Genomic DNA, 55355 nt, shown 5'->3' with positions numbered 1-55355 from the left:
TCAGCCAGCTGGCGCTGGTACTGCACCAACTGCGGGTCATCCGGCGTTTGCGCCTGCAAGGCGGCCAGTTGATCTTCAGCGGTAGCGAGTTCACTGCTGGCCAGGTTTTGCTCCAGCTGTGCGATGGCCGCAGCGCGCGCATCCGGGACAGGCGTGTCGCCGGAAGGTGTGCTTTGGCAGGCGCCCAGCAGCAAGGAAAATGCGGCCAGGAGCAAGTAACGGGAGTTAAACAGCTTCATTCCTGCGGCTCTCTAAGTGCGCAAAAAACGAGCAAGTCTACACCCCTCGACGGGGCAGAACAAAACTCAGCAGAAACAGTGCCGCGGCACACACCACAATTGATGGTCCCGCCGGCGTGTCTTTGAACCATGAAAGTGCCAGGCCACCACACACTGCCAGCATTCCCAGCAAGCTGGCACCCAGGGCCATCTGCTCGGGAGAGCGGGCATGGCGTTGGGCTGCTGCTGCCGGGATGATCAGCAAGGACGTGATCAACAACACGCCGACAATCTTCATTGCTACGGCAATAACAATCGCGATCAACAGCATCAGCGTCATGCGCAGCGCTGCTACCGGCAAGCCTTCAACGGTTGCCAACTCTTCATGTACGGTAATCGCCAGCAGCGGCCGCCACAGTGCCACCAACAATGCCAAAACTACAGCGCTACCGCCCATGATCCACATCAAATCGTTCGGGCTGATTGCCAGCAGATCACCAAACAAATAAGCCATCAGGTCGATTCGCACTTCATGCATGAAGCTTAGTACGACCAGCCCGAGGGACAAGGTACTGGGTGCAAGTATTCCGAGCAATGTGTCGGAAGCCAATGGCTGGCGCTGTTGCAAGGTGACCAACAAGACTGCCAGTAACAGGCAGCCAACCGTCACGGCGATGGTCGGGCTGACATCGAGCAGAAACCCCATCGCCACCCCGAGCAAGGCGGCATGGGACAGCGTGTCACCGAAATAGGCCATTCGTCGCCACACGACAAACGAACCCAGGGGCCCCGCGACTATTGCCAAAGCCAGACCTGCCAGCAGGGCGTAAAACAGAAAATCAGCCATGCTTGCAGCCTTCTCCATGAATGTGTGCGGGCGCCGCGGTGGCGTCTTCGCTGACCACCGAACCATGCAAGTCATGGGCGTGGTCATGATGGTGGTGATAAATCGCCAGGCTCTGTGCGTTTTTGCCGAACAGTTCAACGAACGCCGGGTCATTGCTGACTTGTTCCGGGTGACCCGAGCAACAGACGTGGCGATTGAGGCAGACCACCTGATCGGTGGTGCTCATGACCAGGTGCAAATCGTGGGACACCATCAGCACGCCGCAGCCGTGGCGGTCGCGCAGGCGGGTAATCAAGCTGTACAGCTCGGCCTGGCCGGCTACGTCTACGCCCTGCACCGGCTCGTCAAGAACCAGCAACTCAGGCTTGCGCAGCAGAGCGCGGGCCAGTAGTACGCGCTGCATTTCACCGCCGGAAACACTTTGCACGGGGCTGTCGATGACTTTCTCGGCGCCCACTTCTTTCAGCGCGGCGAGAGCCTGGGGTCTGTCCACGCCCGGCACCAGGCGCAAAAAGCGCAATACCGAGAGCGGCAGTGTCGGATCGACGTGCAGTTTTTGCGGCATGTAGCCGACCCGCAGCCTGGGTTTGCGCCATACGCTGCCATGGGTGGGCTTTAGCAGTCCGAGCACGGCTTTGACCAGCGTGGTTTTACCGGCGCCGTTGGGGCCTATGAGGGTAACGATCTGGCCCGGCTCGACACTCAGCTCGATATTGTCGAGCACGTCTTGCCCGGCGAAGGTCACAGTGACCTGGTCCAAACGTATCAGTGCAGCGCTCATCAGGCCTCCCGGCAACCCGAACACAAACCGACCACTTCGACGGTCTGGCCTTCCACAGTAAAGCCGACATCCAGCGCGCTATTGATGATTGCGTTGCTGATGCTCTTTTGCTCAAGCTCGATGGCGGCATGGCAGTTGCGGCAGATCAGAAACTGGCCCTGATGCGCGTGCTCGGGGTGGCTGCAACCAATAAAGGCATTGAGTGAGGAAATGCGATGCACCAGACCGTTATCGAGCAGGAAGTCCAGCGCCCGATATACGGTCGGTGGTGCTGCGCGGCGACCGTCTTGCTCGCTGAGCACTGCCAGAATGTCATAAGCGCCCAGCGGCTTGTGGCTTTGCCATACCAGCTCAAGCACCCGGCGGCGCAGGGCAGTCAGGCGCAAACCCTTTTGCGCACACAAGATGTCCGCTTCGCTAAGCGCGCTGTGGACACAGTGGGAGTGGTCATGGGGACGACTGGCTAGCGGTGTAATAGGCATGGGCGGCGACGATTTTTGAGAGAGACGTTATTATGTTACCTGTTTCAACCACCATGAGTGCTCATCGTGCCCCGTCTTTTTTCTATTTTTCTTGCTCTAAGTGCCAGTTTTGCCGTGATTGGCCCGGCTCGCGCCGAGGTCAACGTGTTGACCAGCATCAAGCCCTTGCAGCTGATTGCGGCTGCTGTGCAGGACGGCGTAGGTCATCCCGAGGTGCTTTTGCCGCCTAATGCTTCGCCCCATAACTATGCACTGCGCCCTTCCGACGTACGGCGCGTGCAGTCGGCTGATCTTCTGTACTGGATTGGCCCTGACATGGAAGGTTTCATGCCGCGGGTGATCAAAACCCGTACCTTGCCATCGGTTGCCATTCAAACCCTGCCAGCGCTAAAACTTCGTCATTTCGCCGAAGATAGCCAGTCCCATGAAGAAGATGCCGCCGAACACGACCACGATCACCGTCCTGGTACGCTGGATGCGCACCTGTGGCTGGACCCGGCGAACGCCCGTGTGATCGCGGCTAAAATGGCGGCTGACCTGAGTCAGAAAGACCCTGCCAACGCGGCCAGATACCAAGCTAACCTCACGGCTTTCAATCAGCGTCTGGACGCTCTGGATGTGCGTCTCAAAGCACGCTTGGCCGGGATTTCCGACAAGCCGTTCTTTGTGTTCCACGAAGGCTACGATTATTTCGAAAGCGCTTACGGCCTCAAGCATGCAGGCGTTTTCAGCGTGGCTTCGGAAGTACAACCGGGTGCCCAGCACGTCGCAACCATGCGCAAGCGTCTGCAGGAAGTAGGCAAGACGTGCGTGTTCAGTGACCCGCCTTTGCGCCCGCGTCTGGCTGACACGCTGACGGCCGGTTTACCGGTCAAGCTGGCTGAACTGGATGCGTTGGGTGGCTATACCCCGGCGACGGCGCAGGGGTACGAGCAACTGCTGGAAAAATTGGGCAATGACCTGGCGGGTTGCCTGGAAGGTTTGTAACGCCCCAGACAAAGAACCTGTAGGAGCGAGCTTGCTCGCGAGCTATTCAATTACACACACAGCTCGCGAGCAAGCTCGCTCCTACCTTACAGCGCGAAAGGCAGATGTATTGTCACTGCCTGGCGCAATGCCAAACGGCGTTCGAACTCGCCCGGATCGTGAATCAGTACGTCCTGTCCGGCAAAAGTGTGGGCTGCGATCAGGCGTGACAGCCAGAAACGCACGCACGCCACGCGCAACATCGTCGGCCACAGCTGAGCTTCGCTCGCAGTAAACGGGCGCAGAGCGGCATAAGCGCCAAGCAATGCACGGGCCCGTGGCTCGTCAATCTTTCCGTCTTCGTCAGCGCACCAGTCATTCAGGGCAATCGCAACGTCGTACAGCATTGGGCCAGAGCATGCGTTGTAAAAGTCGATCAGGCCGGTCAGATGCGTGCCTTCAAACATTGCGTTGTCACGAAACAGGTCGCCGTGCAGGTTGGCCCGCGGCAATGCGAGGATCTGCTCTTTATGCGCGCTGATTTCATCCAGTGCCTTTTGCAGCAATTGTGCCGATTCGGGTGACAGGTCGGCCATCAATGCCGGTCCTTCTGCCAGCATCCAGTCCAGGCCACGGTCTGTCTTGCGCTCCAGCACGTTGTCACGTGTGGCCACATGCAAATGGCCGAGCAATTCGCCGACTTGTGCACAATGCTGGGCATTGGCTTCACGAATGTGCTTGCCCGCCAGGCGCGGTTGCAGCAGCGCCGGCTTGCCCTTGAGTTCACGCAGGGCCTGGCCGTCGACGGTGCGCAATGCGAAAGGCACCGGCAGATCAGCAGTGTGCAGCACGTCCAGCAGCTCGATAAAGAACGGCATCTCTTTGATCGGACCACGTTCAACCAGGGTCAGGACATATTCGCCCTGCTCCAGGCTGATGAAGTAATTGGTGTTTTCGCTGCCAGCGGCAATCCCCTGGAAATCGAGCAGGCGGCCAAGCCCGTAAGGCGCAAGAAAAGTTTCCAACTCGGTGCGAGTCAGGGGCGTGAATACAGACATGGTTTAAAACTGCCAGTACGGGCGCCGCATGGAGTCGGCGCCGATTAAAGTTAAGACGCTATTTCCATTCGAAGATTTTCCACGATGGAATCAGCATATCCGGCTGGTCGGAACGGATGAAATTGGCATCAGTACCATCAGCGCGCACTAAAAAGTACGGCGGTGCTCCTTTTGGGGTGACCTTGATGGCATACAGAAAACCGTTTTGACGGTATTCCTGGATTGTTTTATCGCCTTCCGTGCGAATGGTTACGTCTGGGTCAGCTGTGACTGCTTCATCGGCTGCGAAGGTTAACAGCGGAGTGAATGCAAACAAGCCGGTCAGCAACAGGCGATTTAGTGTGCGCATGATAACCTTGTCCCTTTGTCGTCATTGGTCCGGACATTCTAGCGCCGGACTCGCCGAAAAGGTTGATCCTGCTCATGAGCCAAGCTCCCCTCGTCCTGGTGGACGGTTCTTCATATCTGTACCGCGCCTTTCATGCGCTGCCGCCGCTGACTACGTCCAAGGGGTTGCCGACAGGTGCCGTGAAGGGCGTATTGAACATGCTTAAAAGCCTGCGAAAACAGTACCCGGACAGTCCGTTTGCGGTGGTTTTCGATGCCAAGGGCGGGACATTTCGCGATGAGATGTTCGCCGAATACAAGGCTAACCGTCCAAGCATGCCCGACGACATGCGGGTCCAGATCGAGCCCTTGCACGCCAGCGTTATCGCGCTTGGCTTCCCTTTGCTGTGTGTGGAAGGTGTTGAGGCCGACGATGTAATCGGCACCCTGGCCCGCAGCAGCGCTGCCGCAGACCGTCCGGTAGTTATTTCGACGGGCGACAAGGACATGGCGCAATTGGTCGACGGTCACATCACTCTGGTCAATACCATGACTGGCAGCGTGATGGACATCGAGGGCGTGAAAGAAAAATTTGGCGTCTCGCCCGAGCAGATCATTGATTACCTGGCTCTGATGGGCGATTCGTCCGATAACATTCCGGGCGTCCCGGGGATTGGTCCGAAGACCGCGTCCGGCTTGCTGGTCGGTGTCGGCGGCGGTCTGGTCGATTTGTACGAAAAGCTCGATATCGTGCCGACCTTACCGATCCGCGGGGCTAAAAATCTGCCGGCCAAGCTTGAAGAGCACCGGGAAATGGCATTTTTGTCGTACCGGCTCGCCACGATCAAAATTGATGTTCCACTGGATATCGGCCTCGAAGACTTGCATCTCAAACAGCCAGACTGCGAAAAGCTGATTGAGCTGTACACCGAGCTGGAATTCAAAAGCTGGATTGCCGAGGTTGAGCGTGAAGCCAAGCGTGCCGGCCAGGTAATTGTTCATGAAGAGCCTGCGCCGCCTGCCGAAGAACAGCAGTACGAAACCATCCTTGATCAGGCGCGCTTCGACGTATGGCTGAAAAAGCTTAACGACGCCAGGCTGATAGCTTTCGATACTGAAACCACGGGCCTGGACGCGCAGCAGGCGCAATTGGTGGGGCTGTCGTTTGCAGTCAAGCCGGGCGAAGCGGCCTACATCCCGCTGACCCACTCCTACATGGGCGTGCCTGAGCAACTGGATCGCGACACAGTACTGCGAGCCCTCAAGCCGTTGCTCGAAGACCCCGCCAAAGCCAAGGTGGGCCAGCACGCCAAGTTCGACATGAACATCCTGGCCAACTGCGCCATCGGCGGTGATCAGGCATGCGGGATCATGGTGCAGGGCGTCGCCTTTGACACCATGCTCGAATCCTATGTGCTCGACTCCACGGCGACGCGCCACGATATGGACAGCCTTGCCCTCAAATATCTGGGCCATGGCACTACCAGCTTCCAGGACATTGCCGGCAAGGGTGTCAAGCAGCTGACCTTTGACCAGATCTCGCTGGAGCAGGCCGGGCCGTATGCGGCTGAAGATGCTGACGTGACCCTGCGGTTGCACCATGTGCTGCACGAGAAGCTGGCGGCGATCCCGAGCCTGAACAGCGTTTTGACCGACATTGAGATGCCGCTGGTACCTGTACTGGCGCGCATTGAGCGTCAGGGTGCGCTGGTGGACGCCAACCTGCTGGGTATTCAGAGCGTTGAACTGGGCGACAAGCTGGTCGCGCTTGAGCGTGAGGCTTTCGCCATCGCAGGCGAAGAATTCAACCTTGGGTCCCCTAAGCAATTAGGCGTGATCCTGTACGAAAAGCTCGGGTTGCCGATTATCAGCAAAACCGCCAAGGGTCAGCCTTCGACGGCTGAAGCGGTTCTGGCTGAATTGGCCGAGCAGGACTTCCCTTTGCCCAAGGTACTGATGCAGTACCGCTCAATGAGCAAGCTGAAAAGCACCTACACTGATCGCCTGCCTGAGCAGATCAATCCTCGTACCGGTCGGATTCATACGTCTTACCACCAGGCAGTCACGGCGACCGGACGCTTGTCGTCCAGTGATCCAAACCTGCAGAACATTCCGATCCGTACCGCCGAAGGCCGTCGGATTCGTCAAGCGTTTGTGGCGCCAAAAAGCTACAAACTGCTGGCGGCGGACTACTCGCAAATCGAGCTGCGGATCATGGCCCATCTGGCCAAGGACGAAGGCTTGCTGCACGCCTTCCGCAACGACCTGGACGTTCACAGTGCTACTGCAGCCGAGGTATTCGGTGTCGAACTGAACGATGTCACTACCGATCAGCGTCGTAGCGCCAAAGCGATCAACTTCGGTCTGATCTATGGCATGAGTGCTTTCGGTCTGGCCAAGCAGATTGGTGTTGATCGCAAACAGTCCCAGGCTTACATCGACCGCTATTTCGCGCGCTACCCGGGTGTTCTGGATTACATGGAACGCACCCGTACCCAGGCCGCCGAGCAAGGCTATGTCGAGACCATTTTTGGCCGTCGCCTGTATTTGCCGGACATCAATGCGAAAAACCCGGCGCTGCGCAAAGGCGCAGAGCGGACGGCGATTAACGCCCCGATGCAGGGCACTGCTGCGGATATCATCAAGAAAGCCATGGTGGCTGTGGATAACTGGCTGACGGCTTCTGGTCTGGATGCGCGCGTCATTTTGCAGGTACACGATGAATTGGTACTTGAGGTGCGTGAAGACCTGGTGGAAGAAGTGCGCGAACAGGTCCGTAGCCACATGAGCGAAGCCGCGAAGCTCGATGTGCCGCTGGTGGTGGAAGTGGGTGTGGGCAACAACTGGGATGAGGCGCACTAAGGGCTGAAGATGGCGGTATGGGGTTTTTGGCTCAGCCAAAGCCCCGTTTATTGCAAATGGTTTTTAGCCATCTGGAACTTAACAGTCATTCACCACTCAGATTTACTGAATGGGTGGTGAAGCCCTTCAATGCTCCTGATGTTGTGTTAAGTGTTGGCAGATATCTGGATCGCGCCCTAGCGGTCCAGTACTTGAACCCCGAACTTCTTCCCCCAATACGAAGTCCGGGGTTTTTTTTGCCTGCAATTCCTTATTCGGCGCTCTCGATTGCTTCTTCGCCTTTGTTCGGTAGTTCCATCCAGCGTGCCAGCACGGTGTAGGCTTCTTCCAGGCCCATGCGTTTAGGGGTGGAGAACAGCTGGATGGTCACAGCATCGCCCCATTGCTTGCGGATATCAGCCTGAATTTTGAGCAGGGTATTTTTCGCAGCGCCGTACGTCAGTTTGTCGGCTTTGGTCAGCAAAATGTGCATCGGCATGCCGCTCGAAACCGTCCAGTCGAGCATCAACAGGTCGAAATCGGTCATTGGATGACGGATATCCATCATCAAAATCACACCCTTGAGGCTTTCGCGGCTGCCGAAATAGGCTTCCAGGTGACGCTGCCAGTGCAGTTTCAGCGGGATAGGAACCTTGGCATAACCATAACCCGGCAGGTCGACCAGGCGACGCTCTTCGTCCAGCTGGAAGAAGTTCAGCAACTGAGTGCGTCCTGGGGTTTTCGAGGTGCGCGCCAGGCTAGCGTGGGTCAAGGTGTTGAGTGCGCTGGACTTGCCGGCGTTGGAGCGCCCGGCGAACGCGACTTCATAGCCTTCGTCGTCGGGGCATTGATCAACTTTGGCTGCGCTGAGCATGAAGGTGGCCTGTTGGCACAGACCGAGAATGGGGTTCTTGAGTTGCATGGGATTTCCGATGTGAGCGGCGTCAGGAATGGACGCGGCGAGCGTGTCGTTTCCGTTTCAGTGGCGCCAGTATATAATGCCGCAGATTTTGTGTGCGCTTTGTCCCAGCGTAGGATAAAGAATACGGGAGCGGTAAACCCAGGTTGCGCAGTAGAACGCAGCAGGCTCCCAACCCTGAAAAGGTCGTTTTATGACGAAATGGCTGCTAGCTGCCGGTATCTTGATGCCACTTTAACAGCACTCAGGCTACACAGGATCCGGAAGCCGTGTACAACCGCGTTTGTATTGTCTGCCAGCTGGTCAACTGCCCGCAGCACCGACATCCGGTGATCGGGAAGCCTGAAGGCCAAGGGCAAGATATGGAAGCGCCGGTGCAGCACGTGACCCAGGGTTTCAAGGCGATGCCGCCGCGTGGTTTGTGCATGGACTGCAGTGTCGAGGATTACCGGTCACCCACCCTGTGGATGAACGAGTAAGCCCGGCCCATAACTCTTTAACCCTTAGCCGTAGTTGGATTAGCTGATGAACAAATTACTCGTGAGTCTGCTGTTGACCTTGGGCGTCGCCGGTACTGCCCAGGCCGCAGCCACCGCCCTTGTCGGCGATGCTGCTGCAGGTCAGGCAAAAACCGCTGTATGTGGCGCTTGTCACGGTCCGGACGGCAATAGCATGGCGCCAAATTTCCCGAAGCTGGCCGGGCAAGGTGATCGCTACCTGCTCAAGCAACTGCACGAAATCAAGGACGGCAAGCGCCAGGTACTGGAGATGACTGGCTTGCTGACCAACCTGAACGATCAGGATCTCGCGGATATCGCGGCTTACTACTCCAGCCAGAAAAACTCGGTGGGTGCTGCTGACCCGGCACTGGTTGCCCGTGGCGAAGCCCTGTTCCGCGGTGGCGACCTGCAAAAAGGCATGCCTGCGTGCACCGGTTGCCACTCGCCTGACGGCCAGGGTAATGCCGCTGCCGGCTTCCCGCATTTGGGTGGCCAGCACGCCAGCTATATCGAGAAACAACTGACCGACTTCCGTGAAGGCGAGCGTACCAACGACGGTGACTCGATGATCATGCGCGGTATTGCTGCGAAGCTGAGCAACAAGGATATCAAGGCGCTGGCCAGCTACATTCAGGGTCTGCACTAAGGGTCGATTACGCCCGGGTGCAAGCCTTTGGCCGTGTTAACGATCGTTTAATCCTTGACTGTGAACCTTAAAGGGCAGCTTCGGCTGCCCTTTTTCGTGGCATCTGCCGCTACACTACCGAACTCAAGCCAGAACGGACCTGTCTGAATACAGGTCCGTTGAAGCGACCTTATTTGCCCAGGAGTAAAGCATGCGTAATCTGATTCTCAGCGCCGCTCTCGTCAGTGCCAGTCTGTTTGGCATGACCGCTCAAGCTGCCGAACCGCTTGAAGCGGGTAAACAATATGTAGAGCTGAGCAGCGCCGTTCCGGTTGCAGTGCCAGGCAAGATCGAAGTGGTAGAGCTGTTCTGGTACGGCTGCCCGCATTGCTACGCGTTTGAGCCAACCATCAACCCATGGGTTGAAAAACTTCCAGCCGACGTTAATTTCGTGCGTATCCCCGCCATGTTTGGCGGAATCTGGGACGTTCACGGCCAATTGTTCCTGACTCTCGAAGCCATGGGTGTTGAAAACAAGGTCCATAAAGCGGTTTTTGAAACCATTCACAAGGCTTCCCAGGGCGACAAGTCAGGAAACCTGCTGAAAACCCCTGATGAAATGGCTGAGTTCCTGGCGGCTCAAGGCGTCGACAAAGACAAGTTCCTGAGCACCTACAACTCCTTCGCCGTTGCCGGTGCGGTCAAGAACGCCAAGGATAAAGCCAAGGCTTATCAGATCTCCGGCGTACCGACCATGGTGGTTGATGGCAAGTACCGCTTCGACCTCGGCACTGCCGGTGGCCCTGAGCAAGCCTTGCAAGTGGCCGATCAGCTGATTGCCAAAGAGCGGGCAGCCAAGTAAACGGCGCCTCTATCGTGAGGGGCTGGAAAACAAAGCGAACCGTTGCCCTGCACGAACCGCAGGTCAACGAGGATCATCTGGCTGCCTGCGGGCTGCCGGATGATCGGCGTTTGCGACTGCTCAGTTTTAATATCCAGGTCGGTAACAGTACCCAGAGCTACCGTCATTACCTGACCCGCAGCTGGCAGCATGTACTGCCACACAAAGGGCGGGCCGGTAACCTGGACAAGATAGGCGACTTGTTGAGCGACTTCGATCTGGTCGCTTTGCAGGAAGCTGATGGTGGCAGCCTTCGATCCGGCTACATCAATCAAGTCAAATACCTGGCCCAACAGGGCGAATTCCCCTACTGGTATCAACAACTCAATCGCAATCTGGGTCGCCTGGCCCAGCACAGCAATGGCGTGCTCAGCCGGCTGCGCCCTACGGCGATTGAAGATCATCCCTTGCCCGGCCCTGCGGGTCGTGGCGCAATTTTAGTGCGCTTCGGTACTGGTCCTGATGCACTGGTCGTGGTGGTCATGCACCTGGCGCTGGGGACTAAGGTGCGGACGATGCAACTGGCCTATATTCGCGAGCTGGTCAGCGGTTATCAGCATCAGGTGCTGATGGGCGACATGAACACCAATGCCACTGATCTACTCCAGACTTCGCCCCTGCGTGACCTCGGTTTGCTGGCGCCGCAAATGGAAGCCACCTTCCCCAGCTGGCGTCCGCAGCGTTGTCTTGATCATATTTTGCTCAGTCCCAGCCTTACGCTGGAGCGTGTGCAGGTGCTGGATCAGCCCATCTCTGATCATTTGCCGGTGGCAGTTGAAATCCGCTTGCCGGGGACGGTGGGCGTCGACGCCCTGCCTGTGCTGAGCAGCCCCTCTTCATGAGTGCTGATGACGCCAGTCGCTGGAAAGAAAAGTACCTAAAAAGCATCGAGCGCCAAGACAAACTGGAACGTCGCTGGAATGCCCGGCTCGATTTGCTGCGCCGGGGGCTGGTACGCAGCACTCTGGCGGCAGAAGGCACTGATCGTACCGTCGACCAGTGCATGAAGGAGATGCGCGACGCGCTACGCTCTGACGAGATGGACGCCGCGTTGGCGGCATTGTTGCCGCGTCTCGAAAAGGCCGTACTCGACTCCGAGCAGCGCCGGGAAACCCGCGTTGAGCAAATCAGTACGGCACTCAATACCCTGGTCACCCAGCTGCAAGCGCTGCCGTTGCCGCGCGAAGTCAGCAAGCCGCTGAAGGCATTCGCCAAACAGCTCGACAGCCGTGCAAGCCAGGCCCGCGAGATCCCGCTGTTGCTCGATGAACTGAGCCATTTGCAAGGGCTTGCTCTGGCGCCCCAAAGCCCTGAGTCAGAGTCGACAAAGCCGGGCTTGTTGCAGCGATTGTTCGGTGCTCAGGGGGCAGACCGGGCAGTGCCCGAAGTCACTGCACCGCAAGTCACCCGGGCACAGGCAGCGACACAGCCTGCGCTCGTCAAACCCCCTGCAGCACCTCCACTGCCCTCGTTGCCGCTGGCTGAAAGTGCCCCGCCCGAGCTGGAGCGGCTGCAATCGGTGCCGGTGCCAGTGGCCGATACTGAGGCCTCGTCGCTGCACCCTCAGGAGGATCACGCACAGCCCCTGCCCGAGCCGGAAGTTCCAGTGCCTGAAGAGTCGCAGGAGCATGTGTCCGCCGGGGCACTGGAGTCTGTTGTCGCCCTTGTGGATGCAGAAAACAGCCTGCCCGAAGTCCTGGTTGATTCCTTACCCCCTGAAAGTGATGACTTTACCGGGCCACCTGAGTCTTCCGAGCCTGGCCAGGCAGAGCCCCTTGCGGTCTATGCCCTGCCTGAAAGTCCCGAGCCATCCTACAGCTCGGTCGCGGTGCATATTGAATCCACCCTGCTTGGGTTGCTGAGCGACCTTTCATTGCCGGAGTATCATCGCCCGCAAGCAGAGGCGATGCGCATTCGTCTTGAAAAAGGGCTCAACTGGTACGAACTGCTGCCCATCCTCGATGATCTTGCCGTTCTGATGCTGGCTGTCGCTGACAGTGATCAGCATGAGTTCGAGGCGTATCTCAAGCAGCTCAACGAGCGGTTGGAGTTGTTCCAGAACAACCTTCAGGCGGCGAGCGAGGGGCACACCGAAGGTCGATCTGCTGCCGCTGACTTGCACAGTCAATTGCGCGAACACGTCGACGGGTTGCAAAACAGTGTTCACGACGCGGTCGATCTGCGCAGCCTCAAGCACATACTGGAAAACCGCCTGGAAGGCCTGCTGGGTACGCTTGACCAACACCAGCAGCAGCGCGATGCACGGGAGCAAGAGGTCGCAGCGCACCTGCAAGGCCTGGCCGAGCGGGTTGTACAAATGGAACAGCAAGCCCAGGGCTATCGCGAGCACCTTGAAGAGCAGCGCCAGAAAGCCCTGATTGACCCTCTCACCGGTTTGCCCAACCGGGCGGCCTGGGGCGAGCGACTTGGACTTGAAGTCAGACGCTGGCAAACAGAAGCAAGTCCGTTGTTGATCGCCATGCTCGACCTTGATCATTTCAAGCGCATCAATGATGGTTATGGTCATCTGGCGGGCGATAAAGTGCTGAAGATTATTGCCACTCAGCTATGCAAGCACCTGCGCCCCGGCGACTTTATCGCCCGCTTTGGCGGTGAGGAGTTTGTGCTGTTGATCCCTGGCGCCACGCTGGCCACGGGTGCGCCATTGCTCGAAAAACTGCGTGCGGCCATTGCAGGCTGTCCGTTTCACTTCAAGGGCGAGCCAGTAACCATCACCGCTTCAATCGGTGTCTCGGCATTCAGGCCGGGTGACCGCAGCGAGCATGTACTCAAGCGTGCAGATGACGCCCTGTATCGGGCCAAGCATAACGGGCGAAATTGCATTGAGGCCGACCTCCAGCCGCAGCCCTGAAGGTTCTGCGAGCGGCTACAGGGTTGCAGGCGGTGGTGAGGTGCAAGAGGTTGCGTTCAGATGCACCCGCAGCCAGTAAGGTATGCTGGCGCATTAATATTTTCCTGTGTTGGCTCCGCCCATGAAATTCTCAGCGCTTCTTATTGTGTTTCTTGCCCTGCTGGCCGGTTGTACCGGCGGCCTTCGCATGGATACCAGCCATCCTTCGGTCAACCACGACAGCCGCGTGCAGTTCGTGGTGCTTCATTACACCTCGACCTCGCTGGAGCGTTCACTGCAGTTGCTCACTAGCGGGCCTGTCAGTAGCCACTATCTGATTGGTGACACCCCGCCAACCATTTACAAGCTGGTGGATGAAAACCAGCGGGCCTGGCACGCCGGTGAGAGCCAATGGAAAGGCCGCACCTGGCTTAACTCCAGCTCCATCGGCATTGAGATCGTCAACAAGGGTTACCGTGATACACCGAACGGGCGGGTCTGGTATCCCTACACCGAAGGGCAGGTCCAGTCGTTGATTGCGCTGCTCAAAGACATCACGACGCGTTACAAAATCGATGCACACAACATTATTGGTCACAGCGACATAGCCCCCCTGCGCAAGCTTGACCCGGGCCCGCTGTTTCCCTGGAAGCGCCTGGCCGATGCAGGCTTCGGTGTCTGGCCAGAGGCTCAGGCCGTAGCCCGCGAGCAGGCTTTGTTTGCCAACGCGCTGCCAAGTATTACCTGGTTTCAGCAGCAGTTAGCGCTATTGGGCTACGAGACACCGCAGACCGGAGAGCTGGACGTTGCTACTCGCCATGTACTGGCGGCCTTCCAGATGCACTTTCGGCCAGCCCTGTTTGATGGCACCCCCGATGCAGAAAGCGCGGCCATCCTGAAAGTACTGAATACACAAACCCAGTAATGACCAGGCAAGCGTTATAACAGGGGCAAGGCCATATAAAACTGGGTGCCCTGACCCGGGCGCGAATAGACGCCGATCCGCCCGCCGTGCAATTGCACGATCTCCTTGCACAGCGCCAACCCAAGGCCGGCGCCGCCCTTTTTGCGCCCTACTTGCACAAAGGGTTCGAAAATCCTTCCTTGCTGGCCGTAGGCAATACCTTCGCCATTGTCTTCGACGCTGATAATCACCCGCTCGCCATGCCGGCGCGCCTGCAGGCGAATTTGACCGCCGCTGGCGGTGTGGCGCAAGGCATTGTCCAGCAGATTATCCAGGACACGTTCGAGCTGGGCCTGGTCGGCATTCAAGCTCGGCAGCGGAGACTGCAACTCGACCAGCAACTCGACACCCTTGGCAGCTGCCCGCGCCGCGAAGCGGGCCCGGGCGTCTTCCAGCATGTCCGGCAGATCGCACGGGGCCAGCGTCAGCTTTTGCATGCCGTTTTGATAGCGGGAAAAGTTCAGCAGGTCATTGATCAGCTGCATCAGGCGCTGCATCTCTTCATTGACGGTGTTGAGCAGGTCGGTTTCACGGGACTGCGGGTCAAATTTGGCACGCTCCAGAAACAAACCGAAGGCCATATGCATACCGGTGACCGGGGTGCGCAACTCGTGGGAGGCGCGTAGCACAAACTCGCTGCGAACCCGTTCAAAGGCCCGTTGCTCCGTGACGTCATGCAGCACCATCACCGCGCCCAGAATCGGCCCTTTGGGCTGGCTGACCGGGGTCAGGCTGTAGGTAAGCAGGCGGTTTTCCCCCTCAATATCGATGCTCAAGTCTTCCGGGGCACGTTCAAGGCTGCCGCCACGCAAGACCGTCAGCAATTGTTGATCGAGTTCGGGGCGCATCAATGCCTCGCCCAGCGGCTGGCTCAGACGGCTTTCGTCCCATCCCAGCTGGCGTTGAGCCACAGGATTCAAATGCTCAAGGCGGCCCTGCTGATCAATCATCAGCAACCCGTCGTCAATGCTGTCGAGCACTGCCTGAAGCCGCTGCTGACCTGCCAGCAGTTCGTCGACATTGGTCGCCTGATGCTGGCGCAGGGCTTCGGCCATGATCCCGAAACGCCGGGTCAGCAGGTTCATCTCAGTGGCCGAAGACAGTGGCAGCACCACCTCGAAGTTGCCTTTACCTATATTGTCGGCGGCTTTGGCCAGCGCCTCGATCGGCGCGCCAAAACGTCGGGCAATGCCGTGGGCGGTAATAAAACCGATGGTCAATACCGCAAGTCCTACAAGCCCCAGTAACCAAGCAATGATCAGTGCCCGGTCACGGGCGGAGGCCTGGGCGGCATAGATGTTGTCGAGTGCCTGGCGGTGCTCGGCAATCAGGCCGTTGCGCAACAGGTTGAAGCGGTTCCTCAGCTCGTTGTCAGTACTCAAGTCAGGCGTGTTGTCATGCGTGGAGTTGAGCGCTTTCAGAAAGCTCTCATAGTCCGAGCGAGCCTGGACAAAGCCGTTGTGCAGATTGTTTTTGCGTTCATGCTCGATGCCCTCGTCGAGCAGATGCTGGTACTCATTGATGGAGGCCTGCAGTGCTTTGGGGTCTTGCCGGGTGCTCAGCATCAGGATCAGCTGGTCACCCAGGCTTTGACGCAGTTTCAGGCCCAGATCGAGGGTGATGAAGTTGTTGCGGATCAGCGCCTCCTGGGTTTGAGCCATTTGCATCACGCTGACGACGCCGAGCAGCAGCCCGAGCAGCGCCACCGTAATCAGTGCAGAAATGCTTAGAAACAGCCGGGTGCGCAGCTTGATCGCAAGTTTCATCGTATACGGCTCACAAGTTGTACTGCTTGCGCTTGCGATAGAGTGTCGAAGCGTCGATACCCAGGGTTTTTGCCGCCTGGTCCAGGGTTTCGCTGGTGGCCAGTACCGCACCGATGTGCGCTTTTTCCAGTTGGTCGAGACTCAGTGCTGAACCAATGCGCGGAGTGTTGGGGGTGGTTTGCTCGGCCATGCCCAAGTGGCTGATTTCAACGACTTCCTGCGGGCAAATAATGCTCGCTCGTTCTACCACGTTGCGCAGTTCCCGGATGTTGCCCGGCCAGCGGTAGTTGGCCAGCGCCAGCCTGGCTTCTTCGCTGAAACCCCGGGCCGGACGGGCGTACTCTTTTACGAAGCGGGCCAGAAAGCGGTCAGCCAGGGTCAGAATGTCTTCACTGCGTTCGCGCAACGGCGGTAAATGCAGGGTGATGACGTTCAGGCGGTACAGCAGGTCTTCGCGAAAACGGCCCTCGCGCACCATGTCTTCAAGATTGAGGTTGGTGGCCGCCAGAATCCGTACATCGGCGCGGCGGGTTACAGGATCGCCAACTCGCTCGTAGGCCTTGTCCTGAATAAAGCGCAGCAGCTTGGGTTGCAATGTCAGGGGGAAATCGCCGATTTCATCCAGAAACAAGGTCCCGCCATCGGCCTGGTTGACTCGGCCCAGAGTGCTTTCACTGGCGCCGGTGAATGCTCCGCGAGTGTGGCCGAACAGCTCGCTTTCCATCAATTCGGCGGTCAGCGACGGGCAGTTAATGGTCACACAGGACTTTTTAGCCCGTTTGCTCCAACCATGAATAGCCTGCGCCAGCTCGCCTTTACCAGTACCGGACTCACCGAGAATCAGGATGTTGGCATCGGTGCCGGCAACCTGGCGCGCGGTTTCCAGCACGGCCATCATGGCCGGACTGTGAGAATCGAGCCCGTCTTTTGGCTTGCGAATCTCACCTTCAAGGGCTTCGAGGCGGGCGGACAACTGGCGTACCTCCAGTTGCTTGGCCGTTGCCAGTCGCAGCTGGTCAGGGCTGCACGGTTTCACCAGATAGTCGGCTGCACCCGCCTGAATGGCGTCCACGGCGGTGTCGACGGCCGAGTGAGCAGTCACTATTACGACCCGCATCCACGGGGCCTGAATGCGCATCTGGGCCAGTACATCCAGGCCATTGTCTTCACCCAGGCGCAAGTCCAGAAAACACAGGTCGAACACTTGCCGCTGCAACAGCGCATCGGCCTGGGCCGCGCTGTTGGCGGTGGCGACGGTGTAACCCTCGTCTTCGAGGCAATAGCGGAATGTGCGCAGGATGGCAGATTCATCGTCGACCAGCAGAATGCGGCCCTGGTGTTCTTTGGCTGACTCCATTTCCTGCCTTCCTTTATGTGTGTTCAGGGTTAGTGTCGGAATAATCGGGCAAGTTGCATGATTTTTTCACGAATGTTTAAGAGGCTAGCAGGGAAGCCATACGCCTGCATTGGCTAACTCGATGATTTTGCTGATTTTTAACCTGTCTTTTGCGCAACGGGGGACTGCTCATTTACCCCGTTTAGTTCGAGGGGGCCGTATCGACCTGTGCAGATCGTGCAGAACGCACGACCTTCTCGGCAGGCATCGTGCAGGATGCGCGCCCGGCAGTCTTTACATATGTCATAACTTATTGATTTATAAAGGTTTTATTTTTTTAAAAAGCTGGCATGCCGCCTGCACTATCCCTAGTAACGAAATTGCACAGCATCAGTCACGACTGGCTGCGCATTCCCTACATTGACCACCGAGTGGCAGGAGTTTGAGCATGAAACGCCAAGGTTTCGCCAGCTTTCATATTTCATCACTGCACCTGCAGCAAGGCCTGTGCGCCAGTCTTGCTTTGTTGGTGACACTGATCGGTGGTCAGCAATGGGTTCGATGGCAGCAAGACACGCCGTCTCAGGCGGTGTCCTTGCCCGCTGTCGTTTATCAGCAGCAGCACTTCAGCACGATCAAAACCAATGCGCTGGATTCCAGTGTCTACGCCGCTGACCGTTATGAACTGGCAGCTGCTGAAGAGACGCAAATAGCCAATTCGCAACCTGCACCGGAACGTTGGGTGTTTTAAGTGTTCACAGCCTTGAGGCCCTTGCGGGCGTTGAAGTACATCACTGGCAATACGCTATTCCCACAGTAATAAGGAGAATCACCATGTTGAGTTGGGCAGTTACTTTCCTGATTATCGCCATCATCGCTGCAGTGCTGGGCTTTGGGGGTATTGCGGGCACCGCGACCGGTATCGCCAAGATTCTCTTTGTCGTATTCCTGGTGATGTTCGTGGTGTCGTTCATCTTTGGCCGTCGTGGTAAAGGCTAATCATGATTAGCCGTTCCTTTAAGGCAATGGCCGCCGCCCTGTTGATGGGCGGCAGCGTCATGGCCCTGGCTGCAAACGATGGCCAGTCGCACGCAAACCAGCTACTCAGCGATCCCGACTATCGCCAGGCCTGGCAACAGGTGGTGAAGAAGGAGGAGCGCTTGCCTGAGTGGGTGATGAATCTTTCTGGCTCTGCCGAGCAGATGAATGCAGTCACCGAAGATGGCGATCAATATCTGGTCGGTCCTTTATGTGAAACCGCAGATACGTGTTCGACCAAGCGCTTGATTGTCGCGGTCAGTTTCGACAAGAAACACGCTTATGCAATGTTGGTTGAAGTACCGGCGGGTTTGCCTGCTGACAAATCACCGACACGTCACGCCGACTACCGCTTTTTGGGCAAGCCGGACGCAGGCATGCAGGCCTTGCTCAAAGAGCAATTAAAGAAGGATCCGAGCTGGTACTGAGCTCTGTCTCTTTCTTGATTCTGTAGGGGGGAACTCACTCTTGCAGGCGCAATAGCCCAGGTTTTATCTGGGCTTTTTTGTGTCTGAGCGGTAGGGGTGTTTATTCGTAAAACCCTGTCTGGTCTCATTATTTTCCAAAGTACTGAGCAGCCCGGGGTTATGTGAGACAGCGACCGTATATCGACTAATAGCAAAATGATTTATTCAGTATTTTCGATTCGTGCAATCGGATAACTCTCAATTATTTGACGATTTTTCGCCGGGTTTTCCGGGCGCAAAAGACCTTGTAACAGCCGGTGTACGGCACTTATGTCGTCTATTCTTACCTTTCCCCTGTGCTTGTTGATGAGGTCTTGTCGGACAAAACCCATGCCGATTCGGCATAGGGTAGGCGTTTACGGCATTAGACGGTTTACTCCGGCATGGGAATAGTTGCGCCTTTTTTCGCCTGCTAAAGAGCCTGTACGGTTCGATTTGGGCGACCTTCTACGGGGGTAGAGGTTTCTGATATTTGCGCTCTGAGCGCTCTATTCTGAGCTTCTGCCCGAGTCCACTTGAAGTAAGGGTAATGACATGAAGAAGGCAAAACTTAGCCTCGCCTGGCAGATCCTGATTGGTCTGGTCCTCGGGATTGCAATCGGCGCACTGCTTAACCATTTCAGTGCTGAAAAGGCCTGGTGGATCAGCAACGTTCTGCAACCTGCCGGTGATATCTTTATCCGTCTGATCAAGATGATCGTGATCCCGATCGTGATTTCCTCACTGGTGGTCGGGATTGCAGGCGTTGGTGATGCGAAGAAGCTGGGTCGCATCGGTCTTAAAACCATTCTTTACTTCGAGGTGGTGACCACCATCGCGATTCTGGTCGGCCTAGTGCTGGCCAACGTGTTCCACCCGGGCGCCGGGATCGACATGAGCACGCTGGGCACGGTCGATATTTCCAAGTATCAGGCCACTGCTGCGGAAGTGACCCACGAGCATGCGTTCATTGAGACCATCCTCAACCTGATCCCGTCGAACATCTTCGCTGCCATGGCTCGCGGTGAGATGCTGCCGATCATCTTCTTCTCGGTACTCTTCGGCCTCGGCCTGTCGAGCCTGAACGCCGAGCTGCGTGACCCGCTGGTGAAAACCTTCCAGGGCGTGTCCGAGTCGATGTTCAAAGTCACGCACATGATCATGAACTACGCGCCAATCGGTGTGTTTGCGCTGATCGCCGTGACCGTTGCCAACTTCGGTTTTGCGTCTCTGGTACCGCTGGCCAAGCTGGTATTGCTGGTTTACGCCGCCATCCTGTTCTTCGCCTTTGCCGTGCTGGGCCTGATCGCCAAGCTGTTCGGCTTCTCGGTGATCAAGCTGATGCGCATCTTCAAGGACGAGCTGGTTCTGGCTTACTCCACCGCCAGCTCTGAAACCGTGCTGCCGCGGGTGATCGAGAAGATGGAAGCCTACGGCGCACCGAAGGCTATCTGCAGCTTCGTGGTACCGACCGGCTACTCGTTCAACCTTGACGGTTCGACCCTGTATCAAAGTATCGCGGCGATTTTTATCGCGCAGCTGTATGGCATCGACCTGTCGATCAGCCAGCAATTGCTGTTGGTACTGACCTTGATGGTTACCTCCAAAGGCATCGCCGGCGTACCGGGCGTGTCCTTCGTAGTGCTGCTGGCAACCTTGGGCAGCGTGGGTATTCCGCTTGAAGGCCTGGCCTTTATCGCCGGTGTTGACCGTGTGATGGACATGGCGCGTACCGCCCTGAACGTGATTGGTAACGCCCTGGCGGTACTGGTGATTTCGCGCTGGGAAGGCATGTACGACGACGCCAAGGGCGAGCGCTACTGGAACTCGCTGCCGCATTGGCGCAGCAAGGAAGCCCTGCCAAAAGGCGAATAAACGCCCTTCAGCAGTTGCACCCAAACAAACCCCGGCCTTGTCCGGGGTTTGTTGTTTCTGCGGTCTGGCCGCTATCATCCGCCGTATCTTTCAGGAGTTCACTCGATGCTCAACGGCCTATGGCTCGGTTTTTTCCTCGTCGCTGCGGTGTCGGCGCTTGTCCAGTGGCTGGTGGGCGGCAATGCCGGGATCTTTGCGGCGATAGTGGAAAGTATCTTTGCCATGGCCAAGCTGTCGGTCGAAGTGATGATTCTGTTGTTTGGCACCTTGACCTTATGGCTGGGTTTTTTGCGCATCGCTGAAAAAGCCGGAATCGTCGACTGGCTGGGGAGGGCGCTGGGGCCGCTGTTCAAGCGCCTGATGCCCGAAGTGCCACCCGGCCACCCGGCACTGGGGTTTATCACCTTGAACTTCGCGGCCAACGGTCTGGGCCTGGACAATGCCGCCACGCCGATTGGCCTCAAGGCCATGCGGGCGCTGCAAGAGCTCAATCCGAGCCCGACCAGTGCGAGCAATGCGCAAATCCTGTTTCTGGTGCTTAACGCCTCTTCCTTGACCCTGCTGCCGGTGACGATCTTCATGTATCGCGCTCAGCAGGGCGCCGCGGACCCTACGCTGGTGTTCCTGCCCATCCTGCTGGCGACCAGCGCCTCGACGCTGGTGGGCCTGCTCTCGGTTGCCTTCATGCAGCGCTTGCGACTCTGGGACCCGGTGGTGTTGGCTTACCTGGTACCCGGGGCGTTGATCCTGGGTGCATTTATGGCGTTGCTGGCGAGCCTGTCAGCCGCGGCGCTGGCGAGTTTGTCCTCGATCCTCGGCAACCTGACACTGTTCGGGTTGATCATGCTGTTTCTGGTGATTGGCGCGTTGCGCAAGGTCAAGGTCTACGAGGCCTTCGTTGAAGGGGCCAAAGAGGGCTTTGATGTCGCCAAGAACCTGCTGCCGTATCTGGTGGCGATGCTCTGTGCGGTAGGGGTGCTCCGGGCATCTGGCGCGCTGGATTTCGGTCTGGACGGGATTCGCCATGTGGTCGAGTGGCTGGGCATGGACACACGCTTTGTCGATGCGTTGCCGACGGCCATGGTCAAGCCGTTCTCGGGCAGTGCGGCGCGGGCCCTGCTGATCGAAACCATGCAGACCCAGGGGGTGGACAGCTTCCCGGCGCTGGTGGCCGCGACGGTGCAGGGCAGTACTGAAACCACGTTTTATGTGCTGGCCGTGTACTTCGGCGCCGTGGGTATTCAGCGCGCCCGCCATGCCGTGGGCTGCGCTTTGCTGGCCGAGTTCTCGGGTGTAGTGGCCGCGATTGCGGTGTGCTACTGGTTCTTCGGTTAATCTGCAAAACCATTGCTGGCAAGCCAGCTCCTACAGGTGTTGTGGGAGCTGTCTTGCCAGCGATACAGGGCCTCAGCGTTGCGCCTGCCCTTGCTGCATCACCCACTGCACCACTTGTGGCATCAGCGTGTCAGTGGCCTGGCCAAAACCTGCAACAACCCCCGGCACCATCGGATTGCTCAGCGGCTGGCGTGCTTCAAAACGCCTGGATGCCACCACCCGCTGATCGCTACTGCGCACCAGCCGGGCGTTGTACTGAATCAGCACTTCAGGGCTTTTGCCGTTGTAGCGGGTCTGGAACGCCAGTAATTCTCCGCCTAGTTCGTAATCGGCCTGCAGGTTGCTGTCGTCGGTGCTCAGCCCCTGAATCCGCCCGTCCTGGAGGAAGGCCTCGAGCAAGCGGTTACGCAGCAGCACCGGCGCCGTATCGCTCCAGCGCGCGCCTTTGTAATTGCTGATCAGGTTGCCCTCAGGTACCACGGCGATGTTCTGGCTGTTCAGTGCGTTACTGGCCATCGGCTTGTCGAGGCGCAACGACCAGCTCACCGGTGCGCTGCGGCTGGCGGCAACGGGCGCTTGCCCATAGGGCAGCCAGTACACGTCGACCTGCTCGGGCTTGGGCAAAATCGAACAGGCGCTGAGCAGGCTCAGGCTGGCGGCCAGGACGATTGAACCTGCCAGGCGATAAGTACGGATCATGGCGTGAATTCCTTGTTCTGTTCGCGGCCCAGCAAGTAACCGCTTGGGTTGGCTTCAAGGCGCCGTGAAATCGAGCGTAACGTGCCGAGGGTTTCGCGTAGCTCATTGACGGCCGGGCCCAGCTGATTGAGCCCTTGCAAGCCGCTGTTGAGCGACTGTTCATTGTTGTTGATCAGGGTATTGATGGTCGCGCTGCTCTGTTCCAGCGACTTCATGGCCTGTTCTGCACTGCTGAACATCTGCTGGCCCTGATTGCTCAACATGCCATTGGCGTTGCGCATCAGCGCCGTGGTTTGCTCCAGAGTGCCGCTGGCCTGCTTACTGACCTGGGCCAGCTGCTTCATCATCTGACTGATATCGTTGCGCTGGCTGGCAATTGCAGTAGTGGTCTGCTCCAGGTTGTCCAGGGTCTTGCCCACGCGATTGACGTTCTCGCGGGAGAACAGGCGGTTGGCGTTGTGCAGCAGGATATTGATATTGGCCAGCAAGTCATTGCCATCGGTGAGCAACCGGGCAATCGGGGAGGGCGAGGCCACTATGACTGGCAGCTTGCCGTCTACGCCTTTGAGGGGTGGACTGTTCGGGTCGCCCCCGCTGAGCTGGATGATCGAGGTGCCTGTCACGCCCGTCAGCGCAAGCTTGGCCTTGGTATCGACCTTGACCGGGGTGCCGGCAGCCAGGCGAATACGGGCCAGTACGCGGCGCGGGTCCTTGTCATCCAGGCGCAGCTCTATGACGTCGCCGACCTTGATCCCGTTGTATTGCACCGAGCTGCCTTTGGACAAGCCGCTGACCGCCTCGTTGAACACCACTTCGTAATCCTTGAAGGTGCTGTCCATGCTGGCCTTGGCCAGCCACAGGCCAAACAGCATGGCCCCGACAATGACCAGCACACTAAACAAGCCGATCAATACATGATGGGCACGGGTTTCCATGTTATTGCTCCTTGAACTTGGTTGCCGCTTCGTACGCAGCGCGGCCACGGGGGCCATGGAAATATTCATGAATCCACGGGTCGTCGTAGTCTTCGACCTGTTTGATAGGTGCGGCTACCAGCACCCGTTTTTGCGACAGCACCGCAACCCGGTCAGTGATGGTGTAGAGCGTGTCCAGGTCGTGGGTAACGAGAAATACACTCAAGCCCATGGCGTCACGCAGGGTCAGGATCAACTGGTCGAACGCCGCGGCGCCAATCGGGTCCAGCCCGGCGGTGGGCTCATCCAGAAACAGGATGTCCGGATCCAGCGCCAGCGCCCGGGCCAGCGCCGCGCGCTTGACCATCCCGCCTGACAGCATGGACGGGTATTTGTCGGCGGCTGACAGGGGCAGCCCGGCCAGTGCCAGCTTCACACACGCCAGATGCTCTGCGTCAGGACGGCTTAGCCCAGCGTGCTCGATCAGGGGCAGGGCGATGTTTTCGGTCACGGTCAGTGAAGAAAACAGCGCGCCGCCCTGAAACAACACGCCAAAACGCCGTTCAACTTTCGACCGCGCCTCTTCCGGCAGGCTTAACAGGTCCTGGCCAAACACCCGCACCTGGCCTTCGGTTGGTCGCCGCAGCCCGACAATACTGCGAAGCAGTACTGATTTGCCGGTACCGGAGCCGCCGACAACGCCGAGAATTTCGCCCTTGTACACATCCAGGTCGAGATTCTCGTGCACGGTCTGGCTGCCAAAACGGTTACACAAACCGCGCACTTCGATTACCGCCTCGCCGGGCGTATGCATGGGAGCACTCACCAGCCCATCTCCATAAAGAACAACGCGGCCACGGCGTCGAGGACGATCACGATAAAGATCGATTGCACCACGCTGGACGTGGTGTGCTCGCCTACAGACTCGGCGCTGCCGCTGACTTTAAAGCCCTCAAGGCAGCCCACCGCAGCGATCAGAAAGGCGAAAAACGGGGCTTTGACCATGCCCACCAAAAAGTGTTGAACGCCGATATCGGAGTGCAACAGTGATATGAACATGTCGGGGGAAATGCCCAGCGAGACAACGCAGACCACTGCGCCGCCGAGGATGCCGGCCATCATGGCCAAAAAAGTCAGCAGCGGCAGGGCGATAAGGAGTGCCAAAACCCGTGGCAGCACCAGCAAGTCCATGGGGTCCAGGCCCAGGGTGCGAATCGCGTCGATCTCTTCGTTGGCTTTCATCGAGCCGATTTGTGCAGTAAAGGCACTGGCTGTACGGCCTGCCAGCAGGATGGCCGTGAGTAATACGCCAAACTCGCGCAAGAAGGAAAATGCCACCAGGTCGACGGTAAAGATCCCGGCACCAAAGTTGGCCAGCACCGTGGCGCCGAGGAAGGCCACTACGGCGCCCACCATGAAGGTCAGCAACACCACAATCGGCGCGGCGTTGAGGCCAATCTGCTCGATATGCGCCACGACGGGAGTGATGCGCCACTGTTTTGGCCGAAACAGGTTGCGTACCAGGGTTTGCAGGATCAGCCCGATGAAGCCCAGCAACTGCAGCGTGTCTTGCCACAGCTTGTAGACCGCGCCGCCGATGCGGCTCAACAACAGGATGCAGGTGTTCTGCGGGGCGACTTTGACCGGCACACAGAAGTCGCGCATTGAGGAGTAGACCGTTTGCAGCAATGCACGATCAGCGGCGGGCAGTTTTTGTGCGGTGTCGGTCAACTGGCCGACTCGCTCGGCGCCCAATAGCTCCACCAGCAGCGACGCTCCGGCAGTGTCGATGCTGGAAACTTCGTCCAGATCAACCTCGGTTTGAGCGTCGTAATGCCCGACAAGTTGCTCGGTTTGCTGTTTGAGCAGGGTGTAGTGGGCCAGCGTCCAGTCGCCGCTGATAAGCAGCCGCGCCGGATTTCTTGAGGTGTCTAGTTGGGCATTGCCCGCCATGGCCGTAATAATCTTAAGCTCCCAGCTAAGTACGCTTGAACCTTATTTAATAGCACAGTCCTGCAAAACTGCTTCAGTTTGCTTGAAGATCGCTTGCCGGTGATTGATCTGGGTTAACCCGAAAGCGCAACACGCCAATCAATTGTCCATCCTCGGTGATAACCCGTACTTGCCAGCGTCCTGCGGGGTTGGGCGGGAAATTCTGTTTGTGGGTCCAGGCGCGATAGCCCTCCTGGCGGCCTCCGTGAATATCCAGAGCGATGCGGTCGACCTCCTGGCCGTTGAGCTGCCACACATGGTAGATCCGCTCATTCAAGCCACGGGGAGCATTGATCGATGTATAGGCATACAGACCGCTGCGGCGCAGTTCGCTGACGCTGATCTCCTCAATGCTTTCGCCCGGCGTGCGGTCTTGCAACTGGGTGGTAACCGCGACCTCGGTCATCCACAGGGTCGCGGGCGGCACCCAGGAGCGCAGTAACCAGCCCGTGCCTCCCAATGCGAGCACGATCAAGGGCAGCACCAGCCAGCCGCGCCAGGTTTTCAGCGGCAGGCTCACCGCCAGGCTGGGGATAGAAAGCAGCACAGCGGTGCCCAGCGCCAGTTTGTAGCTTTCGGAGGTGGTCAGGTTAAGGATGATCGGCAGGGCGGTCAGCAGCGCCGCGAACAAGGCCAGGGTGTGCATGGCCAAAAACAGCCAGCGCCTGGGTGCCAGCCATCGGTAATACAGCGGATCGGTGATCGTCACTAGCCCCGCGGCCCCGAGCAGGCCGGTAAACACCAGCTGTCCGCTGTTCCAGGTGGTGGTAATAAAGAAGAAGGGCAGGACAAAAAACAGGCTTTCCTGATGAATCATCTGCGTTGCATAACGCAGCAGCGGCGGTGGGATTTCGCGCTTGAACACCCGGCTGAACAGCTGGGTGAAACTGTTCTCCAGCATCAGCCAGACCCAGCTCACCAGCAGAATCACGGCGATCCATCGGGCCATGCCTTGCTGGCGGTCCACCAGAATGAAACTGCCCACGCCCGAGCAAAAGCCGAATGCCGCGATCAGTCCCGGATAACGCTTCATCAACTCGAGGATGCGCTGTACGTAGTGGTTCCAGTTCGGCATTCGGCGGTTCACATTCTGTATAGGAAAAATCCTCGACAGAATAGCGTTTCAGAGAGCATGGCGTCCGGGATGTTTGCACCCTTGGCGCCCGAAACCTGCGGGAACCGGCAAGCCGGGCTCCCGCACCGGTTTAACGTACGCTGCTTTCGAAGCGGCTTACGTCAGTCAGTTCCAGTACCAGTTGATCGCCGACATTCAGCGGGCCAACGCCTGCCGGGGTCCCGGTCATGATCACGTCGCCGGCTTGCAGCGAGAAGCATGCCGCCATGTGCTGGATCATCGGCACGATCGGGTTGAGCATCATGGCGCTGTTGCCGTCCTGGCGTACTTCGTCATTGATGGTCAGGCGAATGCCGATGTCGGCCAGATCAGCGAAGGTGCAGCTCGGCACGAACGGTGCCAGCACGCAGGCGCCGTCGAATGATTTGGCGATTTCCCACGGAAGGCCCTTGGCTTTGAGTTCGGCCTGCTTGTCGCGCAGGGTCAGGTCCAGCCCCGGAGCGAAGCCGGAGATGGCATCCAGCACTTCTTCCCGGCTCGGGTTGTTCGACAGGGGCTTGCCGATCAGAACCGAAATTTCGGCTTCGTAATGCACTGAGCCGCGCTCGGTCGGAATCGCAAAACCGCCGTCCAGAGCCACAACACAACTGCCTGGCTTGATAAACAGCAGGGGCTCGGTCGGGATCGGGTTATCCAGCTCTTTGGCGTGCTCGGCGTAGTTACGCCCGATGCACACCACTTTGCCGATTGGAAAGTGAATCCGGGTACCGTCGACATACTGGTGCTGATAGCTCATGGACCGCTCCGCTGGGATTTAAGGGTGAAACCAGCCCTGTAGGAGCGAGCTTGCTCGCGAGCCGTAAAGATCGCGAACAAGCTCGCTCCTGCAGGGATGCAGGGTTATTTAAATCGCAAAAATCTTGCCCGGGTTCATGATGCCGTTCGGGTCGAACACGGCCTTGAGCGCTTTCATGTATTCGATTTCAACCGGCGAGCGGCTGTAGGTCAGGTAGTCACGCTTGGTCATGCCCACGCCATGTTCGGCAGAGATCGAGCCGTTGTACTTCTCGACGGTTTCAAATACCCACTTGTTCACCGTTGCACACTTGGCAAAGAACTCGTCCTTGCTCAGGTTTTCGGGCTTGAGGATGTTCAGGTGCAGGTTGCCGTCACCAATGTGGCCGAACCAGACAATTTCGAAGTCCGGGTAGTGTTCGCCGACAATGGCGTCAATTTCTTTCAAGAAGGCCGGTACTTTCGATACGGTGACCGAAATGTCGTTTTTGTACGGCGTCCAGTGGGAAATGGTTTCGGAGATGTATTCGCGAAGTTTCCACAGGTTTTGCAGTTGGGTCTCGCTCTGGCTCATCACGCCGTCCAGCACCCAGCCTTGTTCCATGCAGTGTTCGAAGGTTTCCAGCGCGGCATTGGCCACCTCTTCGGTGGTTGCTTCAAATTCCAGCAAGGCATAGAACGGGCAGTCGGTCTCGAATGGCGAAGGCACATCACCACGGCCCATGACCTTGGTCAGCGCCTTGTCGGAGAAGAACTCGAAGGCCGTCAGATCCAGCTTGCTCTGGAAGGCGTGCAGCACAGGCATGATCGAGTCGAAATCGGCCGTGCCCAACACCATCGCGGTCAGGTTTTTCGGCGCACGGTCCAGACGCATGGTGGCTTCAACCACAAAACCCAGAGTGCCTTCCGCGCCGATGAACAGCTGGCGCATGTCGTAGCCGGTGGCGTTTTTGATCAGGTCCTTGTTGAGCTCGAGCACGTCGCCCTTGCCGGTCACGACTTTCATCCCCGCGACCCAGTTGCGGGTCATGCCGTAGCGAATAACCTTGATCCCGCCGGCATTGGTGCCGATATTGCCGCCAATCTGGCTTGAGCCTGCCGAGGCAAAATCCACCGGGTAGTACAGCCCGTTTTCTTCGGCCAGATTCTGTAGATGTTCGGTGACCACGCCCGGCTGACAGACCACGGTACGGTCGGTCAGGTTGATGTCCAGCACCTGGTTCATGTAGTCGAACGACACGACCACTTCGCCATTCGCCGCCACGGCTGCTGCCGACAGACCCGTACGACCGCCCGACGGTACCAGTGCAACCTTGCGCTCATTGGCCCACAGCACGATGGCCTGCACCTGCTCGGTGCTCTTGGGAAACACAATGGCCAGCGGGGCCGGGGCGAAGTGCTTGGTCCAGTCCTTGCCGAAAGCGTTGAGGGAGTCGGCGTCGGTCAAGACCTTGCCAGGCTCTACCAGGTTCTTTAGCTCATCAATCAAGGCTGGATGGGTCATCAACAGAACTCTCGAACAATTCATGGTCATCCTGAGAACGCTTCACGTCGCAGGTATGGGTGTTTAGCGGGGCGCTTATGCTAGCATACGGCCCCCCCGTAGAATCGAGCTGTAGGACGATTCTCGGTGCCGGTCTACACGCCGGCCAGGTCAGCTCTCGCTGTCCATTCCCTGCCATTTTTTCTCTGGGACACAGGTTTACGCAGATGAGCAAGACTTCTCTCGATAAGAGCAAGATCAAGTTCCTTCTTTTGGAAGGCGTCCACCAATCCGCTGTTGAAGTACTCAAGTCTGCCGGTTACACCAGCATCGAGTACATCACCAGTTCCTTGCCTGAAGCCCAGCTGAAGGAAAAGATCGCTGATGCCCACTTTATCGGCATCCGTTCTCGTACCCAGCTGACCGAAGAAGTGTTCGACTGCGCCAAGAAACTGGTCGCTGTTGGTTGTTTCTGCATCGGCACCAACCAGGTCGATCTCAACGCTGCTCGCGAACGCGGTATCGCTGTTTTCAACGCGCCGTACTCCAACACCCGTTCGGTGGCCGAGTTGGTGCTGGCTGAAGCGATCCTGTTGCTGCGTGGCATCCCTGAGAAGAACGCTTCCTGCCACCGTGGTGGCTGGATCAAAAGTGCGGCCAACTCCTTCGAAATCCGGGGCAAGAAACTGGGTATCGTGGGTTACGGTTCGATCGGCACTCAGCTGTCGGTACTGGCTGAAGGCTTGGGCATGCAGGTGTTCTTCTATGACACCGTGACCAAACTGCCGTTGGGCAATGCGACTCAGGTCGGCAACCTGCACGACTTGTTGGGCATGTCCGACATCGTGACGCTGCACGTTCCGGAAACCGCTGCTACCCAGTGGATGATCGGTGAGAAAGAAATCCGCGCGATCAAAAAGGGCGGGATTCTGATCAACGCCGCACGTGGCACCGTGGTTGAGCTGGATGCACTGGCTGACGCGATCAAGGACAAGCACCTGATCGGCGCCGCTATCGACGTGTTCCCGGTTGAGCCGCGCTCCAACGACGACGTGTTCGAAAGCCCGCTGCGTGGCCTGGACAACGTGATCCTGACCCCGCACATCGGCGGTTCCACCGCTGAAGCGCAAGCCAACATCGGTCTGGAAGTGGCAGAGAAGCTGGTCAAGTACAGCGATAACGGTACTTCGGTATCGTCCGTGAACTTCCCGGAAGTTGCCCTGCCGGCTCACCCTGGCAAGCACCGTTTGCTGCACATCCACCAGAACATCCCGGGTGTGATGAGCGAGATCAACAAGGTCTTCGCCGAAAACGGTATCAACATCTCCGGCCAGTTCCTGCAAACCAACGAGAAAGTTGGCTATGTAGTGATCGACGTCGACGCCGAGTCCTCGGACCTGGCGCAAGAGAAGCTGCAAACCATCAACGGCACCATCCGTTGCCGCGTACTGTTCTAAGACGCGGGTCAATAAAAAGGGAGACCCTCGGGTCTCCCTTTTTTATGCGCGGTAAAAAAACTTACTTCACATTGACGGTGATTTTTTTCGAAACGACGGCAGGCTCAAACGGCACGTGGTTCTTGTCACCCAGCTCCAGCTGCAAAGTGTGCTTGCCAGGGGTCAGCGTCACTTCGGTTTCAACCTGACCCTTGCCGAAATGCACGTGGTTGGCGTCTGCCGGGATTGGCATGGCGGCGGCAGGCAGTTTGTCGACATCGATCAGCAGATGGTGGTGGCCAGTGTTTGCAGTCTGGTCGCCAGCGGGTGCAATGGCGACGTTTTTGGCGCCGAACTTCACGGTAAAGGTTTTATCCACAGTGGCGCCGTCAGCGGGAGACACGATGAACACTTCGGCGTCTTTAGGCGCCGGGGTCGTCGGCATGCCGGCAGCCGTGGCCATAACCGAAGCGCCCATCAATACAGAAGCCAACGCAACACGAGACAGTAGAGCTTTCATTTATTTTCTCCGGTTTTTTACAAAATGCTCAGGCTAAGGACAACTTTGAGCGGATCTGTTGTCCAACGCCGCAATTGACCAACATAAAGCAAAGCGGACGCCAATTGCGAATCGCTTGCATCAAATTCAAAGGAGTGACCATGCGTTTTCTGCCGGGCCTGATGCTTTTACTGCCATTGGCGTGTCCTTTTGCCCAAGCTGAACTGATTGATGATGTGAATGACCGCGGCGAACTGCGCATCGCCCTCGAAGCCGACCTGCCACCTTTCAGCTTCAAGCAGGACGGCCGTTTGACCGGTTTCGACGTGGAGCTGGGCGAGTTACTGGCCCAGGAGCTGGACGTTCACCCCTCGATTCTCATCACCGACAGCAATGACCTGCTGCCTGGTGTTGAAAGCGGAAAATACGATGTAGCAATCAATCACATCGCTTTGACCCCGCAACTGCAGGATCGGTTCGATTTCAGCGAGCCTTACAGCTATACCGGCGCTCAGCTGATCGTCCGCCAGGAAGAGCAGCGCCCGCTCAACACCCTGGACACACTCAAGGGCCAGCTCTTAGGCGTAGCTCAGGGCAGTCAGTTTGTCGAGCAGGTGCGAACCGGTCAGGCAGGCGAAGTGCACAGCTACCCCGATGCCCATCAGTCATTGGTAGCGTTGGCGGATAAACAGCTGGATGCGGCGGTCAGCGACCGTTTACTGACCCCGTTTGCGATTCGCGACAGCCAGTTAGCGGTCAAGGAAGGTGCAACCCTGGGGCCGGTGGTTGCGTTGGCAATTCCCTTTCAGAAGGGCAACCCTGCGTTCCAGACCAGCCTGGACAAGGCGTTGCAGCGAATCAAGGCGGATGGCCGCCTGGCGGCCTTGTCGCAGAAGTGGTTTGGCCTGGATGCCACCAAGCCATAAGGCCACAAACTTGTAGGAACCGGCTTGCAGCAATGCAGGCGACTCGGTGTCGATCCGGTCGCCAGCAAGCTGGCTCCTACAGTGCCATGTGGGTCTACTAGCGCAGTCCCTTCACATCTGTCGCCTTCACATCCCCGCCTTTATTGCCCCAGCTGGTGCGGATGAAATTGACCACGTCGGCTACTTCCTGATCCGACAACCGCCAGTAAAAAGCAGGCATGGTGAAGGTCGATGGCGCAGTGTGGGTTGCCGGAAGCGTCCCACCCTTGAGCACGATATGAATCAGTGAAGTCGGGTCGTCCGACAGCAGTACCGGGTTGCCCGCCAATGCCGGGAATACCCGGGTGTAACCGTGCCCGTCAGTGCGATGGCAGGCCGCGCAGTTGTCGATGTATACCGCCGCGCCGCGTTTGCTGTCGTCACCGTTCCACAACGCATCGGCAACGGCCGGATCGTATTGATGCGGCGTGTCCGTCGCGTCGACTGCCGGCAGCGATTTGAGGTAGCGGGCAATGGCTGTCAGGTCGGCTTCGGACATGTACTGCATGCTGTGCACAATCACATCGCTCATGCCGCCAAATACCGCGCTGCGGTCACTGCGGCCGGTCTTCAGGAACTGCACCAGCTGCTCTTCGTTCCAGCTGCCCAGGCCATCCTTGTGATCACCGCGCAGGTTCTTCGCAATCCAGCCTTCCAGCGGTGCGCTGCCCGATAGAAACGCGCTGCTGTCACCCGCGCCCAGGGCTTTTTCCTGCATGGTCAGTGCCCGTGGTGTGTGGCAGGCGCCGCAATGTCCAAGGCCTTCCACCAGATAAGCGCCGCGGCTCACTACGGGGTCTTGCCCGGTAACGGGGGTGAAGTCTGCAACGGCAGGTGCGAACGTCCAGCGCCACATCGCCAGCGGCCAGCGCATGCTCAGTGGCCAGGGAATGTCGACCGCCTTGTTTTCTTGCGCGACAGGTTTTACCCCCTTCATGAAGTAGGCATACAGCGCCTGCATGTCGGTTTCGGTCACGCGGGCGTAGGACGGATAAGGCATTGCCGGGTAGAGCGTGTCGCCATTTTTGGCGATGCCATGGCGTACGGCCTTGTCGAAATCGTCAAAGCTGTAGGCGCCGATTCCGCTTTTGTCCGGCGTGATATTGGTCGAGTAAATCAGGCCAATCGGGGTTTCCATTGGCAGGCCACCGGCAAACGGCTTGCCATCTTTGGCCGTGTGGCACGCCACGCAGTCACCGGCACGGGCCAGGTATTCCCCCTGCTTGATCAGCGCCTGCTGATCTTCCTGCGCGGCCACTGCCGAGAAGCTGCCCAGCAGGGCCAGGGTCGCGATAACAATTGCTTTCATGCTCATCGCTCCTTATGCCTGAACCAGCGGGCCGGGGTTTTTCAGGTACTGCTCGCGTATCGCCCGGGCCGACCAGTAGGTCAACGCAGCCACCAGCCCTGTCGGGTTGTAGCCCAGACCCTGAGGGAAAGCAGAGGCGCCGGGAACAAATACGTTGTGCACGTCCCAGCTCTGCAAGTAGCGGTTCAGGGCACTGGTTTTCGGATCGGTGCCCATGATCGCGCCACCGTTCAGGTGAGTGGTCTGATAGGACGCGGTATTGAAGTGATCCCCGACTTTTTTGCCGATGGCGGCGATGGCTTTGGGGTTCATCGCTTCGGCGATCTTGCCCATTTTCTCCATCATGAAACGGTTCATCTTGATGTCGTTTTCCTGCCAGTCGAAGGTCATCCGCAGCAACGGCTGGCCGTAGGCATCGCGATACACCGGGTCGAGGTCGAGGTAGTTGCAACGGTAAGACTGATGCGCGCCGTGTGAGTCCATCGACACCTGGTGGGTGTAGTAATCCGCCGTGGCGCGCTTCCAGGCGCTGCCCCATGCCGGTGTTCCGGGCGGGTTGGAGGTGCCGGCAATCGGCCGGCTGCCCGCCTGGTTGACCCACATCGGCGAACCGCCGACGAAGCCATGGGGCCCGTGGTCGAAGTTGTCCGCGTTGAAGTCGTCTATCGCCACGCCGTTGCCGCCCGCGCCGATGAAATTGTTGGTGTGCACGTCTTTATCGAAGTAGGCCTTGATGGTGCCCATGTTCTGGTAGGCGAAGTTACGGCCGACCACGCCTTCGTTGGTGATCGGGTCGTAAGGCTTGCCAATGCCCGAGAGCAGCATCAACCGCACGTTGTGGAACTGGAACGCCCCGAGAATCACCAGATCCGCCGGTTGCTCTATTTCCCGACCCAGCGCATCGATGTACGTCACGCCTGTGGCTTTGCTTTTGCTGCTGTCCAGATTGACCCGGATCACGTGCGCGTTGGGGCGCAGTTCAAAGTTGGGCAGCGGTTTGAGCGCCGGCAGAATGTTCACGTTGGGCGAGGCTTTGGAGTACATGTAGCACACGTAACCGCTGCAAAACCCGCAGAAGTTGCAGGGCCCCATCTGTGCGCCATAAGGGTTGGTGTAAGGCCCGGAGGTGTTGGCTGACGGCAGGTTGTAGGGTTTGTAACCCACCTCATTGGCCGCTTTCTGAAACAGCTGTGCGGAAACGGTGTTCTTTTGCGAGACCAACGGGAAATGGTCTGAGCGATCGGGCGCATAAGGGTTGCCGCCGTTGCCTTTACCGACCAGCTGACCTTTGACGGTCCAGGCCTGGCCCGAGGTGCCGAACACTTTTTCCGCGTAGTCGAAGAACGGTTCCAGCTCTTCGTAGCTGACGCCAAAGTCCTGGATGGTCATGTCTTTGGGGATGAAGTTTTTGCCGTAGCGCTCTTCATAGTGGCTGCGCATCCGCAGTTCGATAGGGTCTACCCGGAAGTGAACACCCGACCAGTGCAAGCCTGCGCCGCCCACGCCGTTGCCGGGCAGGAACGCGCCCAGCTGGCGGTTGGGCAGGGCTACGTCATTCACGCTGTGGCGGATGGTGACGGTTTCTTTCGAGACATCCTGAAAGAGCTTCTTGCGCACGCTGTAGGTGAGTTCGTCGATCACCTGTGGATAGTTGCCGTCCGGATAGGTGTCCTGCATTGGGCCGCGTTCAAGGGCCACAACATTCAGTCCAGCTTCTGTCAGCTCTTTGGCCATGATCGCGCCGGTCCAGCCGAAACCGACGATAACTGCATCAACTTTTTTCATAACGGTCGACATGCTCAAGCCCTCTCGCCGCGGATGGATACTGCCGGGAAGGGGTAAGGCTCGTTGCGTTCCACCCAGTCCATGAAATCAGCGCGGGCGCCGGGGAAGCCGATCATGGTCCAGCCGACCATGCCTTTGTTGCCACCGTGGATCGGGTCGCAGAAGAAGCCTTCCTTGGTGTTTTGCAGCAAGAAGCTGAAAAACATCTTGGCCGGGACGCTCTCGAATTCCGGTGTTCCGGCTTCCAGCTGCATGAGCACATTGTCTCGGGTAGCGCTGTCTAGTCCAGCAAATGTTGAGTTATAGGCCTTTTTGCAGAGCTCCTCCGTTGCAGCAATACCCAGGCGATAAATCTGTTTGGGTACCAGCTTGCTCTGCCAGCCCATTTCCGGGGCTGCGTCTGCATTGAACGGACCTTGCATGAACCACAGTGCGCCGCTGGCATACGGGGTATTCATCTGGCGATCGATATATTCCGGTACGCCAGCTTCCAGGGCGCCAGGGCCTTGTTCGTCAGCCGGGATCAGGCGCGACACAGCGGCGTTCACAAACGCCCACTCTTCAGCGGTGAAGTAAGTCGGCTCATAGGCGCTGGCAGCAGTTGCAGGGCGCGCCGCTGGTTCAGGCGCGGCGGCGGCAGGCGTGGCCATCAGCACAGAACCACCAAGGCCGGTGCTGGCGACGGTCACCACTGGAATCAGGGTCAGGGTTTTGCGTAAAAACTCACGCCGCGGGTTGTCTTGATCAGACATGGGGGAGCACCTCATCGGGCAATCACGGGTTTCAGCTACTCGATGGCAGCTTGTCGTTTTGGCGGCGGTTTGGACTGGAATCGATCCGTAAACAGAACACGCAGGCAACTATTAGTTACAAATTCTAACAGGCTGGGAGGCAGGGTGAATCGTTTCATGCGTAATTTTGCCGCACCCGCAGTGGCAAAGCGCTTTGGTGTCTTAACGAAATTTTGACAACAGGCTCACGGAGTTTTGATCGGGCTTGACCCAATCTAACGCTACATCCTCTTAATTCCTGTTGAAGTGGTCGAACTGACATGCCCAAAGCCCGGTTTCTCCCTGCTCTGTGTCTGACGTTAATGGCGGCATTTGCGCTGCCTCAAGCGCAGGCCGACGAAGCGGCCCGTCCGGCTCAGTGGGCACAGCCCATCGCGGCGCAGTACAACCTGTATCAAATGTCTGCGACGCTCTATCGCAGTGCATTGCCCGATAGCGAAGCCCAGGCTTTGCTGGACAAGCTGAAGATCGGTACCGTGATCAATTTTTTGAATGAGCCCGATGACACTTGGCTCAAGACCCCCGGCGTCGTGCAAGTGCAGTTGCCCTATCGCACTAATCATGTGGATGACGCCGATGTGCTGACGGCCTTGCGCGCCATTCAGTCGGCACAAGCCCGGGGTCCGGTGTTGATGCACTGCAAACACGGCTCGGATCGCACGGGCTTGATGTCTGCGATGTACCGGGTTGTAGTTGAGGGCTGGAGCAAAGAAGACGCCCTGAAGGAAATGACCCAGGGCGGCTTTGGTGAAAGCTCACACCACAAGGATGGCGCGGCCTACTTGATGAAGGCTGACATCCCGAAACTGCGTGCCGCCTTGAGCAGTGGCGCCTGCAGCACCAGCCCGTTCGCCTCATGCGTGGTGATGGGCTGGTTGAAATCCGCCTGAGCCTTGGTCGCCCACTGCTGCAAGGCCGCCCGGCGTTGTGGCAGTGGCAATTTCCCCAGTTTTTCTACCTCGGCATAAAACACCTGCCAATCACCTCCCGATTGTTTGAACAGGGCGGTAAAGGCGGGCACCCATTGGTCGTACAGACCAAATGGCAGCAGCTTGGCGTTATTCATCGGCGAATTTACCCACGGGTCATAACGGTTATTGCCGGCCCATTGCCGGTCGCGTAACTGACGGTATTCCCTGCGCAGTCGTTCAAACTCGGCTGTTTTACGCTGGCGCATTTCAGGCGCAGGCAAAGGCTGGGCATACAGCTGTTGCAGACGTTGCCGGGTGTCGAGCACCAGCGCTATGAATTGATCGCGTTGCTCCAGCCCCGCGCTGCTGGAGGGCGGCAAGCCCTGGTGCATGCGCCATTGGCGAGTACCTTGCTGTTCGACAAAGCTGGCGAAAGACTCATTGAACTCGGTGTCGTCCTGTACGTAAAACCGCTGATGGGCCAGCTCATGAAAAATCAGGGTGGCCAGTCGCTCATCCCCCCAATTAAGCATGCTGTTGAGGATCGGATCATCAAACCATCCAAGGGTTGAATAGGCTTCGACGCCACTGATAAACACGTCTTTGCCTTGCTGGCGCTGCAGGGCCGCCTCGCCGCGTGCGGCCCCTTGCGAGTAGTAACCCCTGTAGGCCACGCACCCGGCAATCGGGAAGCAATGGGTGACGGGGCTCAGGGAAAATTCTGCAGTGGCAAACACATTCCACACCACGTAGGGCCGTTTCAGATCGACGTAGAGGCGATAGCTTTGGTTGTCCGGCAGGTGCAAGTGCTGGCTGGCGAAGGTTCTCGCGGCCTGGGCTTTTGCCAGGTGTTCACGCAATGCCGGCGGTTGTTGCGGATCGGCAATTACCGTGGCTACCGGTGTGCGGGCTTTTAATATTTGCCACTGGCCGTCAGCCAGTTGCGAGTAATAAGCGGCACTGGAGCAGCCATTGAGCAGGGGCACCAGGACAATGGCGAAGAGGCAGCGAGTGAGCGGCGACATGGGACGGTCCAGTGGGGGAATGGCGCAAGACTAATCGCTAGCCCCTGCAGGAGCGAGCAATCGAGCGTCGACCGGCTGCTCCTTCACGGGGGTAGCCTGTCTTCAGGCTATGCTCATACTTTGATCACAGGTGGAAATCGCCATGCGCACGTATTTGTTATTGCCCATCGCCTGTCTGCTGTGTGCCTGTGCCAGCACGCCATTGCCAGCCGCAGACCCCACCAAGGCGTGGGTCGACCTGGAAACACAAACCGGCAAGCTGGTGATGGCCGAGCGTCTGGATAATCAGCGCCTGAACGACGGCCGCTACTTTCAAGTAACGCCAGGCAGTCATGAACTGATGGTGAGGTTTGATTTCGAGGTATTTGTCGGCGGCATGGGCATGTTCAGCGACCCGCAGGAGCGCTTGTGCTACATCACCCTCAATTACGACAATTTCCAGCCCGGCCAGCGTTACCGGCTGCAAGCGCGCTCCTTGGGTTTCAACGCTTACGCCCGGCTATACAACGCCGAGGGCAAGGTGCTGACAGAGGAGAGGCTGGTTAACTGCCTGCCTTGAGGTCAGGCATCGTTCTTTTGATAGATGATCTTTTTGCTGCCGTTTTCGCACGTCCCCACCACCATGTTCTGGTCGTGAACTTCTTCGTTGGTCACGATTTCAAGCGTGTAGGACGACACATTGTTGGCCTGAATCTTGGCTTCGATTTCGGCTTTCAGTTCTTCGCACGGTTTTGGCGCGGCCAGTGCCGAAGTGGCCATGGCGCAGCAGATAACAGCTAGAGCAAAACGTTTCATGATGAGACTCCCTTGGGACAGAACGCAAAGTCATGGTCTGACGCGACGAACGATCATACGATCACATTTCACGCCTTGCCTGACTGATCTGTGGCAGCCATCTTCCTACTGTTCAGGTCTACGCAGCCCCGGTCATGGCGACCGGGGCGTACGAGTGTCATTACCCCGTCGGTTTAGCTCACCAGGGTGGCATCGAGGGTGATTTTTGCATTCAGCACTTTGGACACCGGGCAACCTTCTTTGGCCTTTTTGGTCGCTTCCTCAAATTGTGCCTGGCTCGCCCCCGGCACCTTGGCCTTGAGTGTCAGATGCACGGCGGTGATCCCGTAGCCGCCCTCGACCTTGTCGAGTGAGACTTCGGCCTGGGTGTCGATGCTGTCCGGCTTTAGTCCCGCCTCGCCAAGAATCATGGACAGGGCCATGGAGAAGCAACCGGCATGGGCCGCGCCAATCAGTTCTTCAGGGTTGGTACCCTTGCCGCCTTCGAAACGGGCCTTGAAGCCATACGGGGCTTTGTTCAGCACCCCGGTTTCAGTGGAGATGGAGCCGATGCCGGTTTTGACATCGCCTTCCCAATGCGCCGATGCCGTTTTTTTAATAGTCATGCGTGCCTCCTGAAGAACGGCGTGAAAAATTTCACGCCTTGACTGGAGGTGTGAGGGCGGTGGGGTTCACAAAGTTCATCCTGACTGACCAATCGTCTTTTTTAGTCGCTCAATTCATGGCTTGCCATTGAAACTCGGGTATATGCCCATATTGCTAAGAGCACTGGCAGGTTTTTGGCGAGCGTCATGGCCTGCGTCCATTTAGGAGAAGCCGGCTCATGACACGATTGTCCGATGTTAAATTCTCGACCCTCGACCTGGTGCCTGTGCGTGAAAATGGCAGCGCGGCCCAGTCGTTGCACAACTCACTGGATCTGGCACGGCACGTAGAAAAGTTTGGCTACAACCGTTTCTGGGTGGCCGAGCACCACAATATGGACGGTATCGCCAGCTCGGCGACCTCTGTGTTGATTGGCTACCTGGCCGGTGGCACCTCGACCATACGCGTGGGTTCTGGCGGTGTGATGTTGCCCAACCATGCGCCCCTGGTCATCGCTGAACAGTTCGGCACCCTTGAAAGCCTGTATCCGGGCCGGATCGATCTGGGCCTGGGCCGTGCGCCGGGCTCCGACCAGATGACCGCCCGCGCACTGCGTCGCGAACGCTCCGGCAGCGCGGATGATTTCCCTGAAGATGTGGCCGAGCTTATGCGCTATCTGGGCCCGCGCACGCCGGATCAGCGGGTGATCGCGATGCCGGGCACCGGGACTAATGTCCCGGTGTGGCTGCTCGGTTCCAGCCTGTTCAGCGCGCAATTGGCGGGTGAGCGCGGCTTGCCTTACGCCTTCGCTTCACATTTCGCACCGCGGATGATGCACGAAGCGATTCGTGTCTACCGCAATCACTTCAAGCCGTCAGCGACCCTCGATAAACCCTATGTGATGCTGGGCGTGCCACTGGTGGCGGCCGATACCGACGAGCAGGCGGAGTACCTGTCCACTTCAGTGCTGCAGCGGATTCTGGCGTTGATGCGCGGGCAAAGTCTGGTGCAGCGTGCACCGGTGGACTCGATGGATGGCCTGTGGCTGCCCCACGAAAAAGAAGCGGTGATGAGCTTCCTGGGCCTGGCAATGGTTGGCAGCCCGCAGAAAATTCGCGCCAAGCTCGAAGTGCTGGTGGAGCAAACCGGGGCGGATGAACTGATCTTCACCTGTGATCTGTATGAGCATGCGGACCGCATTCGCTCCTATGAACTGCTGGCGCAGGTGATGAAACAAGACTGACCCGCAGGAGCAAGCTTGCTCGCAAGCTTTTAGCCCCACAAAAAAGCCGACCCCAGGGTCGGCTTTTTTGTACGCGCAGGTTTAACCGCGCTTGTAGACGATATCTTTGGTGCCCGCTTCGCAGGAACCCACTACTTTTCCGTCCGCCGACGCGCCTTTTTCCACTACTTTGAGCGAGTAATGCTGAGCGCCATTGGCCTCAATCTTCGCGGCGATTTCGCTTTTCAGCTCTTCACAAGGTTTGCCAGCTGCGAACGCTGTTCCTGCAATGCTCAGCAAACCTATAGCCAATAAAATCTTTTTCATCGGTCACATTCCCCGGTCGAAACTAAAAGGGTGCAGCGCATCTACTGCGTTGCACCCAGACGGTGTAGCGGACTTTATGGCAAACGGCCAGTCAGCTGACTCTAAAGGCTGATGCAACTCAGCTGCTGGCAATCCGGAAGCCGACCTTGAGGGTGACCTGATAGTGCCCCACCTTGCCGTCCTTGACGTGCCCCCGGGTCTCGATCACCTCGAACCATTCTATGTGTTTGATGCTTTTGTTGGCCTCTGCCAGTGCATTACTGATGGCGTCTTCTATGCTGCTCGGGGACGAGCCCACCAGTTCAATTTTCTTGTAGGTGTGATGGTCAGACATAACGTTCTCCTTTGTCGTAGATCAAAGCCTAGCAGCGATTGTGCTGAATACTTTGTAGGCAACTTGAAAGGAAAAGTTCAGACCGACTGCACTTTTGGTGCACCCCGGAGTCGGAGTTAACACGTACCTCACTCATCAATGCAGGAGAGCCCTAATGGCTAGCAATTCCCTACGTAAAGCCTCATTGCAAAGCATGGAAGCTGAGATCGAGAGCCTGCTCAAGTCTCTGGAAAGCCTGAAGCACGACGCCTCTGACGAATCCAAAAAAACCTTGAGTGCCCTCAAAGGCAACGCCGAGAACGCGCTGAAACACTCGCGTCATCTGATCAGCGATGCTTACGAAGAAGTTAAAGACAAAACCCGCGAAACCGCAGTGGCCACCCGCGAGTATGCACAAGAGCATCCTTATGCCACCGCAGGCGTTGCTATCGGCGCCCTGGGCCTGTTGGCCGCCTTCCTGATGTGCAAGCGCGGTAACTAATTATCCGCGCTGCGCGCAAGCTCAGCCTTGAGCCATTGCGCCAGTTGCCGGGCGCGTCCGTCTGCGGCGCGCTTGGGCAACCACAACGCCAGCTGCGCCGGGGTTTGTTTGAAACCCCAAGGTGCAGCCAGGCGTCCGGCCCGCAAGTCTTCTGCCACTAACGGCTCGGGGGCAATCGCCACCCCAAGGCCTGCTACGGCGGCTTCGAGCAAATAGTACAAGTGCTCAAACCCTTGCCCGTATTTCAAATCGTTTGCCTGGATTGCGTTTTGCTGCGCCCAGCTCGGCCATGCCTGTGGTCTTGAAGTGGTGTGCAACAACGCTTCGTCCAGCAGGGCGCTGACGGGTGCCTGACGCAGCTGCTCATAACGGGCGTAACGCGGGCTGATCACCGGTCCGATCCGTTCGCTGGCCAGTTCATACACCTGCATGTCGGCGGGCCAGGGTGGCTCGGCAAACAGCAGCAGGGCATCCAGCCCCGGGCGGCGCGGGTCAAGATCGCCTTCGCCGGCCGACAAGTGCAGGCGCAGATCCGGCAGGTCGGCATTGAGGCGGCCCAGACGAGGGATAAACCAGCGCGCCAGCAAACTGCCTGAGCAGCCAAGTACAAACGGCGCGTCGATATGGCTTTGCGTGAGTTCAGTGCACACATTACGCAGGCGGTCGAAGGCTTCGCTGCTGGCTTCACGCAGGCGCAGCCCGGCATCCGTGAGCTTCAAACCACGGCCTTCCTTGACGAACAGGCTGATGCCCAGGTGTTCTTCGAGCACTTTCAATTGCCGACTGACGGCACCGTGGGTGACGTTCAGTTGTTCGGCGGCCAGGCTAACGCTGCTCAGCCGGGCTGTGGCTTCGAATGCGCGCAAGGCGTTCAGGGGCGGGAGGTCTCGGCTCATGGTATCTGTGAGTTTTCCTGACAGGTTGTGGCGATCTTATCGGTTTTCATCCTGGGCTGTCGCGGTTAAAGTCAGGTCCATCGACCTTCGTACCTTTTTATCTGGAGCGTCCCATGACCCAATCCACTTTGCGTACCGGCCCTGATGCCAATGGCCTTTTCGGCTCATTCGGCGGCCGCTACGTAGCCGAAACCCTGATGCCGCTGATCCTTGATCTGGACCGCGAGTATGAGCTGGCCAAGACCGATCCTGAATTCATTAAAGAGCTGGCCTATTTCCAGCGCGATTACGTTGGTCGTCCAAGCCCGCTGTACTACGCCGAGCGTCTGACCGAGTTCTGTGGCGGCGCCAAAATCTACCTCAAGCGCGAAGAGCTGAACCACACCGGCGCGCACAAGATCAACAACTGCATTGGCCAGATCCTGCTGGCGCGGCGCATGGGCAAAAAACGCATCATCGCCGAGACCGGCGCCGGCATGCACGGCGTGGCCACAGCCACCGTGGCAGCCCGCTTTGGCTTGCAGTGCGTGATCTACATGGGCACCACTGACATCGAGCGCCAGCAGGCCAACGTGTTCCGCATGAAGTTGCTGGGTGCTGAAGTGATCCCGGTCGTGGCAGGCACCGGCACCCTCAAGGACGCGATGAACGAAGCGTTGCGCGACTGGGTGACGAACGTCGATGACACCTTCTATCTGATCGGTACCGTGGCGGGGCCGCATCCGTATCCGGCCATGGTGCGCGACTTCCAGGCCGTGATCGGCAAGGAAACCCGTGACCAGATGCTGGATCAGGAAGGTCGTCTGCCCGACAGCCTGGTGGCGTGCATTGGCGGTGGTTCCAACGCGATGGGCCTGTTCCATCCGTTTCTGGATGACACAAGCGTCGAAATCATCGGCGTTGAAGCGGCGGGTTACGGCATCGAAACCGGCAAGCACGCAGCCAGCCTCAACGGCGGCGAGCCGGGCGTGCTGCACGGCAACCGTACCTTCCTGCTGCAGGATGACGATGGCCAGATCATCGACGCACATTCGATTTCCGCCGGCCTGGACTACCCGGGTATCGGCCCTGAGCACGCGTGGTTGCATGATATCGGCCGCGTCGAATACACCTCGGTGACTGACGAAGAAGCCCTCGATGCGTTCCATAAGTGCTGCCGTCTTGAAGGCATTATTCCGGCACTGGAAAGCGCCCACGCGCTGGCCGAAGTGTTCAAGCGTGCGCCAACCCTGCCCGCCAATCACCTGATGGTGGTCAACCTGTCCGGGCGGGGCGACAAAGATATGCAAACCGTGATGCACCACATGGAACAGTCCCAGCAGGAGAAACACTGATGAGCCGCCTGCAAACGCGTTTTGCTGAACTCAAGGAACAAAACCGCGCTGCCCTGGTGACCTTCGTCACTGCCGGCGATCCGGATTACGACACCTCGCTGGCGATCCTCAAAGGCTTGCCTGCTGCGGGCGCTGATGTGATCGAGCTGGGCATGCCGTTCACTGACCCGATGGCGGATGGTCCGGCGATTCAACTGGCCAATATCCGTGCGTTGGCGGCCAGGCAGAATCTGGCGAATACCCTGCAAATGGTTCGCGAATTCCGTGAAGGCAACAGTGACACCCCGCTGGTGCTGATGGGTTACTTCAACCCGATTCACCACTACGGCGTACCGCGGTTTATCGCCGAAGCCAAAGCGGCGGGCGTCGACGGCCTGATCGTGGTCGACATGCCACCCGAGCACAATTCTGAATTGTGCGACCCGGCACAGGCTGCAGGCCTGGACTTTATCCGTCTGACCACCCCGACCACCGACGATGTGCGCCTGCCTAAAGTGCTGACCGGCAGCTCGGGCTTTGTGTACTACGTGTCCGTGGCGGGCGTGACCGGTGCCGGTTCGGCAACCACCGAACAGGTGCGCGAGGCGATTGAGCGTCTGCGTCGGCATACCGATTTGCCGATCAGCGTGGGCTTCGGTATTCGCACCCCGGAGCAAGCGGCAGCAATTGCCCGCTTGGCCGATGGTGTGGTGGTGGGCTCGGCCCTGATCGACAAAATCGAAAACGCCGCAACCCCGGAACAAGCGGTCGATGGCGTGTTGAGTCTGTGCGCGGCACTGGCCGAAGGTGTGCGCAAGGCACGTCATTAACCCGCCCTTGCAGAAGCAGCCGGTCGACGCTCGATTGCTCGCGAGCCTTGAAAGCTCGCGAGCAAGCTCGCTCCTACAGAGTGTGCGATGTTGCTTGCAGACCCTGTGGGAACTGGCTTGCCAGCGATGCGCTCCAGCGGTTGCCATCGCGAGGCAAGCTCGCTCCTACAGAGCGCGCGGTGTTGCTTGTAGATCCTGTGGGAACTGGCTTGCCAGCGATGCGATCCAGCGGTTGCCATCGCGAGCAAGCTCGCTCCTACAGAGTGTGGGGTGTTGCTTGTAGACCCTGTGGGAGCTGGCTTGCCAGCGATGCGCTCCAGCGGTTGCCTTCGCGAGGCAAGCTCGCTCCTACAGAGTGTGCGGTGTTGTTTGTAGTTCCTGTGGGAGCTGGCTTGCCAGCGATGCAGAGTGTTCGGTGTTGGTGATGTCCGAGGTGGGCCCCTCAGGTTTTACTTCTGTGTGCCGTCATCGTGCAGCAGGTTGGCCTGGGTCAGGTTGCTGCCTGCCGGTACGCTGCGGGTCAGCCACACATTGCCGCCAATGGTTGAGCCCTGGCCAATGGTGATACGCCCCAAAATCGTCGCGCCCGCATAGATCACTACGTCATCTTCAACGATTGGATGACGTGGATGGCCTTTTTGCAGCTGGCCTGATTCGTCTGCCGGGAAACGCTTGGCACCCAGGGTCACCGCCTGATAAATCCTCACACGTTCGCCGATGATCGCGGTTTCTCCGATTACAACGCCTGTTCCGTGATCGATAAAGAAGCTGCGGCCAATCTGCGCGCCCGGGTGAATGTCGATGCCGGTGGAAGAGTGGGCAATTTCTGCGCTGATCCGTGCCAGCAAGGGCAAGCCAGCGCGGTACAGGTGATGGGCCAGCCGGTGATGAATCACCGCCAGAATCCCCGGGTAGCACAGCAGCACTTCATCCACACTGCGCGCTGCCGGGTCGCCGTGGTAAGCGGCCAGAACGTCAGTGTCCAGAATGCTGCGCAGCTCGGGCAGGGCCAGGGCAAAGTCCTGAATCAGCAGCGTTGCGCTTGCATCCACATCCTCATCGGGCAGGCCGCCCTGGCGCGCTGCGTAACGCAGTTCCAGCCGGGCCTGAGTCAACAGCGCGTTGAGCGCCACATCCAGCGTGTGGCCGACGTAGAAGTCTTCACTTTCTTCGCGCAGGTCCACCGGTCCCAGACGCATCGGAAACAAAGCACCGCACAGGGCTTCAAGAATATCGGCCATCGCGGCACGCGACGGTAGCTCGCGGCCTCCCTGTTCACCACTGACGCGCCCGTTTTGCGTGCGCCACTGGTTTCGTGCCGTTCTTAGCTGGCAGACGATGGTTTGCAATTGCCAAGGATTGGAACGATCACTCACGATGAATACTCCGCACGCTGGCGGCTGAATTGAGCAGCCGCGAATTGGCAATGATTTTACGGTATCAAAGCGTTTCGGATACGGACAATTGCGGCTTAACGCCGACGATGACGCCAGGCGCGCCAGCCCACCCCGATGATGATCAGCAATGCCAGTGCGCCAAGGATCACTAGGCTCAAGCTGTTGTAGCTGAACAGTGGTTTTTCGATACGCACATACCCCGGTTCGGCAAACAGCTCACGCATGGCTGCATTGGCCTGTTTGAGGCTGATGGCCTGGAGCCGTTTGGCCGGGTCGGCAAAGTGACCGTTGTCGTAGTCGCCCAGCGAAGCCCAGTAATAATCGGCCAGTGCACTGTTGCCCTGGACGGCCCATGCCTGACGGGCAATTGCTGCATTCTTGAGTCGAGCGAAGACCTGCGGGTCCAGTCCTTCTTTGAGCAGCCGGGCCTTCAGTTGCTCTACAACCTGGCGTGCTTGCGGTACATCGTTGCGTTCCAGATCGGCGTTGAGGCTTAAAAAGCCTACGCCGCCGAACACTTCGCGCTCTGCCCACGGCCCGTAAGACAAGCCGTGCTTGAGCCGCAGCTCGCTGTACAGCGCCCACTCCAGATAGTCCCTGAGCAAATCCCAGGTCTCATCGCTTTGGTCTTCGATGACCGGCTCCGGCAACAGCCAGTGCAGTTGCACCGTGTCGCCGACCACACCGCGCAGCAGTTCGCGTTCGGGCTCAGCCCTGGCCTCAATCGCCGCCAGAGGCTTGTGTTCACTAGGCTCTACCGGTTTCAGTGAGCCGTAGGTGCGCTCCAGATAGGCCGGGAGCAGGCGGTCAAGATCGCCGACGATGATCAGTGTCATGTTGTTGGGGGCGTACCAGTTCTGGCGCACGGTTTCGAGTTGCTGGCGCGTCAGGTTCTCTACTTGCGCGCGTTCGGTGCATTTGAGGCCCAGCTCAACCGCCAGTTGATTGCTGGCGCTGTGCCCCAGGTCCTGACGGTCCAGCCAGCGCTGCAAGTGCGAGTAGTGGCCGCCGTCTTCGCGCTCGACCACTTGTTTGGCCACGTTGATACGCTGCTCGGTGAGTTGCGTCTGGGTCAGCAGGCTCAACAGCAGATCGAGAACCTTGCGCTGGTTTTTGGCCGGGGCTTCGATCACGAATGTGGTGTCGGCATGGCTGGTGAAGGCGTTCCATTCGCCCCCCAGCGCTTGCATGCGCTGCTCCAGGCCGCCTTCACCGGTGTCGTCGACGCCGCTGAACAACAAGTGCTCCAGCAGGTGCGGCAGTTGTTGATCGGCGCAGCTGAAGTCGTCCAGGCCCACGCCCACCACTAACCTGATGGCCACATGTCCGCGTTCGGTACCGGGTTTGAGGATCAGTTGCAGGCCGTTGGGCAACTGGTAGCCCTCCACGCTGTAACGATCGAGGGCAAAGCTTGGGGCAGCGCCCAGCAGCAGAAAGATGAGCAGCAGGCAACGCATAAAAAATCCCTGAATCCTTGTTGGGGTGGTGAAGCAGTCGGTGCAGGTTAGTTGCTGCTTAAAGACTGACAACAGCCCAGCGCGCAACGTTCAAGGCGAATGGTTGGTGTCGTCCGCGTCATTCAGTTGCAGCGCACCGATATCGGCTGTTTCCAGCACCGCATAGGCGCTGCCGCAAAACAGTGAGTTGAGGCGTTTCATATCTGCGATCAGCTCCAGATGCACTGAACTGGTTTCGATGCTTTGGGTGATTTTGCGTTGCAGACGGTTCACGTGGGCGTGGGCCAGGCGCCGTTCCTGGGCGCGGAAGCGACGTTTTTCGCGAAGCAGTTGCCGTGCACTTTGCGGGTCGCCATTGAGGAACACAGTCAGCCCCAGACGCAGGTTTTCGATCAGCTGGGTTTGCAGGCCCACCAGTTCTTCCAGGCCCATCTCTGAAAACGAGCGGCGCTGGGAGGTCTTCTGCAGCTGGACTTTACGCAGCATGCGTTCGATCAGGTCGCTGGCGAGTTTGAGGTTGATGGCCAGCTCGATGATTTCTGCCCAGCGGCGACTGTCCTGCTCGCTCAAGTCTTCGCGTGGCATTTGTGCCAGGTAGAGTTTTACCGCGCTGTACAGCACTTCGACCTCATCGCTCAGGGTGCGCATCTCTTGGGTAACGGCTGTCTGCTTGCCGCGTAATACGTCGAGCATGTTGACCAGCATGGTGTCGATCAGGTCGCCAATACGCAGGGTTTCGCGCACGGCGTTGGTCAGTGCCAGGCTCGGTGTGTCGAGCGCAGCGGGATCGAGATGGCGCGGCTTGATCACGCCGCTGGCTTGCTCGCGTTCAGGCAGTAGCCAGGCGCAAAGCCGCGCCATCAGGCCTACGGTCGGCAACATCAAGAAGCAGCGCACGGTGTTGTAGAGCAAGTGAAAACCGATGACCAATTCCTGTGCGCTGTAGTTGAGGCTGTCCATCCAGGCCACGAGCGGATCCAGCACGGGCATGATCAGCAGCAAGCCGATCAGCTTGTACAGCAGGCTGCCCAGCGCTACCTGACGCCCGGCGGTGTTCTGCATGTTGGTACTGATGAGCGCCAGCACGCCGCTGCCGATATTGGCGCCGATCACCAGGCCAATGGCGACGTGCAGACTGATAACCCCGGCACCGGCCAGGGTAGCGGTCAGCAGCACGGCGGCCAGGCTGGAGTAGGACACCATCGCGAACAGCGCACCCACCAGGGCATCGAGCAGCAGGTCGCCGGTCAGCGAGGCAAAAATCACCTTTACGCCTTGGGCATGGGTGATGGGGCCGGCGGCTTCGACGATCAGTTGCAGGGCCAGAATAATCAGGCCCAGGCCAATCCCGACGCGGCCCAGTTGTCCGGCACGGGTTTGCTTGCGCGAAAGAAAGAAGATCACACCCAGAAAAATCAGCAGCGGCGAGAGCCATGACAGGTCGAAGGTCAGCACCCGTGCCATCAAGGCCGTACCGACATCGGCGCCGAGCATGGTTGCCAGTGCAGGCGTGAGCGTCATCAACCCCTGGCCGACAAATGAAGTGACCAGCATTGCGGTGGCGTTACTACTCTGCACCATGGCCGTGACCACAATACCGGCGACAAAGGCCAGCATGCGCTTGGACACGTTTTGCCCGATGACATGACGCAGGTTTGTGCCATAAACCCGCAAGATGCCGGTTCGCACGATATGCGTGCCCCAAATCAGCAAGGTCACGGCGGAAAGCAGATTAAGCAGGGTCAGCATGCTGGCTCCCTGTAAAGGATGTACCGAAGGATCAAATAGCTGCGGACCATTCCTACAGACGTTTCTTAAGCTGTAGTCGGCAATTGAGCTGAGCGCCAGCATCGCATAGCTCGCGAGGTCTTGAAACATTTCTGCAACATTTGCTCAGTCCAGGCACCTGTGGGAGCCGGTTTGCCAGCGATGGCATCACCTCGGTCTTGTGGATAAACCGGGCTGAATCTATCGCTGGCAAGCCAGTTCGCCCAAGGTCAGAGGCTGCTGTACAGCGGGAATGTGCCCAGCAGCAGTGCCGCCAGCATGATGCACAGGCATACCAGCACCGCCCATTTGAGGGTGAAGCGCTGGTGGTCACCGAATTCGATCCCGGCCAGTGCTACCAGCAGGTAGGTGGAGGGCACCAGCGGGCTGAGCAAGTGAACCGGCTGGCCAACGATCGAGGCGCGGGCCATTTCGGCGGCCGTAATCCCGTAGTGGCTGGCGGCTTCGGCCAGCACCGGCAAGACGCCGTAGTAGAAAGCATCGTTGGACATGAAGAAGGTGAACGGCATGCTCACCAGTGCAGTAATCACTGCCAGATAAGGCCCGAGTGCCGGCGGGATGACGGCCAGCAGGCTTTTGGACATGGCATCGACCATGCCGGTGCCCGACAGGATGCCGGTGAAAATACCCGCGGCAAAAATCAGCCCGACCACCGCCAGTACGCTGCCGGCATGGGCCGCGACGCGATCCTTTTGCTGTTGCAGGCATGGGTAGTTGACGATCATCGCGATGCTGAACGCGACCATGAACAGCACTGGCAAAGGCAGCAATCCGCCGATCAGGGCGACCATCAACAGCAGGGTCAATGCACCGTTGAACCAGATCAGTTTTGGCCGGCGGGCGTCCGGGAACTGCGAAACGCTGATTTCGCTGTGATCAATTTCGTCGCCTTGCAGGTGCAACTCGCCCAGGCGTGCCCGCTCACGCAGGCCATAGAGCCAGGCAATCGCCAGGATGGCTGCGCAGCCTGCCAGCATCGCCGGGATCATGGGTACGAAGATGTCCGAAGGGTCGACATGCAAGGCGCTGGCGGCACGGGCAGTGGGGCCGCCCCAGGGGGTCATGTTCATCACGCCACCGGCCAGAATGATCAGGCCGGCCATGATCCGCGGGCTCATGCCAATACGCTTGTAGAGCGGCAGCATGGCGGCAACGCAAATCATGTAGGTGGTTGCGCCGTCGCCATCCAGGGAGACCACCAGGGCCAGCACCGCGGTACCTACAGAGATCTTCAGCGGGTCGCCTTTGACCAGCTTGAGGATCTTGCGTACGGCCGGGTCAAACAGCCCGGAGTCGATCATCAGGGCAAAGTAGAGGATGGCAAACATCAGCATCACCCCAGTGGGGGCGAGTTTGGTGATGCCTTCGAGCATCATTGGGCCGATCTTCGGTGCAAAGCCGCCAAATACAGCGAACAGGATGGGTACCAGGATCAGGGCAATCAGCGCAGACAGGCGCTTGGTCATGATCAGGTACATGAATGTAATGACCATGGCAAAGCCAAGGAAGGTCAGCATAAAAGTCACCGTTGTTATTGTTGTTTAGTGGGCGCTGACAGCCATTGGGGGGCTGGTCAGGCCGGCCGGTCTATTGCCGGGGGTGACGGGATGCTAGAGGGGAATTCTTTCAGCCAGCTGTCGCCGGGGGAATATTCTGGGGCGGGGACCTAATCCTGTAGGAGCGAGCTCGCTCCTACAGGGAGAGGTGTTGCAGGTATCAATCCAGCTTGAGGACTTTGGCCAGGACGATTTTTGGGCCTTTCATCTTTTTGATGATGATGCGCAGGCCTTCAACTTCCAGCTTCTCTTCTTCTTCCGGCACCCGCTTGAGGGTGTCGTAGATCAGGCCGGCGATGGTCTCGGCTTCGATGTGGTCAAGGTCAACACCCAGCAGGCGCTCGATCTTGAACAGTGGCGTGTCGCCGCGCACCAGCAGTTTGCCGGGCTGGTACGACAGAATGCCGCGCTCGGCCTTGCGGTGTTCGTCCTGGATATCGCCAACCAGCACTTCCAGCACGTCTTCCATGGTCAGGTAGCCCACCACCTTGCCGTCCGCTTCTTCCACCAGGGCAAAGTGCGCGCCGCCCTTGCGGAACCGCTCCAGCAGCTGCGACAGCGGCATGTGGCGCGATACACGCTCCAGCGGCCGGGTCAGTTCTTCCAGGTTGAAGGTTTCGGGCAAGTGCTCAAGGTCGGCCAGTTCCAGCAGCAGGTCCTTGATATGCAGCAGGCCCAGGAACGTATTGCTCTCGGCGTCGTAGACCGGGTAGCGGCTGAATTTGTGGCGACGGAACAGCGCCAGGATCTCCTTCAGCGGGGCCTTGGAGTCCAGTGTCACCAGGTCTTCGCGCGAGTTGGCCCAGTCGACCACCTCCAGCTCGCCCATCTCGACAGCCGAAGCCAGTACACGCATGCCCTGGTCGCTGGGGTCCTGACCGCGGCTGGAGTGCAGGATCAGCTTGAGTTCTTCACGGCTGTAGGCGTGATCGTGATGAGCGCCGGGTTCACCTTGGCCGGCAATCCGCAAAATGGCATTGGCGCTGGCGTTGAGCAGGTAGATCGCCGGGTACATGGCCCAGTAAAACAGGTACAGCGGCACGGCCGTCCACAGCGACAGCGCTTCGGGTTTTCGTATAGCCCACGATTTTGGAGCCAGTTCGCCGACCACAATGTGCAGGTAGGAAATGATGAAGAAGGCGGTAAAGAACGACACGCCCTTGATCACTTCGGGCGATTCGACGCCCATGGCGCCCAGTACCGGCTCCAGGATGTGGGCGAACGCCGGTTCGCCGACCCAGCCCAGCCCCAGCGACGCCAGGGTGATACCCAGCTGGCAGGCCGAAAGGTAAGCGTCGAGCTGGTTGTGGACGGTGCGCAGGATTTGTCCGCGCCAGCCGTTCACGTCTGCGATGGCCTCGACCCGGGTCGAGCGCAGTTTGACCATGGCAAATTCCGCCGCAACGAAGAAGCCGTTGAGCAAAACCAGGATCAGTGCAAAAAGAATCATGCCGAAGTCGGCGAAGAGTGTGGCGAGGGTCAAGCCAGGGGAAGGGTCCATGATGGAGTTTTAATGGTTCCGTTGTTTCAAAAAATGGGAGAAGTTCGCGCCTGACAGGCAGGCTGACGCCGAGCAATGTAGCGGCTGAGAAGGCCCTTGCCTAGTGGGTAAAGGCCATGGCGGCTAGTCGGTCATTGTAGACAGGCCGGGTTTTGTCACTTGTGCCGGGGCGAAATGGCAGGTGAAAGTACTGCCATGGCCCAGCACGCTGCTGATTTCCAGGCGTGCGCGATGGCGTAGCAGTACATGCTTGACGATGGCCAGCCCCAGACCGGTGCCGCCGGTGCTGGCGTTGCGGCTGGAGTCCACGCGGTAGAAGCGTTCGGTCAGGCGCGGCAGGTGTTTGTTGTCGATGCCCACGCCCGAGTCCTGCACGCTAAGGTGCGCGCCCGCAGCGTCGGCCCACCAGCGGATCCGCACACTGCCGCCATCGGGGGTGTATTTGACGGCGTTGAATATCAGATTGGAAAACGCGCTGCGCAGCTCGGCTTCGCTGCCCTTGAGCGCCGTATCGGCCTCGATCTCCAGGCTGATGGTCTGGTTGCGTTGCCCGGACAACGCCTGGGCATCGCCCTTGATCGAGCGCAGCAGGGTATCGATGGCCACCGGCTGGTTGTCCGAGGGGTAATCCGTGGCTTCCAGCTTGGCCAGCAACAGCAGGTCATTGAGCAAGGTCTGCATGCGCTCGCCCTGTTGCTGCATTTGCGAAAGCGGACGCTTCCAGCGCGGGTTCACCTCATCGACATTATCGAGCAAGGTTTCCAGGTAGCCGCAGATCACCGTTAACGGGGTGCGCAGTTCATGGGAGACGTTGGCGATAAAGTCTTTGCGCATTTGTTCGAGCTGGTGCAGCCGGGTGACATCGCGCACCAGCATCAGATGTTCATTGTTGCCATAGCGGGTGATGTAGAGCTGGATGCGCAGGTGATCGTTGATCGGCGAGGGGATATCCAGCGGCTCGGCGTAGTTGCCCTGCTCGAAATATTCCTTGAAGCGCGGGTGGCGCACCAGGTTGCTGACCGGCTGGCCGCCGTCCTGAGGCGTTTTAAGGCCCAGCAACGTCTCTGCGGCGCGGTTCCACCACTCCAGGTTACCTTCGCTGTCGAGCATGATCACAGCGTCCTTGAGGGCCGCTGTAGACTCTTGCACGCGATCGATAACTGCCTGCAGGCGCCCGCGTGCCCGTTGGTCGCGACGTTGCAGGTGGTAAATGCTGTCAAACACATCGCCCCACAAGCCATAGCCGTCCGGTGGTGCCTCTTCGGGTTTGTGCTGGCGCAACCATTCGTGCAGACGCAGCAACTGCTTGAGGGTCCAGCCCAGATAGAACGCCAGGCCGATTGCCATGCTCCAGCCGTAATAACCACTGATCAGCCCGACCAGCAGGCAGCCGGTGACCAGAAGCAGCAAATGACGAATCAGAGTGCCATGCCAATTTTGATTCAAGATCACAAGTCCAGTTGTGAGCTGCAAGCCTCAAGTTACAAGCGTCAAGCCAGGAGCCAGACAGCTCCGGACCTTCAGGTTGCAGGTGAGAACGTGCTGCTGTTTTTAAGCTTTGGTCGAAAACCGGTAGCCGGTGCCGCGCACGGTTTGTACCAGATTTTCGTAAGCCTCGCCGAGGGCTTTGCGCAGCCGGCGAATGTGAACGTCCACGGTGCGCTCTTCCACATACACGTTGCCGCCCCACACCTGATCGAGCAATTGGCCGCGGGTGTAGGCACGTTCCTGATGGGTCATGAAGAACTGCAACAGGCGGTATTCGGTAGGGCCCATTTCTGCCGGGGTGCCGTCGATGGTTACGCGGTGGCTGATGGGGTCGAGCAGCAAGCCGCCAATTTCAATCGGTGACTCACTGTCGGCAGGACCGGCACGGCGCAGTACGGCTTTAAGGCGGGCCACCAGTTCACGGGGTGAAAATGGCTTGGTGATGTAATCGTCAGCGCCGACTTCCAGGCCCTGGATTTTGTTGTCCTCTTCGCCTTTGGCCGTAAGCATGATGATCGGGATGTCGCCGGTCAGTTCTTCGCGCTTGAGACGGCGGGCCAGTTCAATGCCGGAAGTACCGCCGGGCAGCATCCAGTCGAGCAGGATCAGGTCCGGTTTGCGGTCAACGATGATGGCATGAGCGTCCTGGGCATTATCGGCTTCAAGGCAGTCGTAGCCTGCCATTTCCAAGGCTACCGCGATCATTTCGCGGATCGGTGCCTCGTCATCAACGATCAAAATGCTCCTGCCAACCATGCCGTGCTCCTCGTGTCATTTAACTGTCTTGTGGCGCATTAGATAACGGAATTATTGCAGTCGTGTGACAGCCTTGAGTGTGGACCACGGGATGCAGGTTACTGAACTAAGCTTTGAGTTCAAATCGTACAACCACAAAAGGACGATTCCGATGATTCGCAGCTCTTTTTCCCTGAAAGCTTTAGTGGTCGCTGCTGCATTGGCCCTCCCCGGGCTGGCATTCGCCGCAGACCCGGCGATGGCCAAAGATGGCATGTTGGTCGACCACAAAGGCATGACGCTCTACACCTTCGCCAAGGATGCGGGCGGCAAATCGATGTGCAACGACAAATGCGCAGCCAACTGGCCGCCACTGATGGTCGAGGGCAACCATAACAATATGGGCAAGTGGACCATGATCAAACGTGATGACGGCACCCAGCAATGGGCCTATGACGGCAAGCCGCTGTACACCTTTGTCATGGACAAGAAAGCCGGAGACGCTACGGGCGACGGCAAAATGGACGGCGCATGGAAAGTAGCCAAGCCCTGACCGGCATACCGCCCCCCTGTAGGAACGAGCTTGCTCGCGAGCAAGCTCGCTCCTACAGGGTGTTTTCAGCCATAAAAAAACCTCGCTTCCTTTGCAGGAGGCGAGGTTTTTTATGGTGCTGTCTTATGCCGCAGTAGGCGTTTTCGGACGGCGTACATCAGGCTGTTTCCAGGACTCGGCCGAGGCTTCGTCGATGGCTTGCTGGATGGCCTTTTTGCGATGTTCTTCGGCACGGCGGCTGAAGAACCACACCAGGAAGGTCACCAGCGACACCGCCAGCAGAATCAGGCTGGCCACGGCGTTGATCTCGGGTTTGACCCCCAGACGTACCGCCGAGAACAC

At 58.4% G+C, this 55355-nt stretch carries 54 protein-coding genes and 2 pseudogenes (1 of these 56 running past the window's edge); 22 read left to right on the top strand and 34 right to left on the bottom strand.

Features of this window, described 5'->3' with window-relative positions:
- The 4 genes in view from ACP7BO_RS19300 to ACP7BO_RS19285 are tightly spaced (at most 37 nt apart) and all read right to left on the bottom strand, a layout consistent with a single transcriptional unit that may run on beyond the window.
- Positions 1–239, bottom strand: partial view of a PA5502 family lipoprotein gene (locus tag ACP7BO_RS19300; RefSeq protein WP_397455393.1) — the 5' end (the start) only. It extends 478 nt beyond the left edge of the window; only the first 239 of its 717 coding nucleotides appear in the window; it begins with the start codon at positions 237–239; its stop codon lies off the left edge, out of view.
- A 37-nt stretch (positions 240–276) separates the two neighbouring features.
- The gene (gene znuB / locus ACP7BO_RS19295) at positions 277–1065 is read right to left on the bottom strand and encodes a zinc ABC transporter permease subunit ZnuB (protein WP_003437694.1); all 789 of its coding nucleotides are present in this window, start codon (positions 1063–1065) and stop codon (positions 277–279) included.
- A complete protein-coding gene (znuC, locus tag ACP7BO_RS19290) occupies positions 1058–1846 on the bottom strand; it encodes a zinc ABC transporter ATP-binding protein ZnuC (protein ID WP_426212153.1) in 789 nt (262 codons plus the stop codon). Before znuC ends, znuB begins: the two co-directional genes overlap by 8 nt.
- A complete protein-coding gene (locus tag ACP7BO_RS19285) occupies positions 1846–2328 on the bottom strand; it encodes a Fur family transcriptional regulator (RefSeq protein ID WP_060696461.1) in 483 nt (160 codons plus the stop codon). Before ACP7BO_RS19285 ends, znuC begins: the two co-directional genes overlap by 1 nt.
- Before the next feature lie 66 nt (positions 2329–2394).
- Between ACP7BO_RS19285 and ACP7BO_RS19280 the strand changes: the two genes are divergently transcribed.
- Positions 2395–3315, top strand: a complete 921-nt coding sequence (locus tag ACP7BO_RS19280; RefSeq protein WP_426212150.1) for a zinc ABC transporter substrate-binding protein — start codon at positions 2395–2397, stop codon at positions 3313–3315.
- Between the two features lie 86 nt (positions 3316–3401).
- Here the strand turns inward: ACP7BO_RS19280 and ACP7BO_RS19275 are convergent, their stop codons facing one another.
- Together ACP7BO_RS19275 and ACP7BO_RS19270 are read right to left on the bottom strand one after the other, a co-directional pair.
- The gene (locus ACP7BO_RS19275) at positions 3402–4352 is read right to left on the bottom strand and encodes a homoserine kinase (RefSeq protein ID WP_060696463.1); all 951 of its coding nucleotides are present in this window, start codon (positions 4350–4352) and stop codon (positions 3402–3404) included.
- A gap of 58 nt (positions 4353–4410) precedes the next feature.
- Positions 4411–4701, bottom strand: coding sequence for a DUF2782 domain-containing protein (locus ACP7BO_RS19270; RefSeq protein ID WP_003437683.1), 291 nt, complete (start codon positions 4699–4701; stop codon positions 4411–4413).
- Between the two features lie 74 nt (positions 4702–4775).
- Between ACP7BO_RS19270 and polA the strand changes: the two genes are divergently transcribed.
- The gene (polA, locus tag ACP7BO_RS19265) at positions 4776–7541 is read left to right on the top strand and encodes a DNA polymerase I (protein ID WP_426212147.1); all 2766 of its coding nucleotides are present in this window, start codon (positions 4776–4778) and stop codon (positions 7539–7541) included.
- 250 nt (positions 7542–7791) lie between these two features.
- Here the strand turns inward: polA and yihA are convergent, their stop codons facing one another.
- The gene (gene yihA, locus ACP7BO_RS19260; protein ID WP_060696465.1) at positions 7792–8442 is read right to left on the bottom strand and encodes a ribosome biogenesis GTP-binding protein YihA/YsxC; all 651 of its coding nucleotides are present in this window, start codon (positions 8440–8442) and stop codon (positions 7792–7794) included.
- A 190-nt stretch (positions 8443–8632) separates the two neighbouring features.
- Between yihA and ACP7BO_RS19255 the strand changes: the two are divergent.
- From ACP7BO_RS19255 to ACP7BO_RS19230, 6 genes and pseudogenes are all read left to right on the top strand, one after another.
- Positions 8633–8931, top strand: a pseudogene (locus ACP7BO_RS19255) (c-type cytochrome).
- Positions 8932–8964: 33 nt separating this feature from the next.
- Positions 8965–9585 (top strand): c-type cytochrome, encoded by a 621-nt coding sequence (locus ACP7BO_RS19250; RefSeq protein WP_060696466.1) that lies wholly within the window; start codon positions 8965–8967, stop codon positions 9583–9585.
- 190 nt (positions 9586–9775) lie between these two features.
- Positions 9776–10426 carry a thiol:disulfide interchange protein DsbA/DsbL gene (locus tag ACP7BO_RS19245; protein WP_073509906.1) on the top strand — a complete coding sequence of 217 codons (651 nt, stop codon included), beginning with the start codon at positions 9776–9778 and terminating at the stop codon, positions 10424–10426.
- A gap of 47 nt (positions 10427–10473) precedes the next feature.
- The gene (locus ACP7BO_RS19240; RefSeq protein WP_418054955.1) at positions 10474–11307 is read left to right on the top strand and encodes an endonuclease/exonuclease/phosphatase family protein; all 834 of its coding nucleotides are present in this window, start codon (positions 10474–10476) and stop codon (positions 11305–11307) included.
- A complete protein-coding gene (locus tag ACP7BO_RS19235; RefSeq protein ID WP_426212143.1) occupies positions 11304–13337 on the top strand; it encodes a GGDEF domain-containing protein in 2034 nt (677 codons plus the stop codon). The genes ACP7BO_RS19240 and ACP7BO_RS19235 overlap by 4 nt, the downstream gene beginning before the upstream one ends.
- 121 nt (positions 13338–13458) lie before the next feature.
- The gene (locus ACP7BO_RS19230; RefSeq protein WP_397455399.1) at positions 13459–14241 is read left to right on the top strand and encodes an N-acetylmuramoyl-L-alanine amidase; all 783 of its coding nucleotides are present in this window, start codon (positions 13459–13461) and stop codon (positions 14239–14241) included.
- 14 nt (positions 14242–14255) lie between these two features.
- Here ACP7BO_RS19230 and ACP7BO_RS19225 read toward each other — a convergent pair whose 3' ends face one another.
- Together ACP7BO_RS19225 and algB are read right to left on the bottom strand one after the other, a co-directional pair.
- Positions 14256–16046, bottom strand: a complete 1791-nt coding sequence (locus tag ACP7BO_RS19225; RefSeq protein WP_426212141.1) for an ATP-binding protein — start codon at positions 16044–16046, stop codon at positions 14256–14258.
- A 10-nt stretch (positions 16047–16056) separates the two neighbouring features.
- Positions 16057–17403: a sigma-54-dependent response regulator transcription factor AlgB gene (gene algB, locus ACP7BO_RS19220; RefSeq protein ID WP_397455401.1), complete on the bottom strand. Its 1347-nt coding sequence runs from the start codon at positions 17401–17403 to the stop codon at positions 16057–16059.
- Positions 17404–17830: 427 nt separating this feature from the next.
- Here algB and ACP7BO_RS19215 point away from each other — a divergent pair, with 427 nt between their 5' ends.
- The 5 genes from ACP7BO_RS19215 to ACP7BO_RS19195 all read left to right on the top strand — a co-directional run bounded on the left by ACP7BO_RS19215 (position 17831) and on the right by ACP7BO_RS19195 (position 22076).
- Positions 17831–18133: a hypothetical protein gene (locus ACP7BO_RS19215; RefSeq protein WP_397455402.1), complete on the top strand. Its 303-nt coding sequence runs from the start codon at positions 17831–17833 to the stop codon at positions 18131–18133.
- 83 nt (positions 18134–18216) lie between these two features.
- The gene (locus ACP7BO_RS19210) at positions 18217–18381 is read left to right on the top strand and encodes a DUF1328 domain-containing protein (RefSeq protein WP_003437658.1); all 165 of its coding nucleotides are present in this window, start codon (positions 18217–18219) and stop codon (positions 18379–18381) included.
- 2 nt (positions 18382–18383) lie between these two features.
- A complete protein-coding gene (locus ACP7BO_RS19205) occupies positions 18384–18848 on the top strand; it encodes an inhibitor of vertebrate lysozyme family protein (protein ID WP_426212136.1) in 465 nt (154 codons plus the stop codon).
- A 573-nt stretch (positions 18849–19421) separates the two neighbouring features.
- On the top strand, positions 19422–20741 hold the full coding sequence (gltP, locus tag ACP7BO_RS19200; protein ID WP_060696475.1) for a glutamate/aspartate:proton symporter GltP: 1320 nt from the start codon (positions 19422–19424) through the stop codon (positions 20739–20741).
- Positions 20742–20846: 105 nt separating this feature from the next.
- The gene (locus ACP7BO_RS19195; RefSeq protein WP_060696476.1) at positions 20847–22076 is read left to right on the top strand and encodes a nucleoside recognition domain-containing protein; all 1230 of its coding nucleotides are present in this window, start codon (positions 20847–20849) and stop codon (positions 22074–22076) included.
- A gap of 72 nt (positions 22077–22148) precedes the next feature.
- Here ACP7BO_RS19195 and ACP7BO_RS19190 read toward each other — a convergent pair whose 3' ends face one another.
- The 7 genes from ACP7BO_RS19190 to ACP7BO_RS19160 form a co-directional block, all read right to left on the bottom strand.
- Entirely contained in the window at positions 22149–22775 is a 627-nt protein-coding gene (locus ACP7BO_RS19190; RefSeq protein ID WP_397455404.1) for an ABC-type transport auxiliary lipoprotein family protein, read from the bottom strand.
- On the bottom strand, positions 22772–23710 hold the full coding sequence (locus ACP7BO_RS19185; protein ID WP_060696478.1) for an MlaD family protein: 939 nt from the start codon (positions 23708–23710) through the stop codon (positions 22772–22774). The genes ACP7BO_RS19190 and ACP7BO_RS19185 overlap by 4 nt, the downstream gene beginning before the upstream one ends.
- A 1-nt stretch (position 23711) precedes the next feature.
- Positions 23712–24503: an ABC transporter ATP-binding protein gene (locus tag ACP7BO_RS19180; protein WP_060696479.1), complete on the bottom strand. Its 792-nt coding sequence runs from the start codon at positions 24501–24503 to the stop codon at positions 23712–23714.
- 8 nt (positions 24504–24511) lie between these two features.
- A complete protein-coding gene (locus tag ACP7BO_RS19175; protein ID WP_426212132.1) occupies positions 24512–25642 on the bottom strand; it encodes an ABC transporter permease in 1131 nt (376 codons plus the stop codon).
- Between the two features lie 73 nt (positions 25643–25715).
- Positions 25716–26756, bottom strand: a complete 1041-nt coding sequence (locus tag ACP7BO_RS19170; protein WP_060696481.1) for a DUF5924 family protein — start codon at positions 26754–26756, stop codon at positions 25716–25718.
- 130 nt (positions 26757–26886) lie between these two features.
- On the bottom strand, positions 26887–27552 hold the full coding sequence (locus ACP7BO_RS19165) for a fumarylacetoacetate hydrolase family protein (RefSeq protein WP_426212129.1): 666 nt from the start codon (positions 27550–27552) through the stop codon (positions 26887–26889).
- A 108-nt stretch (positions 27553–27660) separates the two neighbouring features.
- The gene (locus ACP7BO_RS19160) at positions 27661–29055 is read right to left on the bottom strand and encodes an FAD-binding oxidoreductase (protein ID WP_397455408.1); all 1395 of its coding nucleotides are present in this window, start codon (positions 29053–29055) and stop codon (positions 27661–27663) included.
- A gap of 206 nt (positions 29056–29261) precedes the next feature.
- On the opposite strand from ACP7BO_RS19160, the gene serA reads away from it, so the two are divergent.
- Entirely contained in the window at positions 29262–30491 is a 1230-nt protein-coding gene (gene serA, locus ACP7BO_RS19155; RefSeq protein WP_060696484.1) for a phosphoglycerate dehydrogenase, read from the top strand.
- Between the two features lie 61 nt (positions 30492–30552).
- Here the strand turns inward: serA and ACP7BO_RS19150 are convergent, their stop codons facing one another.
- Positions 30553–30990: a DUF4399 domain-containing protein gene (locus ACP7BO_RS19150; RefSeq protein ID WP_003437624.1), complete on the bottom strand. Its 438-nt coding sequence runs from the start codon at positions 30988–30990 to the stop codon at positions 30553–30555.
- A gap of 140 nt (positions 30991–31130) precedes the next feature.
- Here ACP7BO_RS19150 and ACP7BO_RS19145 point away from each other — a divergent pair, with 140 nt between their 5' ends.
- Complete coding sequence (locus ACP7BO_RS19145; RefSeq protein ID WP_426212126.1) at positions 31131–31895, top strand: transporter substrate-binding domain-containing protein; 765 nt, start codon at positions 31131–31133, stop codon at positions 31893–31895.
- A 97-nt stretch (positions 31896–31992) separates the two neighbouring features.
- Here the strand turns inward: ACP7BO_RS19145 and ACP7BO_RS19140 are convergent, their stop codons facing one another.
- The 3 genes from ACP7BO_RS19140 to ACP7BO_RS19130 are packed head-to-tail and all read right to left on the bottom strand — an operon-like array spanning position 31993 to position 35780.
- Entirely contained in the window at positions 31993–33243 is a 1251-nt protein-coding gene (locus tag ACP7BO_RS19140; protein ID WP_397455410.1) for a c-type cytochrome, read from the bottom strand.
- A 12-nt stretch (positions 33244–33255) separates the two neighbouring features.
- Entirely contained in the window at positions 33256–35040 is a 1785-nt protein-coding gene (locus tag ACP7BO_RS19135) for a GMC family oxidoreductase (protein WP_060696487.1), read from the bottom strand.
- 2 nt (positions 35041–35042) lie between these two features.
- Positions 35043–35780, bottom strand: coding sequence for a gluconate 2-dehydrogenase subunit 3 family protein (locus ACP7BO_RS19130; protein ID WP_426212123.1), 738 nt, complete (start codon positions 35778–35780; stop codon positions 35043–35045).
- A gap of 299 nt (positions 35781–36079) precedes the next feature.
- On the opposite strand from ACP7BO_RS19130, the gene ACP7BO_RS19125 reads away from it, so the two are divergent.
- The gene (locus tag ACP7BO_RS19125) at positions 36080–36709 is read left to right on the top strand and encodes a tyrosine-protein phosphatase (protein ID WP_397455413.1); all 630 of its coding nucleotides are present in this window, start codon (positions 36080–36082) and stop codon (positions 36707–36709) included.
- Here ACP7BO_RS19125 and ACP7BO_RS19120 read toward each other — a convergent pair.
- Positions 36598–37755, bottom strand: coding sequence for an aminopeptidase (locus tag ACP7BO_RS19120; RefSeq protein WP_426212120.1), 1158 nt, complete (start codon positions 37753–37755; stop codon positions 36598–36600). The genes ACP7BO_RS19125 and ACP7BO_RS19120 overlap by 112 nt on opposite strands.
- A 142-nt stretch (positions 37756–37897) precedes the next feature.
- Between ACP7BO_RS19120 and ACP7BO_RS19115 the strand changes: the two genes are divergently transcribed.
- On the top strand, positions 37898–38314 hold the full coding sequence (locus ACP7BO_RS19115) for a hypothetical protein (RefSeq protein ID WP_060696490.1): 417 nt from the start codon (positions 37898–37900) through the stop codon (positions 38312–38314).
- Between the two features lie 2 nt (positions 38315–38316).
- Here ACP7BO_RS19115 and ACP7BO_RS19110 read toward each other — a convergent pair whose 3' ends face one another.
- Positions 38317–38550 carry a DUF1161 domain-containing protein gene (locus tag ACP7BO_RS19110; protein WP_060696491.1) on the bottom strand — a complete coding sequence of 78 codons (234 nt, stop codon included), beginning with the start codon at positions 38548–38550 and terminating at the stop codon, positions 38317–38319.
- Positions 38551–38723: 173 nt separating this feature from the next.
- On the bottom strand, positions 38724–39155 hold the full coding sequence (locus ACP7BO_RS19105) for an OsmC family protein (RefSeq protein ID WP_060696492.1): 432 nt from the start codon (positions 39153–39155) through the stop codon (positions 38724–38726).
- Between the two features lie 218 nt (positions 39156–39373).
- On the opposite strand from ACP7BO_RS19105, the gene ACP7BO_RS19100 reads away from it, so the two are divergent.
- A complete protein-coding gene (locus ACP7BO_RS19100) occupies positions 39374–40378 on the top strand; it encodes an LLM class flavin-dependent oxidoreductase (RefSeq protein ID WP_060696493.1) in 1005 nt (334 codons plus the stop codon).
- Between the two features lie 81 nt (positions 40379–40459).
- On the opposite strand, the gene ACP7BO_RS19095 is transcribed toward ACP7BO_RS19100, so the two are convergent.
- Together ACP7BO_RS19095 and ACP7BO_RS19090 are read right to left on the bottom strand one after the other, a co-directional pair.
- Positions 40460–40684: a DUF1161 domain-containing protein gene (locus ACP7BO_RS19095; protein ID WP_060696494.1), complete on the bottom strand. Its 225-nt coding sequence runs from the start codon at positions 40682–40684 to the stop codon at positions 40460–40462.
- A gap of 118 nt (positions 40685–40802) precedes the next feature.
- Complete coding sequence (locus ACP7BO_RS19090) at positions 40803–41018, bottom strand: dodecin (RefSeq protein WP_060696495.1); 216 nt, start codon at positions 41016–41018, stop codon at positions 40803–40805.
- A gap of 154 nt (positions 41019–41172) precedes the next feature.
- Between ACP7BO_RS19090 and ACP7BO_RS19085 the strand changes: the two genes are divergently transcribed.
- Positions 41173–41499, top strand: coding sequence for a DUF883 family protein (locus tag ACP7BO_RS19085; protein WP_003437585.1), 327 nt, complete (start codon positions 41173–41175; stop codon positions 41497–41499).
- Here ACP7BO_RS19085 and ACP7BO_RS19080 read toward each other — a convergent pair.
- Positions 41496–42395 carry a LysR family transcriptional regulator gene (locus ACP7BO_RS19080; protein WP_397455416.1) on the bottom strand — a complete coding sequence of 300 codons (900 nt, stop codon included), beginning with the start codon at positions 42393–42395 and terminating at the stop codon, positions 41496–41498. The two genes, ACP7BO_RS19085 and ACP7BO_RS19080, sit on opposite strands and share 4 nt — an antisense overlap.
- A 113-nt stretch (positions 42396–42508) precedes the next feature.
- On the opposite strand from ACP7BO_RS19080, the gene trpB reads away from it, so the two are divergent.
- Complete coding sequence (gene trpB, locus ACP7BO_RS19075) at positions 42509–43729, top strand: tryptophan synthase subunit beta (protein ID WP_426212114.1); 1221 nt, start codon at positions 42509–42511, stop codon at positions 43727–43729.
- Entirely contained in the window at positions 43729–44538 is an 810-nt protein-coding gene (gene trpA / locus ACP7BO_RS19070; RefSeq protein WP_060696498.1) for a tryptophan synthase subunit alpha, read from the top strand. The genes trpB and trpA overlap by 1 nt, the downstream gene beginning before the upstream one ends.
- Before the next feature lie 449 nt (positions 44539–44987).
- On the opposite strand, the gene epsC is transcribed toward trpA, so the two are convergent.
- The 7 genes from epsC to phoB all read right to left on the bottom strand — a co-directional run bounded on the left by epsC (position 44988) and on the right by phoB (position 54481).
- On the bottom strand, positions 44988–45914 hold the full coding sequence (epsC, locus tag ACP7BO_RS19065; protein WP_397455418.1) for a serine O-acetyltransferase EpsC: 927 nt from the start codon (positions 45912–45914) through the stop codon (positions 44988–44990).
- A 95-nt stretch (positions 45915–46009) separates the two neighbouring features.
- On the bottom strand, positions 46010–47392 hold the full coding sequence (locus ACP7BO_RS19060; RefSeq protein ID WP_397455419.1) for a M16 family metallopeptidase: 1383 nt from the start codon (positions 47390–47392) through the stop codon (positions 46010–46012).
- 90 nt (positions 47393–47482) lie between these two features.
- Positions 47483–49141 (bottom strand): Na/Pi cotransporter family protein, encoded by a 1659-nt coding sequence (locus ACP7BO_RS19055; protein WP_397455420.1) that lies wholly within the window; start codon positions 49139–49141, stop codon positions 47483–47485.
- A gap of 248 nt (positions 49142–49389) precedes the next feature.
- Positions 49390–50697: a CitMHS family transporter gene (locus ACP7BO_RS19050; protein ID WP_426212111.1), complete on the bottom strand. Its 1308-nt coding sequence runs from the start codon at positions 50695–50697 to the stop codon at positions 49390–49392.
- 199 nt (positions 50698–50896) lie between these two features.
- The gene (locus ACP7BO_RS19045; RefSeq protein WP_426212109.1) at positions 50897–52237 is read right to left on the bottom strand and encodes a hemolysin family protein; all 1341 of its coding nucleotides are present in this window, start codon (positions 52235–52237) and stop codon (positions 50897–50899) included.
- A gap of 123 nt (positions 52238–52360) precedes the next feature.
- On the bottom strand, positions 52361–53689 hold the full coding sequence (gene phoR / locus ACP7BO_RS19040) for a phosphate regulon sensor histidine kinase PhoR (protein ID WP_426212107.1): 1329 nt from the start codon (positions 53687–53689) through the stop codon (positions 52361–52363).
- A 99-nt stretch (positions 53690–53788) separates the two neighbouring features.
- Positions 53789–54481: a phosphate regulon transcriptional regulator PhoB gene (phoB, locus tag ACP7BO_RS19035; RefSeq protein WP_060696505.1), complete on the bottom strand. Its 693-nt coding sequence runs from the start codon at positions 54479–54481 to the stop codon at positions 53789–53791.
- A 151-nt stretch (positions 54482–54632) separates the two neighbouring features.
- Here phoB and ACP7BO_RS19030 point away from each other — a divergent pair, with 151 nt between their 5' ends.
- Positions 54633–55013, top strand: coding sequence for a COG4315 family predicted lipoprotein (locus ACP7BO_RS19030; RefSeq protein WP_073510672.1), 381 nt, complete (start codon positions 54633–54635; stop codon positions 55011–55013).
- Positions 55014–55136: 123 nt separating this feature from the next.
- On the opposite strand, the pseudogene ACP7BO_RS19025 reads toward ACP7BO_RS19030, so the two are convergent.
- Positions 55137–55355: pseudogene (locus ACP7BO_RS19025) on the bottom strand (putrescine ABC transporter permease PotI); the annotation flags it as partial.

Source organism: Pseudomonas sp. TWR2-1-1 (genome assembly GCF_049897045.1).
GTDB lineage: Bacteria > Pseudomonadota > Gammaproteobacteria > Pseudomonadales > Pseudomonadaceae > Aquipseudomonas > Aquipseudomonas versuta.
The sequence above is the reverse complement of the archived record's forward strand: the minus strand, read 5'-3'. Positions and strand labels throughout refer to the sequence as shown.

Excerpts from the sequence above, each read along its gene's own strand:
- ACP7BO_RS19190 (WP_397455404.1), bottom strand. The coding sequence starts at position 22,775 with ATGATCCGTACTTATCGCCTGGCAGGTTCAATCGTCCTGGCCGCCAGC.
- ACP7BO_RS19045 (WP_426212109.1), bottom strand. The coding sequence starts at position 52,237 with ATGGACCCTTCCCCTGGCTTGACCCTCGCCACACTCTTCGCCGACTTC.
- ACP7BO_RS19165 (WP_426212129.1), bottom strand. The coding sequence starts at position 27,552 with ATGAGCTATCAGCACCAGTATGTCGACGGTACCCGGATTCACTTTCCA.
- ACP7BO_RS19250 (WP_060696466.1), top strand. The coding sequence starts at position 8,965 with ATGAACAAATTACTCGTGAGTCTGCTGTTGACCTTGGGCGTCGCCGGT.
- ACP7BO_RS19115 (WP_060696490.1), top strand. The coding sequence starts at position 37,898 with ATGCGCACGTATTTGTTATTGCCCATCGCCTGTCTGCTGTGTGCCTGT.
- ACP7BO_RS19150 (WP_003437624.1), bottom strand. The coding sequence starts at position 30,990 with ATGAAAGCTCTACTGTCTCGTGTTGCGTTGGCTTCTGTATTGATGGGC.
- ACP7BO_RS19080 (WP_397455416.1), bottom strand. The coding sequence starts at position 42,395 with ATGAGCCGAGACCTCCCGCCCCTGAACGCCTTGCGCGCATTCGAAGCC.
- ACP7BO_RS19095 (WP_060696494.1), bottom strand. The coding sequence starts at position 40,684 with ATGAAAAAGATTTTATTGGCTATAGGTTTGCTGAGCATTGCAGGAACA.
- ACP7BO_RS19170 (WP_060696481.1), bottom strand. The coding sequence starts at position 26,756 with ATGCCGAACTGGAACCACTACGTACAGCGCATCCTCGAGTTGATGAAG.
- ACP7BO_RS19060 (WP_397455419.1), bottom strand. The coding sequence starts at position 47,392 with ATGCGTTGCCTGCTGCTCATCTTTCTGCTGCTGGGCGCTGCCCCAAGC.
- ACP7BO_RS19205 (WP_426212136.1), top strand. The coding sequence starts at position 18,384 with ATGATTAGCCGTTCCTTTAAGGCAATGGCCGCCGCCCTGTTGATGGGC.
- ACP7BO_RS19245 (WP_073509906.1), top strand. The coding sequence starts at position 9,776 with ATGCGTAATCTGATTCTCAGCGCCGCTCTCGTCAGTGCCAGTCTGTTT.
- ACP7BO_RS19110 (WP_060696491.1), bottom strand. The coding sequence starts at position 38,550 with ATGAAACGTTTTGCTCTAGCTGTTATCTGCTGCGCCATGGCCACTTCG.
- ACP7BO_RS19105 (WP_060696492.1), bottom strand. The coding sequence starts at position 39,155 with ATGACTATTAAAAAAACGGCATCGGCGCATTGGGAAGGCGATGTCAAA.
- ACP7BO_RS19120 (WP_426212120.1), bottom strand. The coding sequence starts at position 37,755 with ATGTCGCCGCTCACTCGCTGCCTCTTCGCCATTGTCCTGGTGCCCCTG.
- ACP7BO_RS19195 (WP_060696476.1), top strand. The coding sequence starts at position 20,847 with ATGCTCAACGGCCTATGGCTCGGTTTTTTCCTCGTCGCTGCGGTGTCG.
- ACP7BO_RS19160 (WP_397455408.1), bottom strand. The coding sequence starts at position 29,055 with ATGACCCATCCAGCCTTGATTGATGAGCTAAAGAACCTGGTAGAGCCT.
- yihA (WP_060696465.1), bottom strand. The coding sequence starts at position 8,442 with ATGCAACTCAAGAACCCCATTCTCGGTCTGTGCCAACAGGCCACCTTC.
- ACP7BO_RS19230 (WP_397455399.1), top strand. The coding sequence starts at position 13,459 with ATGAAATTCTCAGCGCTTCTTATTGTGTTTCTTGCCCTGCTGGCCGGT.
- ACP7BO_RS19085 (WP_003437585.1), top strand. The coding sequence starts at position 41,173 with ATGGCTAGCAATTCCCTACGTAAAGCCTCATTGCAAAGCATGGAAGCT.
- trpB (WP_426212114.1), top strand. The coding sequence starts at position 42,509 with ATGACCCAATCCACTTTGCGTACCGGCCCTGATGCCAATGGCCTTTTC.
- gltP (WP_060696475.1), top strand. The coding sequence starts at position 19,422 with ATGAAGAAGGCAAAACTTAGCCTCGCCTGGCAGATCCTGATTGGTCTG.
- ACP7BO_RS19145 (WP_426212126.1), top strand. The coding sequence starts at position 31,131 with ATGCGTTTTCTGCCGGGCCTGATGCTTTTACTGCCATTGGCGTGTCCT.
- ACP7BO_RS19175 (WP_426212132.1), bottom strand. The coding sequence starts at position 25,642 with ATGGCGGGCAATGCCCAACTAGACACCTCAAGAAATCCGGCGCGGCTG.
- ACP7BO_RS19275 (WP_060696463.1), bottom strand. The coding sequence starts at position 4,352 with ATGTCTGTATTCACGCCCCTGACTCGCACCGAGTTGGAAACTTTTCTT.
- ACP7BO_RS19270 (WP_003437683.1), bottom strand. The coding sequence starts at position 4,701 with ATGCGCACACTAAATCGCCTGTTGCTGACCGGCTTGTTTGCATTCACT.
- ACP7BO_RS19225 (WP_426212141.1), bottom strand. The coding sequence starts at position 16,046 with ATGAAACTTGCGATCAAGCTGCGCACCCGGCTGTTTCTAAGCATTTCT.
- ACP7BO_RS19135 (WP_060696487.1), bottom strand. The coding sequence starts at position 35,040 with ATGTCGACCGTTATGAAAAAAGTTGATGCAGTTATCGTCGGTTTCGGC.
- ACP7BO_RS19030 (WP_073510672.1), top strand. The coding sequence starts at position 54,633 with ATGATTCGCAGCTCTTTTTCCCTGAAAGCTTTAGTGGTCGCTGCTGCA.
- polA (WP_426212147.1), top strand. The coding sequence starts at position 4,776 with ATGAGCCAAGCTCCCCTCGTCCTGGTGGACGGTTCTTCATATCTGTAC.
- trpA (WP_060696498.1), top strand. The coding sequence starts at position 43,729 with ATGAGCCGCCTGCAAACGCGTTTTGCTGAACTCAAGGAACAAAACCGC.
- algB (WP_397455401.1), bottom strand. The coding sequence starts at position 17,403 with ATGGAGTCAGCCAAAGAACACCAGGGCCGCATTCTGCTGGTCGACGAT.
- ACP7BO_RS19140 (WP_397455410.1), bottom strand. The coding sequence starts at position 33,243 with ATGAAAGCAATTGTTATCGCGACCCTGGCCCTGCTGGGCAGCTTCTCG.
- ACP7BO_RS19090 (WP_060696495.1), bottom strand. The coding sequence starts at position 41,018 with ATGTCTGACCATCACACCTACAAGAAAATTGAACTGGTGGGCTCGTCC.
- ACP7BO_RS19180 (WP_060696479.1), bottom strand. The coding sequence starts at position 24,503 with ATGCATACGCCCGGCGAGGCGGTAATCGAAGTGCGCGGTTTGTGTAAC.
- ACP7BO_RS19185 (WP_060696478.1), bottom strand. The coding sequence starts at position 23,710 with ATGGAAACCCGTGCCCATCATGTATTGATCGGCTTGTTTAGTGTGCTG.
- ACP7BO_RS19050 (WP_426212111.1), bottom strand. The coding sequence starts at position 50,697 with ATGCTGACCTTCCTTGGCTTTGCCATGGTCATTACATTCATGTACCTG.
- znuC (WP_426212153.1), bottom strand. The coding sequence starts at position 1,846 with ATGAGCGCTGCACTGATACGTTTGGACCAGGTCACTGTGACCTTCGCC.
- ACP7BO_RS19130 (WP_426212123.1), bottom strand. The coding sequence starts at position 35,780 with ATGTCTGATCAAGACAACCCGCGGCGTGAGTTTTTACGCAAAACCCTG.
- ACP7BO_RS19215 (WP_397455402.1), top strand. The coding sequence starts at position 17,831 with ATGAAACGCCAAGGTTTCGCCAGCTTTCATATTTCATCACTGCACCTG.
- ACP7BO_RS19125 (WP_397455413.1), top strand. The coding sequence starts at position 36,080 with ATGCCCAAAGCCCGGTTTCTCCCTGCTCTGTGTCTGACGTTAATGGCG.
- ACP7BO_RS19055 (WP_397455420.1), bottom strand. The coding sequence starts at position 49,141 with ATGCTGACCCTGCTTAATCTGCTTTCCGCCGTGACCTTGCTGATTTGG.
- ACP7BO_RS19210 (WP_003437658.1), top strand. The coding sequence starts at position 18,217 with ATGTTGAGTTGGGCAGTTACTTTCCTGATTATCGCCATCATCGCTGCA.
- serA (WP_060696484.1), top strand. The coding sequence starts at position 29,262 with ATGAGCAAGACTTCTCTCGATAAGAGCAAGATCAAGTTCCTTCTTTTG.
- ACP7BO_RS19100 (WP_060696493.1), top strand. The coding sequence starts at position 39,374 with ATGACACGATTGTCCGATGTTAAATTCTCGACCCTCGACCTGGTGCCT.
- ACP7BO_RS19235 (WP_426212143.1), top strand. The coding sequence starts at position 11,304 with ATGAGTGCTGATGACGCCAGTCGCTGGAAAGAAAAGTACCTAAAAAGC.
- ACP7BO_RS19285 (WP_060696461.1), bottom strand. The coding sequence starts at position 2,328 with ATGCCTATTACACCGCTAGCCAGTCGTCCCCATGACCACTCCCACTGT.
- znuB (WP_003437694.1), bottom strand. The coding sequence starts at position 1,065 with ATGGCTGATTTTCTGTTTTACGCCCTGCTGGCAGGTCTGGCTTTGGCA.
- phoB (WP_060696505.1), bottom strand. The coding sequence starts at position 54,481 with ATGGTTGGCAGGAGCATTTTGATCGTTGATGACGAGGCACCGATCCGC.